Consider the following 57,671-nt stretch of genomic DNA (forward strand, 5'->3'; position numbering starts at 1 on the left):
CTGCATATTGATCCGTTAAGCCCTTTGGATTTAATCCTAAGTAAGAATAATGCGCCCAAAATAATGGACCAATTAAATCCTCATCGTGCTCAAAATAATTTAGGACTAAATCTTCATCGTAAAATGTTTGGTTTGAAACAATATGGCCATTTCTTGCCCAACCATTATCGTAAACCGACTTACTAATTGGATATGTTGGTGATGCAGCAGCAAGCACGTACATAATTAAACATTCATTATAGCCACCAACCGGAAAATTCATTTCCCACTTATATTCTGGTGACCAATGCCAATAGAGTACATCTTCTCCGTTTTTGGTGTACCAACTCCATTCTACTTCTTTCCAAAGTTTATCTATTTTATCAACTAATTCTTGTTCTTTTTTATTTCCGTTTTTATAATATTCTGAAACGGATAATAGACCTTGCATTAAAAATGCAGTTTCTACTAAATCGCCTCCATTATCTTTTTTACTAAACGGATAAACTTTTCCTGTTTCACCATTGATCCAATGTGGCCAAGCACCATGAAAACGTTCTGCCTTCTCTAAAAAATTGACTATTTTAAGATATCTATTTAAGGCTTGGTCTCGAGTAATCCAATGATGTTCTACACCAACTAAAATAGCCATTAAACCAAATCCACTTCCACCAGTAGTAACCGTGTTTTTTGGTGAAGTTGGGTATACATCATCTATATGAATACGCTCTCTAGCCAATCCTGAATTTGGTTCTGCACCTTCCCAGAAATAGTTAAATGTTTGTTTCTGAATAGAATCTAGCAAACTATTATTAATGATAGGAATTATAACATCTGTTGTTTCAGATAAAACTTGTTCATCTTTATTTATTTGCTCCTTAACCTCTGTTTTACAACCAATTGCAAAACAAAGCGAAATAACGACTATATGTAATGTATATATATTTCTCATTGAAATTTGAGTAAGAATTTAGCGACACTTTAAATATAAAATGCCGCTAAAATTCAATTAAGGATAATTCAAAAAAAACTTAGACTAAATCAATTGACTTATCATATTTCTAAAGCATATCTTGTATTTCAGATTCTGATAATGCTTTATTGAATAGTCTTAATTCATCTATAGCACTTACATCTGATAAGTGATTCCAGTAACTAAATGTATCTCCACCTGCACCAATTGTAAGATCATTACAACCTGTCCAATCTATGCTTGTTGCAAATGTTGAAACTAATTGCTCAACACCATTAAAATATATTTTACTTTCTGTTGCTGAAACCGTAACTGCTATATGTACCCATTCTCCTGCTGTGACATCAATTACGCCTCCATCATTCCAACTTTCACTATCACCAATACCTACATTAACTTTAATGCGTTGTTCTGTTTCACTTCCTTCTCTAAATAATCTAAAGCCTTGATTTCTATCATCTGCATCATCACCAACAACTAAAATACCTGCACGATCAGGTGTAGAATTTACTTTATACCAGAATGTAGCACTAAAAGCATCTGTACCAAACAAACCATCTATTGGGTAAGTTAAATAAGAGTCTGTTGCTCCTAAATAAGCATTAGACCCATCATGACTTTCACCAGCGAAAGTTGGAGCACCAACCACTGTAGGCATACCTAAACTTATTAACTCCGTATTTGCTCCATCGAATGGCATATAAAAAGTTTCACCATCATACATTGGTTCGTAAGGGTTGGTTACATTAATCATATTTTGTACCTCACTTTGAGACAATGCTGTATTAAACAAACGTAATTCGTCCATAAAACTATCATCAGATAAGTGATTCCAATAGCTAAATGTTTCACCACCAGCACCTATAGTAAGATCTACGCAACCTGTCCAATCAATTGCTGCTGTTGGTGTTGCTGTATTTACAGGCACACCATTTAAATATATAACTGTTTCTGTTGGCGCAATTGTAAAGGCTACATGTACCCATTCTCCAGCAGTTACATCTATAACGCCTCCATCATTCCAACTTTCGCCATCACCAGTGCCAACATTAAGCTTAATTCTCTGCTCAGTTGCACTACCTTCTCTAAATAATCTGAATCCTTGAAAACGATCATCTACATCATCACCTATTGTTAAAATACCAGATCTATCTGGTGAGCCATTTACTTTATACCAAAATGCACCACTCATATTACTTCCGAGCATTAAATCATCTATTGGGAAAGTTAAATAAGAATCTTCTGTTGCTTTAAAGCCATTGGTGCCAGCAAAAGCTTCACCTGAAAATTCTGGTGTACCAACTTCAGTGGCATCTGTTATGGATAACAATTCAGTATATGTACCATCAAAAGGCATGTAGAAAACTTCACCTGCAAAAATAGCTTCATAAGGAGGTGCTTTAGAAAAATTAACTGAAGCAACTGTTGTATTACCGACCAAATCAGTCGCTGTTACAGTTACTAAGTGATCACCACTTGTAAGACTATCATAAGTATACTCTTCATTTACTATTCTATAATCTAAAAATGTATCATAAGATGCTATATCAACACCATCAAGATTTAGCACAATTGATGCAACTTCAATATCATCTTCAACTTTAAATTCTATGTTTATAGGAACAATTAACTCTAATCCAGTAACCTCAGTTCCTTCTGTTGGATATATAATTTGAACAATAGGAGAACCAGCATCATCACCTGGATCCACTTCTGTAATTGGATCAATTCCATCATCACATGATGCTACAAAAAGCATCATAAAAATTCCAAATAATTTTATTAATGTATTTTTCATAGTTTCTTAATTATTTTGTTGACTTTGATAATAGTCGTTAAGGATATAACTTTGATCTAATTGTGCTTGTGGGTAAGGTAAATATGCTTTTTGCATAGTAAATGTTCTACCATCATAACTTAATTCATCAGTCTGTTCAAGTCTAAGCATATCGTAATATCTAATTCCCCATTCCATGCCAAACTCTGCAAATTTTTCGTCCATAACTTGTTCACTTGATACTCCACTTAAGTTATCTAAACCTGCTCTATTTCTTACTTCATTTACGGCATTATCAGCAGTACCTGCAATGCCATTTGCTCCACGTGTAAGCGCTTCTGCGTACATTAATAAAACTTCTGAATAACGAATAACAGTAAAATTCTTATTAGTACCATAAGAAGTTCTTCCTGGGGTTAATTCTATAGATGGCAAATAGTGTTTACCACTTGCAAAAAATGCTCTACTGTAATCATTTATTACATCACCATCTCTGGTTGTATTAGAAATCCAACTTGGTAATGTTGCATAATCTGGATCCGTTTGCAATTCTGCAATTCCTCTATCAGTGAATAAAACACTTGTTTCTAAACGAACTGTTTCACCTCTATCTAACATAAATTTAATATACTTAAAACTTGGCTCATAAAAACCCCAACCACTTGTAGCTTCAGGTACAGCAGCACTCCAGTTTTGCGGACCATAAAATGCAAATAAGTGACTTACATTTTCACCAGATGCTTGACCAAAATCTGAATATTGAATCTCTAAAATATTTTCATTAGCCAACTTTCCATCTGTTTTAAATAAGTGATAAAAATCATCATAGAGTTGAAAAGCATTTGAATTTATGATTTCACCCGTAGCGTCTGCTACATTTTGGTAATTACCAACTTCTAAATTAGCCATCGCTTTAACAGTTAGGGCTGTATAACTTGTTATACCTCCTGGTAAATCTGTTCTTTGAGAAGGCGCAACATCTAATAAATCTGGAATTGCTTCATCCATCTGATTAGAAATCCAAACCATTAATTCGTCCTTAGGTAAAACTTCTATCTGAGTTTGATCTGTTGTTTCAATTTTATAAACATCACCAAATAACCTAGAAAGTTCTAGTGTAATAAATCCTCTTAAAACTTTACACTCTGCTACGTATTGGTCAATTAAAGCAGAATTTACACCAGCTGCTCTAAACTCTTCTAAAGATTTTATTTGCGATGTTATTTGTAAAATATCTTGAGACCAATTCTCAAAAAGTGAGTTATACATCCAATAACTATTATCGTAAATAAAATTGTCTGTATCTGCAAAACCTTGTTGATCACCAAGACCACCTGCATTAACATCATCACCTCTAACTGATAATAATGGAATTTGTTCCCATCCAACACTTTGAAATTTTTCATAAGCACCAATAAGAGCTCCAAATGCACCTTCTTCACTAGTATAATCTATCTCATCTGATAACACTACTAGTTCTTGCTCATCATCTAACTTGTCTTCACAGGTAAATAGGAAAACAGGTAAAATGAACAAAATAATTCTGAAATTAAATATATTTTTCATTGCTTAATTTTTTTAAAATTTAACTGTAACTCCAAATGTATAAACCGACGGAGTTGGATATGTTTGTGTATCTCTTCCATCAAAACCAACCTCTGGATTAAAACCATTGTAACCTTTTGTCCAAATTACAGGACGATCTGCAGTAAGCGTAAAACGCATTTCTGGTAAGTTCTTCTCTTTTAAGGTATAGGCTAACTGGATATTTTGAATTCTAAAAAAATCACCATCTTGTAAAAAGAATTCAGATAATTTTTGATTCCATAAGTTTCTATAACCTTCAGAAGATGGAAACTCATTAGTTGTTCCTTCTCCATGCCAGCGATTTACTGCTAATTCAGCATCTATATTACGTCCTTGAGTTCTGATCACTTCCATACGGTTAGTATTTAAGATAACATTACCTCCTTGGCCATAAAAAGCTACATTTAACTCAAACGCTTTGTAGTTAAGACCAACATTACCACCAAAATAATATGTTGGTACTGGTGATCCAATAACCTTTCTATCGCTAGCATCTATTGTACCATCATTATTAAGATCTCTATATTTAAAATATCCAGGATTAATCGCTGTTCCGTCTGCTATAATTGCTTGCACATTAGGGTCCGCTGTAACTTCTGCTGAATTTTGATAAACACCTTCTATTTCGTAACCATAAAAAGAGTTAATAGCTTCACCAACAATTAAACGTTGTCTTGCTTCTGCTGTACCTGTATTAAGATATGGCTGACCAGCTAAACCTGTAATTTCGTTATCTATAGTACTAAAGTTACCCGAAACTGTATATCCAAAATCTTTAGATATTTGTCCATTCCAAGTTGCTGCCAATTCAATACCTTGGTTTCTAACAGAACCGGCATTTTGGCTGCTCACTTCTGTACCTACCAAAGGCTCAATATTTATTACTAAATTTTTTGTGTCTTTAACAAAATAGTCTGCCTCTAAAGACAATCTATTATTAAATAAATTTGCTGATAAACCAACATTTAGTTCTTCCGTATATTCCCAATCTACATCATCTGCAACCGTAGAAAACTGAAAACCGTTATAAAACGTATCGTTAAAAACTGTAGAAACTGTGCTTGCCGTAATAGGTATACTTGCTCCCACAGAATTATTAGCTAATTTTCCCCAACCTGCTCTTAATTTCAAGTAATCTAAAAACCCTATGTCTTGCATAAAAGATTCTTTAGAAATTTCCCAACCTAAACCAAATGCAGGTAAATTAACAAAAGTGTTTTCATATTTATTACTTCCTTCAGAACGAAACGTAGCGTATGCCAGATACTTATCTTTAAACTTATATTGTACTCTACCAAAATAAGACATTCCGTAATAACGACTACCACCATCGCTAGCTGTTCTACTATCTTCTGCTGTATTTTGAAGATACCAAGTTTGCTCATTATTTCTTAAAAAAGCTCCACCTGGATCAAAATTTCCACTTGCCCAAAATGTTCTGTAATAATCGTCTCTAAATGAGGTACCAGCCATAACAGTTAAGTCGTGTTCACCAAATGTATTTGTGTAAGTTAAAACATTATCAAAAATGTAGTTTTCAACGACAGCATTAGTTCTAGTGATTGAAGAATTATCGATACTTCTTTGGTAATCATCAGTTATATAATATGGTAATAACATAATACGCTCATTGGTACCCAAATAATTATAAGATAAAGTTGTTTTAAAACTTAAATGATCCGGTATGATTTTAAAATCAGCATAAAAATTTGCTGTAGTTCTTCTTCTTTCTCCTCTTTTATCTGAATTATCTAATAGTGGAAATGGATTTTGAGAACCTCTATACCCAACTTCTCTAGCATCTGAATAAGGTGATGGATCTGCGTTTACAAAATTAGTATCGAAAACAGGTAAAATAGGAACCGCGAAATATGTTAATTGCCAAGCTGAAGCTTCATCATCATATTTAACAGCATTACTGAATAACATGTTACCACCAACATTTAACCAATCCGTTACTTTAGCATTTACCTTAGCTCTTAGGTTAAAACGCTCGTAACTGTTTTTCATGTCTAAAATACCATCTTGCAAGAAAAAATTTCCACCAAGAGAATATGAAACACTCTCAGATCCACCGTTGACTTGTAAATCGTAATTTTCAATTGAAGCTACTCGTAATACCTCATCATACCAATCTGTATTTACATCTGGTATATTAGGATTAATTCTACTTCTACCGAATCGTTGTATAGCTTGATCTACACTAGAAATTTCTGAAGCAGAACCAGACTCTTGAGCAAAAGTGACAAATTGTTCGGCATTAGCCATTTTTAAAACATTCTGCGCATTTTGCATTCCATAATAAGTAGAAAAAGTAACCTCAGGCTTTTTATTAAACTTACCTCCTTTAGTCGTAATTAGTATTACTCCGTTTGCTGCTCTAACACCATATATGGCTGAAGCAGATGCATCTTTTAATATAGAAACGTTTTCAATTTCATTAGAATTTAAAAAATCTATACTGTCGTAAAACATACCATCTACCACATACAATGGCGAAGAATTACCAGCTAAAGAATTTGCACCACGTATTCTTACTTGAGGTGTTTCTCCTGGAGAACCAATACTACTAATTTGTACACCTGCTACTTTTCCTTGAAATCCTTGAACTAACTGTGCCGTAGGAGTAGATTGTAAATCTTCAGGGTTAATTGTTGCAATTGCACTAGTTAAATCTGCTTTTTTCTGGGTTCCATAACCAATAACAATAACTTCGTTTAGAGAGGCGACGTCATCTTTTAGAATAATGTTAAGTTCTGTTTGGTTATCGATTAAGATTGTTTGAGTCTCTAAGCCAACATAGCTGAACTCAATTTCTTCACCACGTGAGGCCTTGATAGTAAATTTACCATCAAAATCTGTCGTAGTTCCTCTACTTGTTCCTTTGATTAGAACGTTTGCTCCTGGCAAGGGCATCCCATCACTTTCGGTTGTTACAATTCCGTTAATATCAATTTGCTGTGCAAAAGCGCAAATTGAAAAAAACAGCATTAACAATAGACTGAATTTTGTTTTCATAGAAATTAATAAATATTAGAGTTGATTATTTAGTTTTTGTGTTTGTCTAAATTATAACCTAATGTTAAATACTGTTAACATCTATTTACATTTTAAATACGTCATGCATTAAATTTAGTAACCCAATTAAAGAAAATGCCTAACATGACGTACTCTAAAGCTAGTAAAAAATCGTTTTCGCTGCGTGGATTTTAACAGAATGACGTAGTAATGACGTAGTAAAAAAATAGTTATATGATAATTTAGCACTTAGATTATTTAATATTTAATAAATAATCCACTATAGAAGTATCATTATCTAAATTTATCTTCTTTTTTAATCTATATCTATGCGTTTCTACACCTCTAACAGAAATATTTAATAGTGGAGCAATCTCTTTAGATGACAAATTCATTTTGATGTAGGCGCAAATCTTTAAATCTTTAGGTGTAAGCTTTGGATGTTGCTCTTTTAATTTTATAAAAAACTCATCGTGAACTTGATTGAAGTTATATTCAAAAACTTCCCATTCATCTTTTAGCACAATAGAATTATCAACTTTTTTCAACAATTTTTTATAAGCGTAATAATTTTGAAAGCCTTCTTTGTTAATCATTAATTCCTTTTTAATCTCTTGTAAGGATTCATTTTTCTTAACCAAAGCCATAGCATTATTTGCTAATTGTTTACTCTTAGATTTTATATCACTTTGCAGCGCTTCATTTTTTAGTTGAACAATTCGTTTTTCATTTTCTAATGTTTTCTCTCTAAGTAGTTTTTGTTGTTCCTTTTGATACTTAATTTTTATAAGTCTTTGTTCCCTTAATATTTTTCTCTTCTGAATATAGAAAAATGTAAAAGTAGCTAACGCAAAAACTAAGAGGTATAATAAAATCCCCAAAGTACCTCTATACCATGGCGGATTTATTTCAAACTCTAATGTTTCAATTGGTGATATATTACCAAAATCATTTTGCGCTCTAAACTGAATTTTATAATCTCCCTCTATTAAATTAGTTAACTCTATGGTGTTCTTTTCTAATTGGTTCCAGTGGTCTTCATTCTCAGATAATCTATACTCAAAAAAGTGATTATTAGATTTTGGTGATATGATTTCAATTTCTAAATTTTCACCATACTTTAAAGACAGTGGCTCTTTATCTAAATTAAGAGCAATAGCCTTTTTGTTAATTAAAATTGATTCAATAATTGGTGCAAATAGTTCGAGGTTCTTTTTAAAACCATTATCAATCATCATAAAGCCATTTACTAAATTTAGGCCATATATAGAATCTTCAATTTTTGAGATGTTTTCGTAACCTACGACATAGCGGTTTTTAATTTTACTATTACCAAAAGTGATACTATCAGCGATGTTATTGAAGGCTTTTAAACTTATTACACCATCTTTATTTATTAAGGCTAAACGATTAGTATCTTCTTCAGAGACAATATAACTATCCTTACCAAATTTTTCGTTGAGTAAATTGTATGGCACTATTGAATCTATTATAGGTTCGTATTTCTGCCAACCATCATTAGTTTTGAAGCTAATATTGTTTTTAATATTATAAACACGAAGATTAAAATCTGAACCTATTCCTTTATCACCATAAGATTTAACGCTAGAAATTGTATCGTAGTTATTATCAAATCTTATACGATATAGTCCTTTGTAAGCATGCGCAACCCAAGCTGTACTAGGATTTTCAAACACTAAGAAACGTGAAGGAATTGTAGTTTTACCTAAATGCTTAACCTCCCAATTATTATCCTTTTTTTCAAATTTTACTAAACCGGCATAGGTTCCTTGTATATAGGTATGATTGCGTTCTGGAACTTTTTTTATTGTCCAACCACCCGTAAAACTTGAAATCCAAGTTAATTTATCATTATCTACAATAAATGTACCTTCATTATGACCACAAAAGAGTTGGTCTTCAATAATTTTTAAATCCCAAACCTGACCTTGAGAGCCTTCTATAAAATGAAGTTTATCGTTTTCATTAAGTTTAAAAAGTCCTGTATTACTTCCTATATAAATCTGACCATTATATTTAACCACATCATAGACTGCACCAAGTTTACCAGATTGGTCATTAAAAAAATAGTGGTGACTATCTAAGTCTATCTTAGAAATACCATTATCTAAACCTAACCACAAATTATTAGATGCGTCAATGTATTGTCCTAAAACTGTATTATTAAGTAAGCCGTTTTCCTTACTGACATGAAATTTTAGATTCCCTCTAGAATCTGTTAAAAACACACCATCTTTTATAGTCCCAAAAACCATTTCTCCATTTGGTAATTGTGAAAATTTATTAAGTTGGTGTTGTTTAATCTCTTCATCTATATTAAAACCTGTTGGCTTTAATTGATTATTGCGCAAGTAATAACTTCCTTTTAATGAGGTTAACAGAAGTAAACCGTCATTGTAGCTGGTTAATGACACTATTTTAGTATCTATTAATTTAGGATCAACAAAGAAGGTTTTTAGCCTCTCATCTTCTAAAGAGAAGATACCTTTATTCAGGGTACATATGTAAAGCTTATCTCCTACTACATTACTAGAAATGATTGCCGATTTTGGACTTAATTGAATTACATTTTTAAAATCATAGATATAGATATTTAAAAACGACCGAAAAACAATTTTATCTTGAAACTTTACGATTTGCCAAATCTCTTCGTTTGGAGAAATTTGATCTATAACTTTATCGCTAAGAGAATAGTAATTTAAAATTCCGAATTCATCCTTTTCCCAATAACCAAATTCTTCATAAGAACCGGTAAAAACTATGCCATTATCTGTAAATACAGAACGTACTGTCGTTTTATTTGGTAACTGATAGAATTTCCAATTTAGAGCATCATAAGCCAACAAACCGTTGTTATTGGCAACATAAACTTTTCCGTCTTTGGATCGTGTTATATCCCAATTTTGATTTCCTGCTTTATACTCTGCTAAACTATAATTTTGAATATGCGGTGAAAATTGTGCATTTCCATTAATGGAAAATAAACATGAAATAAGTAAAACGAAAAATGTAAAACGAATGGACATATATTTGAGTTAGCCTATTTATGCTTAATTCGAATTAAAAGTAACAATTTCAAACTAAGCGATACATTCTATGGCTTCAAAAAGATAAACTTAATAATAAATTCGATTATTTCAACAAGAAAACTCGATAGAATCCCTATTTACAAAGTCTATACTAGTCGCAAATTAAAATACGAGAATGAGAATTCCTTTGAAAAGTTTTAAACTAAATTCAACACTGCTAAGATTAGTTTAGACAACGTTTATGGCACGTGTTCTTGCTATTCACTAATTAAGGATTCGTTTTAATGAATCTAAAAACTTAAAACATTATCATTTTAAATTAAACATCACAGATTTTAATTCCTGTTTTTAAGGCTTCAATCTTATTTTTACCTTTTGGCATAAATTCTTGACCAACATAACCCTTAAATCCTGTTTTCACAATAGCTTTCATTATTGCAGGATAATTTAATTCTTGCGTATCATCTAACTGACCTCGTCCAGGATTACCTGCAGTGTGGTAATGTCCAAAATACTCGTGATTAACTCTAATGGTTTTAATGATATTACCTTCCATCACTTGCATATGGTAGATATCATATAATAGTTTAAAATTATCTGAATCTAATTGTTTACATAATTCTACACCAAACTCTGTATTATCACACATATAATCTTGATGTGGCGCAGTTTTACTATTCAACAACTCCATGTGTAATACTACACCATGTTCTTTTGCTAGTGGCAATATTTTATTTAATCCTATGATGCAATTATGCATTCCTTCTTCATCACTCATTTGTTCTCTGCTTCCACTAAAACAAATAAGATTAGTATAACCAGCATCAGCTATTAACGGTATCATTTCTGAATAATTCTTAATTAACTCATCATGATATTTTGGATTATTCCATCCTTCTGAAAAACTAATTTCAGCACTATGACACATAGAACAATGAATATTATATTTTTTCAATAATGGATAATCCTCTGGATTTACCAACTCTATTGCTGTAACACCTATTTCGTTTAAAGACTTTAAAAAATCTTCCATTGACATTCCGCCATATGGCCAGCGTACCACACTGTGTTTAATATTATTATTTAGATTCAATAATCAATTTTTATGCATTAATGTAATGAGCAATTAAACCTATATCTATTTGAAATTTACAGCCGTTTTATTAAATGTAATACTCAATTAAACCTTAGGGATTGCCATAATTTTTTCTTTAAATCTATAAAAAACTGTAGTATCGTCCTTGACATTTTTATCAACAACCATACCTGCTTGTACCACATTGTTGTTACCAACTTTAATTCCAGGAATTACTAGTGATCTTAGTCCAAAATAATTATTATTTCCAACATTAACATTTCCTGCTACACCAGCAAAAGAAAAGAAATTGTTATCTCCAACAATACAATCATGACTAATAAAGCTGTAAGATGTTAATAAATTATAACTACCAATTATTGCATGCTTTTCAAGTATACAATATGGAGCAACTATATTTCCTTCACCAATTTCTAATTTTTGAGGCATTACTACAGTATGATGAATAAAACTACCTATTTTAGCTTGCTTATCTTTCAAAGCTTTTATCATTTCCTCTCGAAATTTAATATTCATAACCGCAATTAAGACCTCTTCATCTGCTTTCGGTTCGTATGAATCTATATCACACAAAACTGGTGCTTCAAAATTATATTTGTCATAGTTATCCTTTAGGTGATCAGCATAATCGATATAACCTAATATATTAATTTTCTCATCCTCATGCATTTTCAAGTTATAATCTTCAATAAAAAATGTTACTTCAGCTGCACATCCTCCAGTTCCTAAAATTATTACGTTCCTCATTTTATTATATTTTAAAGAGTTCAATGGTATGAACTTATATTATTATTTTATAGCAAGAGCAAAATTAAATTAAGAATATTCTATTACATTTTACTTTCTACAAGTTCTTTTATTCCTAGAATAGTTTCAGAATTTTCAATTTCTTCAGCAGATAATTGCACATTATACTCAGAATCAAAAAAAGCAATCATTGACAAAATTGTCAAAGAATCCCATGCCTCAAATGAATCTAATGCGTCAGTAAGCTCAACTGTTTCTTCTTCTAAAAGCTCTGCGATTGAAGGTATAAAATCTTCCATATTTAATTATTATAATTTATTATTTCACAAAAATCTAAATTTCCTACTTCTAGTAGTAATGAGGACCAGCTTAAACCTGCTCCAAAACCTGCTAAACATAGAAAATAAGAATTATCTAAAAGCTTTTCTCCCAAATTAAAACTAATGTTTACTGGAATTGTTGCACTATTAGAATTACCAAAATTCTCAACAATATTGTTAGGCATTTTTTCGTAAGGTACTTCCATTTTATCAGCCAATTTTTTTAGCATAAACTTATTAGGCTGATGAAACATAAAATAATCTACGTCATCCTTACTAACATTAGCTCTTTCTAAAATTTTATCCACCATAGGAGGTACTTCTCTTTGAACAAAATTAAAAACATCATCTCCTTTCATTACTAGATGCTCTAGTGACCTTGTATTACCTTTGCTATCTTGCACTAACTCTGCCGTTTCAGCAGTAGACGGTGTTCTAAATCCGCCTGCTGGAATTATAAGTGCTTCTGCCCCTGTACCGTCCGTATTAATTGCACCATATATAGTATTATCAGTAGTACTTTTCTCGACGATAGTTATAGATACAGCATCACCAGTAATAGGTCTGCTTCCTCTGTCTTGAATAGAAACTTTTTGACTATAAGTATCACCATTTACAACAACAACTTTATTAATATCCTCTTGGTCTAGTAACATAAAAGCCTGAGAAAGACCGATTGAATAACCAGAGCAAGCCTGACTAATATCTAAACAAACCATGTCCGTTTTTAATCCTAGTTTCCCTTGTATAACATGACTCGTTGAAGGAATAAAATAATCTGGTGATTGAGATACTAATATCAAAGCATCAATATCATTTTTATCTAATTGATTATTATCAAAAAGATGTTGTAAGCCATGGATACACAGATCAGAAACAGTAGTACCTTCTTTCACAACTCTTCTCTTATTGTATCCCATTATGAGTTTAAGCTTCATCGATTGACTTTTAGAAAATGCGTAATTCTCTATTTCGTCTTCAAACTTTATTTCATTTTCAGGTAACACAGAAAGTATTCCTGTTATTTTTTTATTCTTAAATTTCAAATTCATCTCGTGTCTTTTTTTGAAAATAAATACTTACAAAACATCAACTTTAATCACCTGCAATATAAACGTTTAACTAATAATATTTCAAAAAAACCTTGTTCAATTTAACGTTACCAATGTAGTACTTATTTTTGATTAAATCAATGGACCACCAAAGGTACTCCATCTCACCATTCTTTCCATTAAAAATATGCCATCCCAAGGAGATTCAAAATTTAACATTCTTCCCATCTCTGGACATCTCATTACGCCTTTATCAACTGCTTTTTCTGCAAAATTCAATGCTTTTTCTCCTATCGATGCCAAACCTATAGTTTGTATATTATCATCAATATGCTCTAAAGTTTCATCTATATGATCAACTGGATGAACCATAATTACTCTTGAATACACAGGAGCTCTTAAATTCTTATCTTCGGAATAAACAACTGTCCACGTCGTATCATCACTTGCCCAAACTTCTCCTTTAAAATCATATAAACCTCTTACAGAGTGTATAGCAGATATTTGCTCTACAGATGTCTCTCCTTTAGGTATTTGCACTGAAGTTTTCTCCATTCCTTGAGCTAATAAATTACAAAATTCTCTTGGAGATATTACGCCTCCACGTTCTATATAAAGATTATGTGGAGAAGCACAACCTGTTTGATCAAACACACTAGAATCTACAGCTACTTTTCTTGCTATTTTTTTTGCTTTTCTCTCTGTACTAAGTACTTCTTGAGAAATAACTGAAAAAGAAATCTTAGGTCCAAAAATAATATCTTCAGTATCATACATTGATGGGTAATTAGCGACAGTCTCTACAGCTTCTCTTCCTCCCCAAGCTATACGTACATTGGCAGATTTAGACATTAACTCACCTATTTCCCTATCTCTATGTGAAAAATAGACGACAGCAATAGTTTCTAATAAGTCATCTCCTTTAATAGTATAACCACCTTTTGTTGTAAAGCTTATGCCTTCAAAGGTTTTTAACAATCCGGCAAATACGCCACCATCTTTTGATGATATTTTAAGTAAGTTTACATTCTTTGTCATAATTGCTTGCAATAAAGCAAACATTCCTAAAACTTGAACATTACCAGCTAACCAATGACAAACTAAACCTTTTTGATTTGCTTTTAAAAATTGCTTGCGAGAACCATTTAATGGAATAAAACCATCTATATGTTGTCTGTTATTTCTAAGGCCAATTGTAGCAATTCTATTTAGATGAATCGGTTTAGCCCAATTAGCTAAAAACGACAATCCTTTTTCTTTCATTGCACTTAAATCACCTTCTGCAGTCATCCAAACTTTTGAAGCTTCGCCAATTAAGCCAATTAAGGCATCAATTGGTTGGCTTCTTAGCCATTCTTTTTTAGAATTTAAGTTTCTTATAATTTCTTTAAGCTGTAATTCTGTAGATTGAGACGTATCAATTTTATCTCCTTTCCAATAATGAAGTTCTAAATCTGATTTTACGGATGCTTCTTGTTCTTCAGAATCACCAGAAAATTTCAACTTACTTCCTAAAATATCACCACACCCTCGTACCTCGGCCTTTTTTAATCTACCTAAAATTTTAAATCGTGTTCCGTTTCTTCCAATTGGGCATGGTTCTGGGTTTACAACTCCCATATCATCAGTTAATACTACATTACCAGGATAAGAGTGAGGAATTGGAGATAAAAATTCCAAAACACCTTCTTCACCATCAGTCATAACTTCTCTAGTCACTGGGTTTCTTACAATTACCTCTGAATAAACTGGTGTATGCTTCCATCCACATTCGCAATCAGGATAATTTAATCCCATCTGTTCAGTAAATCCGTAAATATCTATAACATGTTCTTCTTTTACTGAAAACAGTTGAGACATTGCTTTATTAAACTGCGCTTTGCCAATCTTCTCACTTTCTAATTTTTTCCAACCTCCAATATGAATTATTTTAGACCCTTTGGGTAAATCAAACGTAATGCCTTTATCTAATAATGGCTTTACAACTTGAGCGTACAACATATAAGTAAAACCAAATACAACCATTGGTGTTTCCTTATCTAAAGATGCAATAAACGCTTTAGTTTTATCTACATTAAAAGAAACACTTTCATCAGAATCAGTATCCAATGCATAATTCACATCACTTGCAAAATTTAAATAGCCACCAATTGCAGCATATCTAGCTCCTAAAAATTTAATATTTTCTGGCTTAGGACTAACATCTACAACAATAAAAGGTTTTCTTTCTGCTCCAATAAAGTCTTTTATAACTTTAATCATTACTTTACCTTGTCGCTTAGCTGTAATTTTGTCTAAAACAACTGTACTAGGGACACCTGAAGTTGCAGATGATTGTAATGACAATTTAACTTCACTATCTGGAACAGACTTCAAATCCTTACCTAAATCCTTAAATACACTTACAGCAATCGGAGGTATTTGATCTAAACCTCCCTCAAAACTATGTGGATTAAAGTCTTTATTATCGCAAAAGCGCTGGTATTGTTCATTATTATCGTAATGGAACTTAATTTCATCCAACAATGCTTCCGTAAAAGGTACTTTCTTCTGTCCCTTATCTAATTCATAAGGATTAGTATTAATAAGATTATCTGTAATCGTTATATTTTTCATAGAGAAGCTTCGTTAAAAATATCCATTAAAAATTCTTTGTCCATAGGAATTGGGTTTCCTTGTCCACCTTTATCATTTAATGCTTGTTGGAAGAAAACATCATCAGCAAGAATCTGTTCTTTATTACTCCTCACTACATTTAATTCCTTCGTAAGATCAAAACCTGTTATAAATTCCTCTACAAAACCTAGTAAATCTTCCCCTTTTGCAAACCCAGAGTGTTTTGCTAACTGCTCAAATCTAGAATTTACAATTGGATTTTTAATATTCTTTTTAATTACTGAAGGTAAAAATATGGCTATTGCACTTGAATGAGATAATCCATAAGCAGACATTTGATGCGCTAATGCATGTGTTGCACCTACGATACAATGGTTTTGAACTAAACCAGCAAACAGCGATGCTAATTGCAATTTATTAATATTTTGCTCGTCTACACCTTTACTAATAACCTCATGGTACTGAGATATAATTTGAATAGCTTTTTCTGCATAACTATCTACCAACAAATTATCTATTGTAGACATATACCCTTCAATAGCATGCGATAAAGCATCTACCATTGAAGATAACAATATCTTTTTAGGTGCATCTATAATTAAACTGGCCTCTAAAACAATTATTTCTGGAATAAACTGATGACTAACAACAAACTCTTTAGTTTTTTCTGCGTCATTATACATTACAGAAGCAGATGAAATTTCAGCACCACTACCAATAGTAGTTGGCACTGCTACAAGTGTTGTTTTCCAGTTTAACATTGAAAAACTTGTTTCGTTGACATCAAAAAATGGAAACTCATAATAAGTTCTAACCATTTTTGCCCCATCAATCACACTTCCTCCTCCAATAGCTATTATTAAGTCTGGTCTAAATTCTTCAACCTTTTTAATTGTTGGGTTTAAGGTTTCTAAAGTCGGTTCTCCTTCCCATGTTTTTTTAACAAAGTTAACTTCAAATGAAGACATAGCACTTGAAACTTTTTGTTTATAATCTTCACTCAAACTAGAACCATGAATAACCACAACCTTAGAACTAGCGTAGGTCTTAAGTCCCATAATAGCATTTTCTCCAAAGAGAATAGTAGGTTGTTTTAGTAAAAATTTGGAATAAATTCCTTGAGGCTCCCACATAATTTATAATAGTTTTTGTCGTTGTATTTTTCCTGATTTGGTTTTAGGGATTTGATCAACCCATTGGTAAAAAGCCGGTATCTTATACGATTCTAATTTTGACTTTAAGAACTCATCGAGAGCATCAAAATTCTCTATTGTGCTACTCTTAACGATAAATGCTTTTACAACTTCACCCAAAATACCATTAGGATCTATAATACCAACACAAGCAGATTCTAATGAACTATCGAATTCTTGTATTTTAGACTCAACTTCAATAGGTGATAATTTCTTACCTCCAACATTTATAATCTCTTTATAACGACCTTTTAAATGAATATATCCATTATCATCAATACTACCGATATCTCCTGTTCTAAAATAATCACCATAGAAAAATTCGGTATTTGAATTCGTAAAATAACCCAAAGTCACATGGTTTCCTTTTATACAAATCTCACCTTCTTCTCCTGATGGTAGCGTATTTCCAGAATCATCTTTTATACTAATCTCAACATTTGGACTCGCCTTACCAATAGTATTTAAATATGAAACGTCTTCATGAAACTCCATAAAAGTAGACCTTGAAGCTTCAGTAAGTCCATAATGCATACAAATTCTTGTATTAGGAAATAGGTTTATTAATTCTTGCTTTTCTTCAGCAGACATATATGCACTTCCAAATTCAATATAATTAAGGTTTCCAGCAAAATCTTTTAATCTGTCTCCACTCATTTTCTGAATATAATGCCAACTTGCCGGCACCATTCCAAATCCTGAAATCTTTTGCTCTTCAAAAGTTCTAAACATGCGTTTCATATTGACAATACTGCCTAACAAAACTATAGTTCCTCCTACTGACAACACACATTTAATTCTGCCTAACCCAAAAGAATGACTAATTGGTAGAGCTAATAGTTCTATATCGTCACTATCATTTTGAATAAATGTATTGATATTATTTGCACTTGCAGCAAGATTACCATGCGTTAAAACCACTCCTTTTGGGTCACCAGTTGTACCTGTAGTGAACAAAATATCCGCTTCTCCAACATTGATAGGAAATTCAATTTGATTTGGGACTTCAATAGGTTCTATATCCTTTAATAAATCAAAATCAAAGCTCGTAATATGATCTTCACTCTGTAGTCCAATAATTAACTTAGGCTCAGTTTTATCTACTATATACGATAGTCTCTCTTTTTGAATTTGCTCATCTAAAGGAATAACTTTAGCTCCGATTAAATGAATTGCAAAATATGCATATATAAAATTTAGATTTTTATTTGCAGCAACAATAACTGCATCTCCTTTTTGAAGCGTATATTCTTTTTCTAAAAATAACTTAGTTGCCCATATATTTTGATAAAGTTCCTTGTAAGAAATAGTTCTTTTCTTATCAATTAACGCCGTTTTATTCGGCGTTTGTAAAGAATAGTTAAATATTTTTTCTTCAAGAGATACAAAATCCATATGCAATATTATTCAGAAACATGTTCCTCAACAGCTTCAATCATATCACCCACATCTTCTAAATCCATGATTACTTCTGGATCAAACTTAAAATCAAACTCTTTCTCTAAAGCTGAAATTATAATTATTTGCCCCATAGAATCCCATTTAGGAAAATCTCCTATGGCAGTATCCTCTTCAATTTTTGAAACTTCTATCTCTATAGAATCTGCTATAATTTCTTTAACTTTATTAGCTATATTCATTTTTCTTTTTTAATTTTTTTATTCTTAATTAATAGATTGGCAAGTTAAAGAAATTTCAATTTTCTATTCATGCTTTTTCATTTTTTTAGTCCAATAATATAATAACATCGATAACAAACAATAAGCGAATAAAAAAACAGCTACTTATCTAATAATTATGCATTTACATGACACAATAAGAAATAACTAAAATACCTTTTACTTAAGTATTTAAATTAAAAATAGAATTACAACAATACTGAATAAAATATAATCCTAAGAAGGCGTTAGAACACAATTTATATATTAGAGATTATCTCAAGTTCAATTATAAATCACCTAAAACAAAAGAAGCCATTACAGGCTCATGGTCAGATAATTGTGCTTCAAAGTTATTATGAGAAGTGATTTTTAAATCAGATAGAATAATATCAATTCTAAAAGGTAGAAATCTAAAATTAAAAGTATTTCCAAAACCAATACCCTCTTCTAAAAAACTATCTTTCATATCCCCTTTTATTATGTCATAAACATTTGAAAATTGTGTGCTATTAAAATCTCCACAAATAATTTTTTTGTGTTTTGTTAACAAACTATGCTCTTTTATCAATTCAGCCTGCTCCATCTGTTTTTGAAAAGCCAAATTCATTCTATTAAAAATATTCATTGGAACCTCCCTTTTTAACGAACCAGGACGAACCTTAAAAGACTCTAAATGAACATTATAAACTCTAATTGTGTCTTTTTTTATTTTTATATCTGCGTAAATAGCATTGTTGATTGTGTTTTCGAAATTAAATGAACCACTATCAATTATTGGATACTTAGACAAAATAGCTTGTAATGTAGATTTGCTAGAATCAGGAGTCAAATATTTATAGGGATAATCCACAAACCTATCATATACTATTCTGCTAAACTCTTGAAAACATACTATATCTGGATTTTGTTCTGCTATAAAATCGGCGATATCTTCACTTACATTTGGGTTATCATATTTATAAAAACCATCAAAGCTATGAGCATTAAAAGAAATTAAGTCAATTTCACCTCCTACCTCAATATCAGAATTACCAAATTTATAAAAAGTATCATTTACAAAGTAGCCAAAAACAAGAACAATTAAAGAAATCAATAACTTACGTTTTCTTCTCAGAAACCAGTATATTAAGAATAGCAGATTAAAAAGCACTAAATAAGGTACAAAAAAACCTAAAAATGAAAATATAAAAAACTTACTAACACCAATATATTGTCTTAAACATACAATTAATAAAAGCGTTGCAATTATTATGTTTAATACAAAAAATAGCTTCCTCTTTTTTACGAATCTTTTCACTTACTACTTTCCTTTAGTTTAAATTTTGCACAAAGATAGATATCTACATTTACAAACAAAAAGTATAAACCCCTTAGCTTTAAATATATAGAATTTAAAATCACTTTTAGTCCATTTATGAAATCAAAAAAGCCTTTCAATTTCTTGAAAGGCTTCTCTTATTTAGTAGCGGGAACTGGACTCGAACCAGTGACCTTCGGGTTATGAGCCCGACGAGCTACCTACTGCTCTATCCCGCGATTTTAAATCAAAACAGTTAACTTAGCTTTTAACTATCGCTTCATAATGGCGACCTAATTGTTTCGGAGTGCAAATATAATACTTTTTTATAAATACGAAAGACTATATAAAAAAATAACGCACTTTTTTTTGAACGTTATTTTACTTCTATTTATAGTCGTGTAATTTAATCTTCATCTTCGACATCTAAAGTTGCTAACGACCCTTTTAAATTTACTTCATCTAAGTCAAAATCAACGATATTAGGCAATGCTTCTTTTAATACAGCATAGTTTCCTTTAAACTGATTATTACTTAATAATAAAGTTTTTAATCCTTTTAACTCTGCTAACACTCCTGGTAAATTTCCGTAAAATGCATTATTAGACAAAACTAATTCTTCAAGTTCTGTTAACTGAGCTATTGAAGACGGAATTGTTCCGAACAAATTATTATCAAAAACACTTAATACTTTTAAAGATTTTAAATTTGAAATACTTGCTGGCAGAGTTCCCATTAATAAATTACTGCTTAGCATTAAACTTTCTAACTTCTTAAGATTACCTATTGAAGAAGGTATTGCCCCAAATAAATCATTATTATATAACTCTAAAGTTTTGAGATTCACCAAATTTCCGATATCAGTAGGAATTCCTCCACTAAAACTATTTGAAAATAATTTTAATTCTTCTAGACTCACCATATCTACTAAAGTATTTGGTAACTCACCTTCTAACCTATTAAAAGCTAAATCTAAAACTACTAAATTATTTAAATCCGAAATTGATTCTGGAAGTGTACCAACTAAGCCATTAAAAGTCATCTTTATAGCAACAACACTATCGTTTTCTATGGTTAATCCATACCACGAAGAAACTGGCTGTTCTAAATCCCAAGAATTAATCCAAGAATCACCATTAGTAGCGTTATATAAATCTACGAGTGCAGCTTTTTGGTTTTGAGAAACCTGTGCAAACGAAAATACTGAAACCAAACAGAATAGTAGCGTTATTTTTAGTGTCTTCATGGTAGTAGATTTTTGTGGAGGGACACAATAACAATACAAATATAGCAAATAAGACCTTTAACTGCAACATTTTTCGACGAACTACACACTGAAAAGTATAAAACCTTGATGTTTAATTAATTAACTATTACTATTGTTCAATGTTTTCAGCATAAAAACTAACAACATCTTGATTCTCAGCTACTATTGATACTTGAATTGGGTTACAACATATTTCACAATCTTCAATATATTTTTGATGTTTTTGAGACGCATCAACTAACATTGAAATCTGCTCCCAACAATATGGACATTGAAAGAAATACTCGTGCATTTAGTTATAAATTAAAATTGAACATTCAATAATTCTCCACTTATTTGAAGTACTTCTAACTCAGATAATTTCGCTGAAAACTTAGTCTGATTCCGACTTAACTCTGCATTTAACAAATTAACCTGTGCTTGTCTAAATTCTATAGAATTAACTTGCCCTATTTTAAATTTTTCTTGGGTGCGTTCAAAATTATTTTGAGCAGTAATAATATTTTTTTCTTGAATATTATATATCTCTAATTTGTTCTTATAATTATCCCAAGCATTATTAAAATCACGCTCTATATTGAGTAAAATACTTTCTTTTTGAAGCTGTTGTGTTTCAAGACTAATTTTAGCATTTCTTACTGTAGTTATCGTTGAGCCACCATCAAACAAATTCCAGCTTAAACTTAAACCCGCAGACAATCCTGTATTGGTAGAAACAGCTAATAATGCCACTGCATTGTTATTGTTTTTGTTCCAACCATACGAACCAGATAAACCAATTGTAGGCAAATAAGCTGATTTACCAGAATTAATATCTAGCTTACTAATTGAGATATTTTTTTCGACTTGTAATAACGCTATGTTACGAGATTTTGCTTTTTCAAATAAAATATCTTTTTGAAATTGAAGCGTAAAATCAACATCTGTCTCAACACCAAAATCAATAGTGAAAGATTCTCCTAACACTAATTTTAAATCACGTTTTGCTATTTTTAAATCTTGTTTTGTGTTTATTATATTGATACTATCCGTGTTAATATCAACTTCAGCGTTCAAAACAGCCAACTTAGTACTCTGACCATATTCAAATTGATATTGAGCTCTTATCAATCGATCTTTGGTATTATCTAAAGTCTGTTCTAGGGCATTTAAATTATCTGAAAGTTGAGCTACGTTATAATAAACTGAGAATAATTGTAGAATTGTTGATTCGATAGTTGCTCTAGCCTCTAATTCTGATAACTTATACTGCTCTTTTAATCGTTTGTAATTATAACGTCTTCCTAAACCATCAAAAAGTGTATAATTTAAACTTACACTAGCATTATAGTTAGAACTCTCTGCTCCATTTAAAACGGCATCTGGTCTTCCGTCCGAAAATTCGGCTTCCGTATTATCTAAATTATAATTTGCACCCGCATTTGCTGTTATTGTTGGTAAAAATTCAGAATTAAGGATACTAGTTTTGTTCTCTGCAATGGTCACTGCATTATTAGCAATTTTAATACCATAGTTGTTTTCTAAAGCTAAAGCTACTGCTTGTTCTTTAGTTAAAACTTCTTGTGCCTGCAGGCTAAAACCACAAAAAAGCACCACAGTTAATAGTTTTATTTTAGTGATCATCGGCTTCATTTTGCTCTTTAATTGCACGTTCAACTTCCTCTTTTGTAACATCATTTCCTGTTATTAACCATTTACTGTTTTTCTTTATTGTGTTACTAAATGATAAGAATAACGGCAAAACTAGCAATGTTAAGACGGTAGCATAAGCAATACCAAATGAGATTGAAATTGCCATTGGTTTTAAAAATTGAGCTTGTCTACTTTTCTCTAATAATAAAGGCGCTAAACCTGCTATTGTTGTTAATGATGTTAAGAAAATAGCTCTAAAACGAGACTTTCCGGCTTCAGACAATGCCAAATCAAAAGTCATCCCATCCTTTAAATTACTATTAAATTTCCCTATTAAAACCAATCCATCATTCACCATAATTCCTATTAAGGCAATGATTCCTAAAAGAGATAAAATATTCACTTGAAAATCTAGTAACCAATGTCCCCAAGCTACAGCTGTTAAACTGAATGGAATTAATAAAATTAGTAAGAAGGGTTGTGAGTAACTTCTAAATGTAAATGCAATAGTAATATAAATCAAAATCAAAATAATTGGACCTGCGACACCTAAAGAACCAACTAATTTATCTTTTTCTCGATTTTGCCCTTCATAAGAAGCATTTATTGTTGGGTGCTTAGATTGCAACTGTGGTATAAAAACAGTTTTAATATCATCCATTATATCTGTTGCACTTGTACTTGGGTCTTTTAAATCCGCATAAACCTGTATTTCTCGTTTACCTTCAAGGTGATTTATAGCAACATCACCTCGAGCAATACTATAACTTGCAATATCCTTTAATGTTACGCGCTCACCTGTTGGTGTAATAATACGCATAGCATCCAAATCATTAATAGAACTTCTATTATTTTTATCGTAACGCACCCAAACTTTAATTTCATCTTGTCCACGTTGAAAACGTTGTGCTTGAGCTCCAAAAAATCCTGAACGAACTTGCGTCATAACAGTTCTTAAATCTAGACCTAGTAAATAAGCACTTTCTTTAAGTTCTATACTTATTTCTTTAATACCTGCTGGATCATTATCTCCAATATCTTTTAATAAAGGATTAGATTCTAAATATTTTTTAAGCTCTAATTTTGAAGCTTTTAACTCTTCAATATTATTACTTAATAAAGATACTGAAACAGGACTTCCTCCAAAGTTACCACCAGAACCATAGATTAATCGCTCGGTACCAATTACAGGTCCTACTAATTCTTCTAAGCGGTTTGTAATTAAATCTGATTTTATTTCATCTGGGCGCTCTTCACCTGGTAACAAATTAATTCTTAATCTTGCGCTAGAACTACTACTAATTTCTACTATCGTATTCTCAAACAATTGCTTACCAGTACCTTTCAGATACTTTTCAGTAAGTTCTTTATTTACAATAAAAGATTTTTCTTCAATCAATGAAATAATAGAATCCGTAATTTTTACATTGGTACCTGCTGGCATTACTAATTCTATGTTTGCAGCATCGCTAGCTACTCTCGGAAACATAGTAACCCCAATCACTCCACCTCCAAGTGAACCAAATGTTAATACTAACAAGGCAACAAATACACCTAAAGAGAAGATTTTATATTTCAATACACGATTTAAAATAGGTGTATAAACACGATCTCTTAAAAAAGCCATTAAGCGATCTCCTCCTGTATTAATGACTCTCATAAATGAGAAAAACTTCTTTATTTTAGATGGATTCTCATCTACAACTTGAGATCTTAACGCCTTAGAATGTGCTAAATGGGCTGGTAAAATAATTAGAGCTTCTACCAAAGATACCACTAATGTAAGTATTACAATAACCGCTACTTCACTAAAGAATTCACCTATTCTACTATCTAAAAAGAAGAACAATGAAAAGGCTAAAAGCGTTGTAATAATTGCTGAAACCACAGGAGGAATTACTTCCATAGTTCCATCTATTGCAGCTTGAATAGGCTTTTTACCTTTTTCGTAATGTTGGTAAATATTTTCTGCAATTACAATTCCGTCATCGACTAATATCCCAATAACAATAATCATCCCAAACAAGGATAAGACATTTATAGTTACATCAAACTGAGCTGCAAAAATGAACATCCCTAAAAATGAAATTGGCAAACCAAAAGCAACCCACAACGCTAAACGCGTATTTAAAAATACAGATAGAAATAGCAACACCAAAATCATCCCTACAATGGCATTTTCTGTCAATAATTGCGTACGCTGCTTAAGTGTAATTGACCTATCATTCACTACATCTAATCTCACATTTTCATACTTCTGATTGTATTCTTCAATGTAATCATTTACCTTATCTGCAGATGAAACTAAATCTTCATTATTGGTACTTGTAATAGATATGTTTACAGCTAAATCTTGATTAAAATAAGTTGCATTAGGCGTTTCAGAAAAGCGATCTCTAACAATTGCAACATCTTTAAGTCTTATTACCTTTCCGTCTGGTGTTGCTCTTACAATTATATTTAATAGCTCTTTACCGTAATATTGCTTGTTATTGGCTCTAATTAAATATTCTTCTGCAACAGTCTTTACATTTCCTCCTGTAACTAATATATTAGCACTACTTACTGCTGTCGCAACATCACTAAAAGTTAAATTATAGGCTAATAAATCTAATTCATTGACTGCAATTTCAATTTCTTCCTCAGGAAAACCTGAAATTTCAATTTGAGATATTCCATCAATAGCACGCAAGTCAGTCTCTACTTGTCGTGCTATCTGTTTCAAGGTCACTAGTGGAATACCTTTTCCGCTTAATGCAAAAGAAATCGTTTCTCTAACAGCTTCTTGTTTAGAAACCACTAAAGGCTCCATTCCTGTTGGAAAAGACGGCACTCGATCTACAGCATTCTTAACTTCGAGAAGCATAAAATCTAAACTCTCACCTTTCTCAATTTCTACTGTAATTGACCCACTATTTTCTCGAGATGTGGATGTTACTCTATCTACACCTTTAAGTCCTTTTAAATTATCTTCAATCTGAAGCACAATTCCTTCTTCTATCTCTTGAGGTGATGCTCCAGGGTATGCTATGGAAACATTAATGATTTTTGATTCTGTGAGCGGAAAGAATGACGACTTTAAGGATAAAGCTCCAATAATACCAAACACAAAAAATGCAAGAATAAAAACATTTACTGCTACGTGATACCTGATAAAATATTCAATTATTTTTCTCATTATTGAATAGAATCTGTTGTTGAATTGTTACGATTTACACTTTTAACATGCATACCAGCATAGGCACCAGGAACTGGTTTTCTTAATATAATTGTTCCATTTGGCACTTCTTTCAAAATCACTTTTTCATTTGAAAAATGAGCCGGTTTAACAGAAATTACATCTAACAAACTATCATTAATTACATATATCTCTTGACTATCTAACAATAAGTTTCTGTCAATTTCAATTGCATTTTCAATTTTTTCAGCATTTAAATTAGCTTCAAGGTACATGCCTTCTTTTAAATCTCGATGTTTTACTTCTATGTAAACCGTAATTGTTTGTGTTGTTGGGTCAATACTTCCATTAATACGAGAAACCACGCCTTCATAAACCTTAGTTTTATCTAAACTTATGAGACTTACACTTTCCCCTTCTCTTAAAATATCAGCAAAAGATTTACTAATTGCTACTTCCATCTCATAAACAGATGGGTTAATGAACTCTCCTAGTTTTTGACCGTTTCTAACTAAAGTTCCTTCTGTTACTAGTGCTTCTGTTAAGATACCCGAAAATGGTGCTGTAATTCTATATTTAGTTAATCGCTGTTCTAAGTTTTTTACGTTGTAATATGCACTAACGATGCCACGACCAGTAATAAAATAGTTCTCTTTCTCTCCTGAAATCTCTGGAAGTTTAGGTGTGCTTTTATTAATATCAAACCCATTTAAATACGCTTGCCATTTAGGGTATACTTCAGAAAAATCTAATCGTAAATCTGGCATAATAGCGGCAATACTATTGTACAAGCTACTTTTTGCAGATTGCACACTTGCATAATATTCTGAAGCATCTAAACGTATTAGTGTTTCACCTTTATTAAATTTTTGGCCTGGTTTAAATAATTTAGAACCCGTTTTGAAGATTCCTTGTACCTCAGAGTACAATTCTACACGTTGCTTAGAAGTTAAATTTCCATTTGCAGAAATAACAACTGGTATTATTCCGTTTTTAACTGTATCAACGAGAACAGTTTTTACCACTTTAGGTACAACGGGTTTCGGTTTGTGCTTATTATCAATTAAATAATTAGCAAAAATAAAAGCGCCTACAATAAATGCGACGCCTAAAATAGATAATATGATTTTTCTTAACATAATGATATGGTCGGTAAATTGCAAATTTACCCATATACTAAAGCTAAGACGTTAAAAAAAACTTAATTATTAGCTTGAAATCTCATCTAAATCAAATTGTACAGACTCCCAATCTGTCATTAATTTTTCTAAAGATTTTTTCTTTGCTTGATAAGCATCAAAAAACTTAGGGTCAGATGCTGTTTTATCATAGTCTGTTGCCAGCTTAACATCATCTGCTTTTATATCTTTTTCTAATTGATTAATTTTAGATTCAATATTGCTAAGTTTATTATTTAAAGACTTTAATTTCTTTTGATCTTCGTAACTCTGTTTATTGTTTTCTTTAGGTTTGTTAGCAATAACAGTTCTTTTTTCAGCTTCTCTTAAATTTTCAAGATTACGTTGATCCAAATAAAAATCAATATCCCCTAAATACTCCTTAATGTTTTGATCCTTAAATTCGTACACCGTATCTGTTAATCCTTGAAGAAAATCTCTATCGTGAGAAACTAAAATTAAAGTCCCCTCAAATTTCTTTAATGCTTCTTTTAGAACATTCTTAGACTTTATATCTAAGTGATTAGTTGGCTCATCCATTATCAAAACATTTAGCGGTTGCAATAACAACTTTGCTAAAGCCAAACGGTTTCGTTCACCACCAGAAAGTACTCTAACATACTTCTCAGCTTCCTCACCTCTAAATAAAAATGACCCTAAAATATCTCTAACCTTACTTCTATTAGTTTCATTAGCCGCATCAATCATTGTATCTAAAACGGTTTTGTTACCATCTAAATACTCTGCTTGGTTTTGAGCGAAATAACCAATTTGAACATTATGTCCTAAATTTAGTTTTCCCTCATGCTCTAGTTCTCCAACTATAATTTTGGCTAAAGTTGATTTCCCTTGACCATTCTGCCCAACAAAAGCCGTTTTAATCTCTCTTGGCACAGATAAATTTACATTATGCAACACTTGTAAATCTCCGTAGCTTTTTGAAACGTCCTCAATTTCTACCACAACTTTCCCTGGCGTTACAGATACCGGAAAATTTAAAGACATTACACTATTATCATCTTCATCTACTTCAATTCTATCAATCTTATCTAATTTTTTAATTAGCGATTGAGCCATTGTAGCTTTAGAAGCTTTAGCTCTAAATTTTTCAATTAATTTTTCAGTTTGTTGAATTTGCTTCTCCTGATTTTTTTGAGCAGCTAATTGCTGAATCTTCATTTCCTTTCGCAAAGCTAAAAATTGCGTATATGGCTTACTGTAATCATAGATTCTACCTAATGATATTTCAATAGTTCTATTGGTTACATTATCTAAAAACATCTTATCGTGAGACACAATAACAACTGCTCCATTATAACCTTTTAAGAAATTCTCTAACCAAATAATAGATTCAATATCTAAGTGGTTTGTTGGCTCATCTAAAAGTAATAAATCGTTATTTTGAAGTAAAAGCTTTGCTAATTCAATTCGCATTCGCCAACCACCAGAAAACGTATCGGTAAGCTTATCAAAATCTTCACGCTTAAAACCTAAACCCTGAAGAATCTTCTCCGTTTCACCTTGATAATTATAACCTCCTAATATTTCGTATTGATGCTGAATATCATTCAAATCTACCATTAACTGATGATAGGCTTCACTTTCGTAATCTGTACGCTCTGCTAATTGGATATTTATTTCTTCAAGTTGTGCTTCACATTTTTTAATTTCCTTAAATGCCTGATACGACTCTTCTAAAACCGTTTTTCCTAAATCGAAATCAATATCTTGTTTTAAAAACCCAATTTTCATATCCTTATCAGCAGCAATTTGACCTGTATCAGCTTCTTGCTCTTTAGATAAGATCCGAAGCATAGTAGATTTACCTGCTCCGTTTTTACCAATTAAACCTATACGATCACCAGGACCAAGTTTAAAAGTAATTTCTTCAAAAAGATATTCTCCTTGAAATGATATAGAAAGATTATGGATATTTAACATAAGTGATTTGAATAATACAATTGATTTTTTGAGTCACAATTGTTACAATGCGTTAACTATAAAATTTTATCTTTGCATTGTCTTAAAAAACGCAAAAGTAAAGGTTTTTAGTTATGATTAGAAAAGGAATGAAACTTTATAGTATTCTTTTTGGCGTATGCCCAAAATGTCACCAAGAATCTATGTACGTTAATAAAAACCCTTATGTACTTTCTGAGACTGTAAAAATGCACGAAAAGTGTTCTCATTGTAATACAAAATACCAGATAGAACCTTCATTTTTCTACGGATCTATGTATGTAAGTTATGCGGTTGGTATTGCTTTTGCTGTAGCTGCTTTTATTATTAGCTATAATATTTTAGAATCTACTTTAACGACTGCATTTATAGCCATTGTAGCAACCTTAATTTGTTTTTTCCCAGTAATTATGAGGCTCTCTCGTAATATTTGGATTAATATTTTTATGAGTTATGATAAGACGCTAGTAAAAAAGTAAGCACTTATCATAATTAACAATTATAGAATTAACAACTAGGCTTTATTAAAACCTTTGTACATCAATTTCATTATCTAAGAATTCATTGTTTTCAATTAACCTAAAGAGTTTTTTAGCCGCATAAGGGGCAATCATTACACCTCTTGAGCCCAAACCATTAAGGATATGTATATTCTTAAATTCTGAATGTGTGCCAACAACTGGTCGCCTGTCTACAACTGTAGGTCTAACAGCTGCAACATGATCTACAACTTCTACATCACAATTAATAAAGGTCTTTAATTTTGAAAGTAATTCGTTTTTACCTTCTTCTGTAGTAACTTTAGTCTTGTCCTTCCAATTGTAAGTTGAACCTACAATATATAAGTCATCACCAAGTGGAATAACAAACACGGAAGATTTTATAGCAAAGTCAATCTTTAAGTTTGGTGCTTTTACGGTTAGTACTTCACCTTTTGTTCCATTTATTGGGACTTCTTTAAAGAATGGATTTTGTTTCACCCCAAAACCTTCTGCAAACACAATGTGCTTAGCACGTAAGTTTTCGTATGTAATTCCCTTCTCGTTATTCTCTAATTGGTCATAAATAAAGTCAACTTCAAACAAGCTATTATTCCCTTTCAAAAACTTTTTATAGTTAGATATTAGTGTTTCTGTATCAATTCTGCCAGCTCCTAAAACTTCACCAAAACCAAAAGAAGCTTCTATACAATCATTAGAATTTTTAATCAATTTATCAGAAAGAAAGGATTCTATATTTGGTTTATCCATGGCATTAAACCACAAATTTTGCTCTTCTATTGAAGCAAAACGCCTCTGAATTTTAAGTTTATAATCAACTTTGATGTTAAGTTCTTTTTCAATTTTAGCATAATGTGGTAATGCTATATCCAATTGCTCTTTAGCTTTCCATACTGCAGAGAAACGTTTTAAAATAACAGGATTATATAAACCTGCCGCTACTAATGATGACTTCTGTGAGTTATTATCAAACACCACAAAACTCTTGTTATTAGCTCGTAATTCCTCGCAAAAAGCAATACTTGCTAATCCACAACCTACTATGATATAATCAACTTCTTTCATAATAACAAAAGTAAAAAAGTATAATTGATAAACCGTTTCTTTAGTTATACATTATGAAGTTAAAATCACCTTCACTACTCGCTATTTTTTAGTTTTAGGAATAAAAAAAACGCTCACTTAAAAGTGAGCGTTTTTATAAATTATGTTGTAGCCAATTAGTAGCTCCACATATCTTGTTCAAAATTTCTAATTTTGTCTTTGATACGCTCAGATTCTAAAAGTTGCATTAATGCATTTTCAGCAACATATTCTTTTACTTCTCTATCACCATAAACATTTTCTTCTTTATAGATAACAGAACTAAAACGTCTACTATTCAATAAATGATCGAATGAAAGTGGTACTGCACTATTCTTATTATTGAATGCTTTAGCTTCATGAAGAATATCTCTTACTTCTGGAAAAAATACCCAAAATAATCCGATAGGTTCTTTATTAGCTTCATCATCAGAATCAATAAAGTTAACATCTGGTGCAGCAGGTGCGATTGCTAAAATACGATACTTTAATTCACCTTGACGTTTGTCAAAATACCATAATCCTTTTACTAAATAAGAATTAATATCAGCTGCTCCTATCTCACGACGAATTACATATTCTTCTGGCACTTGAGATGTATCTGAAACTCCTTCAGCATTCATCCACTCAATACCTTCATCAGTAATAAACTCAGTTTTTAAAGAAGGCGCTAAGTCTTCCATGGTACGCTCCTCTGTAAAATATGCATCAGCATACACCTTTGGAATCGTTCCATCTTGAATATTAGACATCAAAACTTTAAATAATGATTTTCTATCATCCCCTAAGTTATCTTCAATAGGAAAATATAAAGGGAAATTAGCACGTTCGTCTAAGACAATCTTTTCCCAAGTCATTTTAGAAAATAAGATATCTCTATCACCAACATATCCATATTCTAAAGGCTTATCGTTATCTAGAAGTAACTGCGCTTCAGTTTTCATACCAATCTCTTCTGGTATTTTCGCATTTAGGATATTAGCCTGAGCGAACATTGTGTTTGCAGCTAAAACTCCTATTCCTATACATAAAAAGCTTTTTAAATTCATCTTATTTTTTATTATAATTTGGGATTTTCTTTAAATGATAACGTTTGCTATCATAATTAATTATCGATTAGTTTGTTACTTCAACAGCTATTGGAGAAACACCTTTTAATCTATAACTACTATTTCCTTGTATTTTAGCAGTGATACCAAAAATTGTAACCACATCACCTTTTTTAGCTCTCTTAATTGCTGATTTTGCTTGACTATTCATCTTTGTACCAGAAACTAAAACTGTAGGTTGACCAGGAACTTTAATTTTAAATGATGTTACGTTAATTGGTAAATCGAATACAAAATCATCCAACTTAGCACCAACAGTACCAATTTCTAAATTACGTTTTGGTAATTTAACAATACCGTCCTTACCAGAAATTGTACCTGTAGGCTTAGGAATATCTTTAATTCTAAACGTCTTTTTATCATTTGCTGAAGAACCATCGTCTAAAGTAGCAGAAACATTAATAGTAACTTCTCTACCAGAACCAGGATTCATAACATACTTTCCTTTACCTGCTGGCTTAAGACCAGCACCAGTAGCTCTCACTTTATTATCAGGTACACCTGCAAAAGAAATTGTCATTGGGTTAGCAACACCACGATAAACTACGTTCATCTTATCTGCAGAAATTGTAGCAGAATTAGGTCTTGGCACAACAACATAGTTACCAATAATAGGAATATCTAAAGGCTTACCGTCTTCAATAAATGTAAATTTACCTTCAACTTGGTGCTCACCAACATTACCTACATTAAAGTCTAACTTTGCAGCTCCAGTAGAATCAATAGCGTTTGTTAGATCAATTTCTTGACCTTGAACGTTTAGCTTAGTAGGTGTAACATTAGCATATTTACCTAATACTACTCTACCTTGAAACTTCTCTCCTGCAAAGAATGCAGATTTATCAGCTAAGATAATTGCTTTATAGTTTTTTAATGATACTGCTTCAGTAACTAAGTTTCCTAAGAAACCATTGTACATATTAGTTTCTGTTGCTTTAACATCATTTTGCATTGCAGTTAACTTTGTGTAAGATGCAATAGCCGGGAAACCTTGGAAATGGTAATCTAACCAGTTCTTTTTTGCTCCTTCACTATCTGTAATTGGATCTAAGCTAAAACGCTTTTCAAAACTCTCAATTACTTTAGACCATTTTACGTCGTCACCAACAATTTTCTTGATATCAGCTTTATACTTTTCGATTGCTGCTACAATTGCATCTCCTCTTTTAGTATATCGATCACCTGTAAACCAAAGTTCATCAAGCTTATCGCCTTTATCCATTTCTTCATAAGGTAACTCACCATTTTCTTCTCTAACGTATCCTCCTTTTTTTACAATATCTTCCTCTTTAACAGTTTCAATAAACTTATAAAATTCATCAGATATTTTACTGATTTGTTGTGCTTTACTTGCTACTACAGCAAATTCTTGCGGCTTCTCTTCAGCTTTTTTCTCTAATTGAGAAAGTATTCCTTCGTTTGAAGTTGCAGCTAATTCGTTAGCGCTATCAAACTTAGTGTTCATTAAACCAAATGCAGATAATACTTCTTTTGACATGGTCATTGCAATCATTGCAATGAATACCAAATACATTAGGTTAATCATTTTTTGCCTTGCGGACTGTTTTCCTCCTGCCATTTCTAACTAGTTTTAATTTTGAATTAATTAATTAAATCGATTATAAAACCAATTAGTTTTTATTCATTGCAGTTAACATACCACCATATACACCATTTAAAGATGAAAGATTAGATGCTAAAGATTGCATTTGCTCTTTTAATTTAGTAGCATTTTCTACTGCTTCTTCGTTAATTGCCGCTTGTCTGTTTGCACTATCAACCTGTACTTTATAAAGACTATTTAAAGACTCCATTTGTGCGGCTGCCAATGACATTTCTTCACTGTATTTCTTTTGAGCTGCCATAGAATCTACTGTCGGAGAGATTCCTTTTGCTGCACCTTCAAAGTTTTTAATACTATCACCTAAGCTTGCCATAAGCGCACCATCAATTTTAGCATCTTTTAATAAGTTGTCTAATTTTTTAGATAATAAACCTTCAGCATCTTTAGGCTCTTCTAATTGTTTCTTCTTACCTCCTAAAGACTGACCTCCTGCTAATTCAGGATATACTAATGACCAATCTAAGTCATCTCCTTGCTTTTCAAAAGCTGAGATTGTAAATACTATTGCTTCAACAATCATTCCTAATGTAAGGATAAGAGATCCATAAGGCCAGTGTTGGATTTTAAATAATGCTCCAATAATTACAATTGCAGCTCCAAGTCCGTAGACCATATTCATTGTTGATAATTTCTTTTGTGCCATGATTTTAAATTTTAGTTTTTTAATTGAGTTTGGTTGTTTGACTCAATTAGGGATTAATATAAAGTTTAAGTTAAGTTTAATTAATTTGTAGCTGTATTGTTAGTTACTTCAGTTCCCATATAATCTTGAACTGTTCTAAATCCAATATAACTTCTTGCAGAATCTGCATATTCGTAATCTCTAGAACTTACTTGTAAGAAGTAAGCAACATCTTTCCAAGAACCTCCTCTTACAACTTTACGTGCATTGTTAGGATCATTTACATTTGGATTGATTGATGATGCATATTCATAAGATGCAGGATCATAAGAACCATTTACCCATTCTGATACGTTACCAGCCATGTTATATAAGTTGAAATCATTAGGATCATAAGCATCAGCCTCTACAGTATATAAAGCTTGATCAGCAGCATAATCTCCACGTAATGGCTTAAAGTTAGCCATAAAACAACCTCTATCGTTTTTAGTGTAAGGTCCACCCCAAGGATATGAAGCACCTTGTAATCCACCACGAGCAGCATATTCCCACTCAGCTTCAGATGGTAATCTATAAGAGTTCACAGCGTGTACGCCTCTTTTCTTTCTATCTGCGTTATGGTATAATGTTCTCCATTGACAAAATGCTTGTGCTTGTTTCCAAGACACACCTACTACTGGATATGCTCCATAAGCATCATGCCAGAAATAATCATTATGCATTGGTTCATTATAAGAGTATGCGAAATCTCTAATCCAAGCTGTTGTATCTGGATACACTTCTACTTCTTGTTGTACAATAACTTCAGATCTTTTTAAACCTCTGTTTTTTGCCGCTTTTTGGATATCCATGTATGTATATTGAAACTTAAATTGTTTCACATCCCAAGTACGTTGTCCATTATAAGACTCTTCTATAGGTAAATACATACCGTCCATTACCTCAGCATACAATTCATCTGGATAATCATCTGTGTTTAGAACTAATTCTGCATCATGATTAATCTTTCTTTGCTCATTACCATAGGTATTTTGCATGTAGCTTTCGTAAGCGTTAAGATCTTCTGGGTTTGCATCTTTATAAGCAAACTCTCCAATATCTCCACTACCAGGTGTTTTTCCTTCTAAGTCAGCCATCTCAGCTAATTTTAATCTTAAAATAGAATCTCTTACCCATTCTACAAATTGACGGTACTCGCTATTTGTAATTTCTGTTTCATCCATATAAAATGCACGAACAGTGGCTGTTCTTGTTGGTGCATCTTGCACACCAGCTAAATCATCATCTGATTTTCCCATAATAAAAGCTCCACCAGGAACAAGTGTCATTCCGTAGGGCTTTTCTGGGTGCCAGGCTTTGCCTTTAACTCCTACCAATTGGCCACGGTCTCCAGAATTACAACTGGCTACCAAAACTAGTACTGTGGTTAGTAAAATAAACTTCTTAATATTCATAGTAACTCGAGGTTAAATTAGTCATTATTATTTTTGAGGTCGTAAACATATTTATATATTTTCGAATAAACAACTTTTTTTGCATTTTTTTTGCATTTCATCCCTAAAATAAGCATTTCGTCGACTAAAAAAACGTAAAAATCCGACAAAGTGCACAATTTAGAAGCTATTCTTCCTATAGGCCTTAAACCAGCGCTCTGGTATTTCACCCTGTGTTGCAAGCACATAATCGGAGTGCATGCATGGTAATAACGTATGCTTTTTTAATTTATTATTAACATTTGGCAAAAAAGGAATTTCAATCCACCAACGACCTGTTTTTAAACTTTTATAAAAGATTAACTCATCGTCTTCTACCAATACATTATATTTCTGGTAATACTTTTCGTTATTAAACTCATCATCGTTAACACGACAATTAACACCTTCAATAAAATACCAAATCATCTGGGCTACTAACATTGAAGTTGCACTATCATTCTTTGAACCTTGATATTCATAGATTCCAAATGATGACACCTTATTACTTATACCAGCATATCTGCTTATAGCACAAATCTCTTTTCCTGAAAAACCGTTAGGAGAATACTTTTGGTTATCACTTACTTCCGAAGCTCTAACAGCCTTTAAATCTACAGATACAATATGTGCATCTCGCAGCAAAGGCTCTACCTTATTAATGTTTCCTGAAATCTCACCCAAACGATAGGCCTCAAAGTACAACTTTTCTATGAGATCTATTTCCTCTTGAGAGTTAAAATAAGTTTGATATCCAATTGTTGCGTAGTTAAACAGATTGTAAGGTTCTTCTACAATCACTTTACCAACATAGCTATTATTCTTAATTGGCAAACTTGCATCGCCTAAATCGAAATTAGTATCCACACTAGCAATATTCACCATAGGCAACAAATCATCGTAAGCACGGTAATTTGCATAAGTCAAGTCCTGACTTCCTCCTAATACGATAGGAATGATTTTCTTTTCATACAAAACAGCAATGGCTGTTCTAATTGCAAAATAAGTATCTTCAACAGATTCTCCAGGCTCAATATCACCCAAATCGGCAAGCGTAGTATGCCAGTTACCTGGAAACAACGTGTAGAGTGTTTTACGTATAGTATCAAAATTAATTTGAGACCCTATATAGTTAACATCGTTTCGGTTTTCCTTAACGCCAATAATGGCCATTTTCACACCTTCTAAATCTGGAATCCCATTTTGGCGCGAATGAATCTTAATTTTTTTTCCTAGTGATTGTTGCGCTGTTAGTTCATTGTGAGCCAAAACCGCATCTGATACAGGCGTGAGAAAATTAAAATTCATAGTATATTACTTCTTTTTAGTCGTTGCTTTCTTTTTGGCTGTCGTTTTCTTTGTGGCTTTCTTTTTAGTAGCCTTCTTTTTAGGTGCATTTTTCTCGAGAATACCTAAAGCCTTTTCTAATGTCATTTTAGTAACATCTACTGTTTTAGCTAACTCTACTTTTTGCTTACCTTTTATAATATTGTGTCTTCCCCATCTTGCTTTCTCAACTCTTACACCTTCATCTTCCCAATTATGGATGACCTTATCTATTTCTTTTTGAATCTTCTCTTCAATCAATGTTACAATGTCTTCTTCAGATAGATTATCCCAGTCATACTTTTTATTAACATTGATAAACATGTTATTCCATTTTATAAATGGCCCAAATCTTCCTTTACCTTTAGTAACTTCTAAATCTTTATACATATATATAGGAGCATCTGCTAATTCTTTCTCCTTAATATACATAAGAGCTTCATCCATCTCAACACTTAAAGGATCTACACCTTTTGGTAATGAAACAAATTTCTTACCGAACTTCACATAAGGTCCAAATCGTCCATTATTAACTTCAACCTCTTCATCTTTATAATGACCTAAAGCTTTTGGAAGCTTAAACAAGTCCATAGCTTCTTCAAAAGTTATAGAACCTAATTGTTGGTCTGGAGATAAACTTGCAAATTGAGATTCTTCCTCATCGTCTGGTGTACCTAATTGTACTAGAGGTCCAAATTTACCTAAACGAACTAAGACCGTTCGTCCTGTTTTTGGATCTATACCTAAAATACGTTCTCCAGATTCACGTTCTGCATTTTCTTGTACATCTTCAACTTGTGGGTGAAAACCTTTGTAGAAATCCTTCATCATTTCTCGCCAATCTTCTTTTCCTTCAGCGATGTCATCAAACCTATCCTCTACTTTCGCAGTAAAATTGTAATCTAAGATACTTTCAAAATGCTTAACTAAAAACTCAGTCACTATCATACCTATATCTGTAGGTACTAGTTTACCTTTATTTGAACCTGTTTGTTCGGAAAGCGTATTATCTTTTATTTTTTGACCTTCGAAAACTAATTGCTTATATTTTCTTTCGTCACCTTCATTTGTTCCTTTTTCAACATAATTTCTATTCTGAATTGTAGAAATTGTTGGAGCATAAGTAGACGGACGACCAATACCTAACTCTTCTAATTGTTTTACCAACGACGCTTCTGTAAATCTTGAAGGTGGTCTAGTAAAACGTTCGGTAGCTGTGATATATTTATTTTGAAGTGCTTCACCAACTTTTAAATCTGGTAAAATACCTTCTTGCTCTGCATCTTCATCATCTGTTCCTTCTAAGTAAACTTTTAAAAAACCTTCAAAAGTGATGATTTCTCCATTTGCTGTAAATTGTTCGCTAATCTTATTTTTAGCATTAATCTGAATCTTTAGATTAGTACGTTCTAATTTAGCATCACTCATTTGAGACGCAATAGCACGTTTCCAGATTAAATCGTATAATCTTGCTTGATCACGTTCTGCGTTTACAGTATGGTTTGAAAAATCTGTAGGTCTTATCGCTTCGTGAGCTTCTTGTGCACCTTTTGATTTTCCTTTATAATTTTTTGGATTACTAAATTCTGAGCCATAAGCCGAAATGATTTCACTTTCTGCTCCTTTTTTAGCTTCATCAGATAAGTTTACACTATCTGTTCTCATATAAGTAATAAGACCTGCCTCATACAAACGTTGTGCATTAGTCATGGTTCTACTCACAGAAAATCCTAATTTACGGGATGCTTCTTGTTGAAGCGTTGATGTCGTAAATGGTGCTGCTGGAGATTTCTTAGCTGGTTTCTTTTGTAAATCTGAAACTTCGTAAGTTGCTCCTATATTATCGTTAAGAAATTTTAAGGCTTCTTTTTCTGAGTTAAAGTTCTTTGGTAATTTTGCTTTAAATGAATTTCCGTTTTCATTAGTAAATTCCGCATCTACTCTATAAGATGCTTTAGCTTCAAAAGCCTGCACATCGCGCTCACGTTCTACTATTAAACGCACAGAAACAGATTGTACACGTCCTGCAGATAATCCTCCTTTTACTTTTCTCCATAAAACAGGAGATAACTCATAACCTACAATACGGTCTAAAACACGTCTTGCTTGTTGTGCATCTACTAAATTATAATCGATACTTCTAGGATTCTCAATTGCTTTCTTTATCGCAGTTTTTGTAATCTCATGAAAAACAATACGCTTCGTTTTTTCTTTATCTAACTTTAAAGTCTCAGCTAAATGCCAAGCAATTGCCTCTCCTTCTCGATCCTCATCACTCGCTAGCCAAACAACGTCTGCTTTCTTTGCTAATTCTTTCAGCTTTTTAACAACATCTTTCTTGTCTTTTGATACTTGATACTTTGGCATAAAATCACCTTCAACATCAACACCTAACTCCTTAGATGGTAAATCTGCAATGTGTCCAAAACTGGACGCCACTTTATAGTCTTTTCCTAAAAACTTTTCAATGGTTTTAGCCTTTGCAGGTGACTCAACAATAACTAGATTCTTCGACATTCTTAAAATTTTGCGTTTACAAATGTATGTGAAAATTAAGATACAATCCTAATTTGGTCGTAAATAGCATGCATTTTAACGTAGTTTTTCCACTACTAAAAACAGAAAAAGCCTTACGTTTTGTAAGGCTTTCACAGTTTATAAAAATTTATAATTAATAAGAATAGAGCAATGGTTCTGCTAATCCTTCAATGTTTAATAGTACTTCATTTAGACCTTCTACTCTTAAAGGTGTCAAATCAAAATATTCTTGTTTACTTAAAAAGGCTAAACAAACTTCGTTATTAAAAAGTGATAATTTTAAATAACGTTGAGGCGGCAATGATTCTGCAACAGCTTCAGAATCGATTAACGTCATCACCCAATTAGCACTGTCGCATCCACTCGATAATATAGTTATAATAACACAATCACCATCGATAATAGCTTCATCAATTGTTTGAGACTCCGCATCTTCATAAGCAGTAGTATCAATTTCTATCTCTAAGCCACATGACATTTCGGTAAAAGTATTTTCATCTTCGCATTGCGTATTTAAAAACAACAAGCAAATCAATGAAAACATAAAGAGTTTACTTAATTTCATAAGACTATTTATTAATTAGATGCAAAACACATTAAATGGTTGCGTTAAAATCTAGAATTCTCTGAAATCCGAGGCGTTCCGTCTTCATCTTCAAAACCAATAACGTCTTTATAAATAAAATAAGGAGGTAAATAGCTAAACGAAGATGTAACATATACACCTACAAAACACATCATAAAACCAACAATACCTGCTAAAAGTCCAGAAACAAAAAGCAACCCAAAAGAAATTAACCACTTCTTATTCCCTAAATCAAATGCCATTTTTACAATATCTGAGTTAGACATATCTGGATTAAATGCATAAATAGTAATAACAAATGATAACGGAACAAATGCGTATATAATAGGTAAACCACAAAGCAAAAAAGCTCCTAAAATTATACCACTATATGCCAAGCCTAATTTTATAGTTTTACCTAAATAAGGTTTCTTAAAGAAATAAAAGTAATCTTCACTCCCCATTTGCTCTAAATCTTTAAGCTTACAAATTCTGTAAAATGCAGCTTTAAGACCAAGACCTATTGTACTCATAGCTATAATCATAATTATATATACAACTCCCATCATGACTCCAAACATTGGTCCAATTTGTGGTTGTCCTGAACTATAAGGATCATAAGTACTTGTATAAACATCCATAAAACCAGATAAAAATAATGGTATATAAATAATCATAACAAATGGCATAGCCAAAACCATATTTAGCAGTAAAACAACTAAGCCTTGTACCCAAACTTTTTTGAATAATTCTATAGATTGATTAAATATAGTACCAAAATCTAATGCTTTTGCATCTTCAATACGACGTTTCATTTCAATGGTTTTCATCTTTTAATTAATTTGGTTAGTACTTCAAAAGAAATCTATTTTTTGCAATAATTCAAGAAAAAAACTATTCTAAATAGAATTCAATTAATCAATTCTTTAGTATCAATTCCATTTACCATCAAAAACATTAACGATTTTATAACTGCCACTTTGTCAGAATCGATAAAATAATATTATCTTTGCATGCTTATTGCAATTTGCAGTATTCACTACAACTGATGGAAAAAATTATAGACGAAAAAAAACAAGGAGAAACCTTAATTTTAAATAATAAGGAAGGAAACAAACGTAAATTATTCATTGAAAGTTATGGCTGCGCTATGAATTTTAGTGATAGTGAAATTGTAGCTTCAATTCTTTCCGAACAAGGTTTTAACACCACTCAAAAACTAGAAGAAGCAGACCTTGTTTTAGTAAATACATGCTCAATTAGAGATAAAGCGGAACAAACAGTTAGAAAACGTTTACAACAATATAATGCTGTAAAACGTATCAACCCAAAAATGAAAGTTGGTGTTTTAGGTTGCATGGCAGAACGCTTAAAAACTAAATTTTTAGAAGAAGAAAAAATTGTAGATTTAGTTGTTGGTCCGGATGCATATAAAGATTTACCTAATCTACTTGCTGAAGTTGATGAAGGTAGAGATGCTATAAACGTTATATTATCTAAAGAAGAAACTTATGGTGATATTTCGCCAGTAAGATTAAATACAAATGGTGTTACAGCTTTTGTGTCTATTACTCGAGGCTGTGATAATATGTGTACCTTCTGTGTTGTTCCTTTTACAAGAGGACGAGAACGCAGTAGAGATCCACAAAGTATTATTGAAGAAGTAAATGATTTATGGTCTAATGGCTTCAAAGAAATTACGCTATTGGGTCAAAATGTAGATAGCTACCTGTGGTATGGAGGCGGTTTAAAGAAAGATTTTGAAAACGCTTCTGATTTACAAAAAGCAACCGCTGTAAATTTCGCTAATCTTTTAGAGCTATGTGCTAAAGCACAACCTAAAATGCGTATTCGTTTTTCTACATCTAATCCGCAAGATTTCACTTTAGATGTTATTGAAACCATGGCGAAATATGATAATATTTGTAACCATATTCATTTACCTGTACAAAGTGGAAGCGACCGTATTTTAAAAGAAATGAATCGTTTGCATACACGCGAAGAATACTTTGAGCTTATTGATAACATAAAACGTATTATACCAGAATGTTCAATTAGTGTGGATTTAATTGCTGGTTTCCCTACGGAAACAGAAGAAGATCACCAAGACACATTGAGCTTAATGAACTATGTTCAATACAATTTTGGATATATGTTTACCTATTCTGAAAGACCTGGAACATTAGCTGGTCGTAAAATGGAAGATGACGTACCAGAGGCTGTAAAAAAGCGTCGTTTAAGCGAAATCATTCTTTTAGAGCGTAAGTATAGCGAAATTAAAACACGTCAACATCTTAATAAAACAGTAGAAGTTTTAATTGAAAAGGCTTCTAAAAAATCAGACGAGCAATGGTCTGGCAGAACCTCTGACAATACAGTTGCTGTTTTCCCAAAGGAAAATTACAAAATTGGTGATTTAGTAAATGTACTTATCACAGATTGCACAAGCGCAACACTTATTGGTGAAGCAGTTAGTTATTCTAAACATAATTAATATGAAATATCTTCCACATTTATTATTGGCTTTATTTATTTTTTCTTGTAACCCTAATGATAATCAAGAAACAGAACAAACAAACACCCTAATTATAAAGGAAATAATAGATATTGGAGAAAACTATGAACGTCATTTTTATTTCGATTCAAACGGTAAATTAGATTCTATCACAGATACCAACGCCATACCTGAATATAATAATATTCTTTCAAAATTTGAATATTCAAATGACAATACACTAATTAGTGCTTATCATACGGCTGGCACAGAAGAAGTATTTTCTAATCTTAGCTATGTTAATTCTAATATTTCAAATTACGACTATATAACTTTAGGATCTAGTACAGATACACCAGTAAACATTAGTGAAGCATTTGTTAATTACACTATTGATGGTAGTTTTGCAACTGAAAGCGAAGACATTAACGTTGAATTAACCTTTATCTCAAATAATTTAGAGTACTTATCACAAAGAAAAAGAACATTAGACAATACTTCTAATTCCACTTGGTATTTAGTGGATTATGAATACGATAACAACTTTAATATAATTTCAAGTCATACTACAGTAAATTATGGCTCTCAAGCTGATTATTATAGTACACGTGTTTACGATGAAAAAACAAATCCAATAGCAGAATCCATGACTAATTATCGATTAGCTCTCTATTTTTTGGATGACAATAATCTTGTTGATATGTCAACAAATAATGTGATAAGTAAAACTAATAGCCAAAATGTTACCAGTATTTATAATTACACATACAATAATGATAATTATCCTATGTCTGCAACCATAACAAACACAACAACTAACGAAGTAACAAATACTTTAAGTTATATCTATTACTAATGGAATCTATTCAAGCCATAAAACAACGCTTCGGCATTATAGGAAATGACCCTAAACTAAACCGTGCTATAGAAAAAGCGATACAAGTTGCACCTACTGATATTTCTGTATTAGTAACAGGAGAAAGTGGTGTTGGTAAAGAGAGTATTCCTAAAATAATACATCAACTATCACACAGAAAACACGGTAAATATATCGCAGTTAACTGTGGTGCAATACCAGAAGGCACCATTGATAGTGAGTTATTCGGACACGAAAAAGGCGCTTTTACAGGTGCAACATCTACACGATCTGGTTATTTTGAGGTTGCTGATGGTGGAACAATTTTTTTAGATGAAGTTGGTGAGTTACCACTTACAACACAAGTGAGATTATTGCGTGTTTTAGAAAATGGCGAATTTATAAAAGTAGGTTCTAGTAAGGTTCAACAAACAAATGTTAGGATAGTAGCAGCTACAAACGTCAATATGTTTGAAGCTATTAAAAAAGAGAAATTCAGAGAAGATTTATATTATAGATTAAGTACAGTAGAAATTAACCTACCTCCTCTTAGAGAACGTAAAGAAGATATTCATTTATTGTTTAGAAAATTTGCCAGTGATTTTGCATTAAAGTACAAAATGCCTACTGTTAAATTAACAGATGATGCCGTTAATCTACTTACAAAATACCGTTGGAATGGTAATATTAGGCAGCTTCGTAATGTTGCTGAACAAGTTTCGGTTTTAGAACAAAATAGAACTATAAATGGTTTAACAATTCAAAATTACCTACCAAGTACAGGTAGTAATTTACCAGCCGTAGTAAATAGAACAAAATCCGAAAGTGATTTTAGCAGTGAACGCGAGATTTTATACAAAGTTTTATTTGATATGAAGAGTGATCTTAATGATTTAAAGAAACTAACTATGGAACTGATGAAAACCGGAAGCGCTTCTGATGTTAAAAAAGATAATGAGCATTTAATTCAAAAAATTTACGGTGAAGAAAAAGATGAGGAATTTGAACCTTCAATAGAAGATTTAGGCGTTTTATCAATTCCTGCTCATGCAGAAGAAACCGAAGACATCATCACAGATACTGACGACAAATATCATTTTGCAGAAGAAATTGAAGAAGAGGAAACACTATCTTTACATGATAAGGAATTAGAATTGATTAAAAAATCTTTAGAACGTCATAGCGGAAAGCGTAAATTAGCTGCGGCAGAATTGGGCATTAGTGAACGAACGTTATACCGAAAAATTAAACAGTTTGATCTTTAAGATAAGTTTATGAAATCAACTATAAGAAAATATACATTTTATAGTTTGTAGTATTAGTTGATTCCATGAGACCTTTAAAAATAAATAGAAATTAACGAATGAAAGCTGTAGAAATATTTATGATTCGTAAGTCGTTTACTAGAAATAGCTCCGAAGCGATTAGACAAGAAGCTGAAGACATGATAAATGAAAAGCATTACAAAGGTTACAGACTTATCAATGTAGATTTTGATGTTGCTGATAATGCTGGCTATATTTATGCCTTTATAACCATGAAAAAACCTAATTCGTATTAAATGAATAACTTTAAGTACATTGTTGTTTTAGTAATTTGCCTTGCAAGCTATGGCTGTAAAGTCAATTATTCATTTACAGGTATTACAGAAACACCTGAAACGTTTCAGGTAAATTTCTTTCAGAATACTGCAGATATAATTGAGCCTGGTTTAGATCAGCTTTTTACAATTACGCTTCAAGATTTAATAACAAACCAAACAAGCGCTAATTTAGTTAACACAGGTGGCGAAGTTATATATGAAGGTGAAATAACGGAGTATAGAATTGCACCAATGACAGCCACGGCAGAAAATACTGCGGCACAAAACAGATTAACCATAAGTGTAAATGTGCGTTATATTAATACTAAAGACGAAGAAAAAGATTTTGAAAAACGTTTTTCATTCTTTTACGATTATGGTGCAAGCGAACAACTGTCAGGTAGTATTAAAGACACTGCCTTTGATGAAATACTAGAGCGATTAACACAAGATATCCTTAACGCATCATTAGCAGATTGGTAAACTATGCAGCTTCACGATTTAACACTTTTATTACAAAAACCCGAAGCTATCACAGCATCTCAAATCGATATGCTTTCTTCTGCAATTAAGGAATACCCATACTTTCAACCTTTAAGGGCCTTATATCTCAAAGGATTAAAACAAACAGATAGTTACAAATACAATAATGCTTTAAAAATAACCGCTGCACATACCACAGACCGTAGCGTATTATTTGAATACATTACCTCTAAAGCATTTAATCAGAATGAAATATCTGAGCAAATTAAGCAAAATACAGAATCCATTAAAGCGATAGAAATCAATGAACTAGATGACATTTCTATCAATAAAAGCGTTACAATAGACGATGCGTTAAAGGAACATATTAAAGCTACTGAAGGGGTTTTAGACCCAGATTTGTTTGAAGCAAAACCAATACCTCAACTAAAGGAAAATACAAAAACGCCGCAAATTGAAGATTCTATAATTGCTGTAGATGTAAAAAACATTACTATTGAAGAGCAACTAAATATAGGAAAACCGTTAGAATTTGATAAATCTGAAAATCATTCGTTCACAGAATGGTTAAAAATTACAAGTTTTAAACCTATTAATCGCGATGAAGTTGATGATATAAGTGTAAAAGAAATTGAAGAAGACACTAAAACTGAAAACAAAGCTTTAGAAGCCGAAAACACAACGCCTTTAGAGAGTAAACTAGCAATCATTGATAAGTTTATAAGCGAGAACCCAAAGATAAAACCAGTTAAAGACAACGCTCCTAAACCAAAATTAGTTAATAATGATGACGCTAATTCAGACAGTTTAATGACTGAAACTTTAGCACGAATATATTTAGAGCAGAAAAACTATGATAAAGCAATTCAATCTTACAAAATTTTAAGTTTGAAATATCCAGAAAAAAGTAGTTTCTTTGCACACCAAATAAAATTGGTAAAAGAATTAAAAGATAATAATACAATATAAAATGAGTGCATTTTCAATATTTTTAGGATTAATCGTAATCGTTGCCTTTTTACTAATCGTAGTAATTATGGTGCAAAACCCTAAAGGAGGAGGATTATCTTCTTCATTTGGAGGTGGTGGTACACAACAAATGGGTGGTGTTAAAAAAACTGGAGACTTTTTAGACAAGAGTACATGGTTTTTAGCGACAGCTTTAATTATTTTAATTTTAGCATCTAACCTAACTATTAGTTCTGGTGGCACAACTGAATCTAAAGCCTTAGATACAGATGAAACAACTGATATGCCAGCGTTACCAGCACCATCAACAGATGGAGCAACAACTGACGGTTCTGATACTGAATAACACAAACGTTATTTTATAAAAAATATTAAGCCAACTTTTTAAGTTGGCTTTTTTTATGTCCTAATATAAAGCTATAAAGTCTGAAACTTTGTCAGTCATTCTTATATGGCATAATTTTCGAACTACGCTAAAGCGTAAATTAATAATTAAATAATTTAAAAAACATATAACAAATGGGCTTAAACATTAAACCATTAGCAGACCGTGTTCTTGTAGAACCAAAGCAAGCTGAAACTAAAACAGCTTCAGGAATTATTATTCCAGATAATGCAAAAGAAAAACCACAAGAAGGTACTGTTGTAGCTATCGGTAATGGAACTAAAGACGAACCTTTAACTGTAAAAGTTGGAGATACTGTACTTTACGGAAAATATGGCGGAACTGAACTTAAACTTGAAGGTAAAGATTATTTAATGATGCGTGAAAGCGACATCTTAGCAATTATCTAACATTGCTTTTAGCTATTAGCCTTTTGCTATTAGCACTAAAAAAAAATTAACACTCAGCCAAAAGCTAAAAGCTAACGGCTAAAAATTAAAGAAAATGGCAAAACATATAAAATTCGATATTGAAGCTCGCGACGGACTTAAACGTGGTGTTGATGCTTTAGCAAATGCAGTAAAGGTAACATTAGGTCCAAAAGGTCGTAATGTAATTATTGGTAAATCATTTGGTGCACCTCAAGTAACTAAAGATGGTGTTTCTGTAGCAAAAGAAATTGAGCTAGAGGATGAACTTGAAAACATGGGAGCACAAATGGTAAAGGAAGTTGCTTCTAAAACTAATGATTTAGCTGGTGATGGTACAACAACTGCTACTGTTTTAGCTCAAGCAATTGTAAAAGAAGGTCTTAAAAATGTTGCTGCAGGCGCAAATCCAATGGATTTAAAACGTGGTATTGACAAAGCTGTTGAAGCTATTGTTAAAGATTTAGACAAGCAATCTCAAAAAGTAGGAAGCTCTTCTGATAAGATTAAGCAAGTAGCTGCTATTTCTGCTAACAACGACGATACTATTGGTGAGTTAATCGCTAAGGCATTCGGAAAAGTTGGTAAAGAAGGTGTTATTACTGTTGAAGAAGCTAAAGGAATGGAAACTTACGTTGACGTTGTTGAAGGTATGCAGTTTGACAGAGGTTACTTATCTCCTTACTTCGTTACTGATTCTGATAAAATGATTGCTGATTTAGAAAATCCTTATATTTTATTATTCGATAAGAAAATTTCTAACTTACAAGAAATTCTTCCAATATTAGAACCAGTAGCACAATCTGGTCGTCCATTATTAATCATTGCAGAAGACGTTGAAGGACAAGCTTTAGCTACATTAGTAGTGAACAAATTACGAGGAGGACTTAAAATTGCTGCTGTAAAAGCACCAGGTTTTGGAGACAGACGTAAAGCTATGTTAGAAGATATAGCCATCCTTACAGGTGGTGTTGTTATCTCTGAAGAAAGAGGTTTCTCTTTAGAGAATGCAGATCTTTCTATGCTTGGTACTGCTGAAACAGTTACAATCGACAAAGACAATACAACAATCGTTAATGGAGAAGGTAAAGCTGATGATATAAAAGCAAGAGTAAATCAAATAAAAGCTCAAATAGAAACAACGACTTCTGATTACGATAAAGAAAAACTTCAAGAGCGTTTAGCTAAGTTAGCTGGAGGTGTTGCTGTACTATACGTTGGTGCTGCTTCTGAAGTAGAAATGAAAGAAAAGAAAGATAGAGTTGATGATGCTTTACATGCAACACGAGCTGCTGTTGAAGAAGGTATCGTTGCTGGTGGAGGAGTTGCTTTAGTAAGAGCTAAAAAGACTTTAGAAAAAATTACAACTGATAATTTAGACGAAACAACTGGTGTACAAATTGTAAACAAAGCTATTGAAGCGCCTTTACGTACTATTGTAGAAAATGCTGGTGGTGAAGGTTCTGTTGTTATAAATAAAGTATTAGAAGGTAAGAAAGATTTTGGTTACGATGCTAAAACAGAAACTTACGTAGATATGCTTAAAGCAGGTATCATTGACCCTAAGAAAGTAACTCGTATTGCTTTAGAAAATGCCGCTTCTGTAGCTGGTATGATATTAACTACAGAATGTGCTTTAGTTGATATTAAAGAAGATGCACCTGCTATGCCAATGGGTGGAGGCGGAATGCCAGGCATGATGTAATGGCGAATCGCCATAGATAAATTATTGACTTTGGTCGATTACAAACTTAAAAGCCTTTGATGAGAATCAAAGGCTTTTGTTTTTTTTCAGATAAAATTTCTTAGATTTAGAAATCTAATCAAACAACTCAATGGCTAAAGCAACAAAAACAACTTGGAAGTATACGTTAAGAGAAATTATTATTGTTATTATTGGTATAACTATTGCTTTTAGCATGAACAAATGTGCAGAAAACGTAAAAGACAGTAAACTTAAAACGCAATACCTCACCAATCTGAAAAGAGACGTTGAAGCTGATAAAATTCAACTCAAAAAGAATATAGAGGCCATTGATAAAAAACTTGTGATTTGTTCAGAGATTATTCCTGTTTTGAATTCTGAAAAAAATCAAGACATGCGACTGATGAATAATATTTTTGCTATCGTAAAATATGAAAATTTCAGTCCAAAAAACATTACGTATAACACCTTAATAAACTCTGGAGATTTAAAATTAATTGAAGATTTTGAACTAAAAACAGCTATTCAACAACACTATGCTAATTATGATGAAGTCTCCGATGATTACGTTAGACACACAAGTTTAATCAAGGATTATTTAGGGAACTATTTAGTAAACCATGCTGATTACGACCAGATACCTCAAGGTAAAGGACCCTTTTTAGATGAAATTAAATTAAAAAATATTGTAAGAGCACTATTAACAACCTTTGATGACAAAAAAAAGGCTACAGCATTTGGAATTGAAAGTTGTGATGTCTTAATTGCTAAGATTGATGCTGCATTAGATTAATGATCACTAAACTTTAATTAGAATCAATGCTTTTCATCTGGATAACAAAATCACATAAAAAAAGCCTGAATACACATTCAGGCTTTTTAATTATATTAATCTTCTTCTTTTTTTTCATGATCCTTCTTAACCTCGTCATCTCGATATAGACAACAGGCATGAACAGAATGATACTGCTCGTCAGTAGCTTTCACTTCTTTAGTATCATGACCAACGGCTGCTATGCTCTTTGAAATTATTTTCACATCTGTTTTACGTTCGTCAAAAATAAGTTTCAACTCATGCGTATCTACATTCCAAACTGCAGATTTAACACCTTTAGTTCTAATAGCTGCTTTTTCTATACGCTCTTTGCACATACCACAAACACCATCAACTTCGATATTCGCTTTTGCATTTTTGTTTTGTGAGAACGCCATCATTCCCATAAATAATACTGTAAGTGTTATTAATTTTTTCATAATTTTAAATCATTATTATTCTGTCTGGTCGAGCGCAGTCGAGACCTATTTAAAACCTCTCAACTGCACTCGAGGAGACAATTGTTTCTTTTTTACTTTATCTTAAACCGTAAGCCTGCATAATACATACTTCCATAAATTGGACCGTACACAAAATTACTATCAAAATTTGAGCCAAATGGATTATCTGCGCTTACAACCGGATTATCTTGCCTCACATTTGTAACATTTTCGCCTCCTAAATATACTTCAAATTTTGGAGAAAACACTTTAGTAACTTGTAAATTCAAGGTTCCTACCGTTGGCGTTTCATCTGCTAATTGATATTCCGATGGGCTTATTGCAGTACTCGGAAAACGTTGTTCACTCAACCAATTATAAGTTGCATCAAATTTCCATTGCGAGCCATTATCCTTTATAGGTGTTTCATAAGAAGTATTAGCAAACAATCTATGTTTAGGAATTAATGGTTTATCTAGTTTACCAGATTTGTAATCTGTTTTTATGTCGTAATACTTGTAAGCCATTCTTAAATCAAAATGCTCAAAAATATTATAGTTAAATTCAAATTGAAAACTATTAGCATAGCTATCACCTTCTAAATTATAAAAATTAACTTCATATGGATTTTCCCAATCTACTACGACTTGATTCTGAAAGTCCGTTCTATAGAAATCAAAAGTAACATCTGCTTTTCTATCAAATAAATTAAAACCTTGTAAATAGCTAACACCATAATTCCAAGCGATTTCTGGGTTTAAACCATAAATTTTTCCACCTGAATTTAATATATTGATTTGTCTTGAACTTGAAAACATATTCTGGTTTTCGGCAAAAATATTAGCACTTCTTTTTCCTCTTCCTATTGAAAATCTTAATGCAGATTTTTCCCAAGGCGTATAACGCAAATGAAAACGAGGTGTCACAAAAAAGCCCAATCTATTATGCTGATCTACTCGCACACCTGCTGTCATGGTTAGCTTATCTAAGTCATCATAAGCATATTCAAAAAAGCCACCAACCGAGTTTTCTGTACGCTCGTAATTTTCTGTATTCACCAATTCATCATAATGATCATAAGTAAAACTTAATCCCGTTTTTACTTTATGACGAGAATCTGAAATAATAGTATTATAAACTAAGTTAGAATAAAAGCTATTATGTTCTATATCATATAGATTCAACCCAAAATAAGAATCTTGTTTATGATGACTAAAAGCGGTTTGCAATCCAATACTTTGATATGGAACTTCAGGATTTACATAACCAAACTTTGTTGAAACTTCAAAACGTTCAGTGTTAATTTCACTTCCCCAAAAATTGGTAGTTCCTTTATCTATATCTGGATTAAAATCCACTTGTCCGCCTTGTTTTTCGTCGTTTAAGTATCTAAAATTTATGAAACTCACTAAACCTTTTTCGAGATTAGCGTATTGCCAACGATTCATTACATTAATTTGATTGTAAAGTGGCATATCTAAAAAGCCATCGTCATTGATATCGTGCTTTTCTTGGTGTGTATTACCATGCAAGTATAAACCCGTACTCCACTTGTCAGATACTTTTGTATTAAAATGTGTATTTAACTCTAAGCGCTCATTAGATGCTCCATAGAGGTTCACAAACAATTTATTGTCTGTTGCTGGCTTTACTAACTCAGCATTAATTTGGCCTGCAATACTCTCAAAACCATTAACGACGCTTCCTGTACCTTTTGTAATTTGAATACTTTCTACCCAAGTACCAGGAATAAAACTAAGTCCATAAGCTTGTGAAGCTCCTCTAATCGTTGGGATATTTTCTGTTGCAATTAAAATATATGGTGAGTTTAAACCCAGCATTTTAATTTGCTTGGTGCCTGAAACGGCATCTGCAAAATTAACATCAATCGATGGATTGGTTTCAAAACTTTCTGCTAAATTACAACAGGCAGCTTTTAATAATTCTGCACTGGTTACAGTAAATGTATTTGCCGCTTGTAAATAAGATTTTCTTGTCGCTTGATTACGTGATTTTATCTCTACAGCATCTAACTCATCACTAGCCTGCATTACATGCTTAATGTATTTATTTTCTTTGATGTTTATGGTATCTGTTTTAAATCCCACATAACTAATAACCAATTTGTTATATGAGAATTTATAAGGCAACTCGAATGTACCATCTTCAGCCGAAATAGCTCCAATTGATGAGCCTAGCCAATAGACATTTGCTCCAGATAATGGTATTTCTTTTCCTGTACTAGTTTCTGAAACTATGCCTTTTAATTGATCTTGTGCTGATAATATAAGCGACAAGAACATAAAATTTAATATTATATATTTCTTCATTTGTTTAAATTATAGGTATAACTAATTGCACAAAATGTGTGCATCCTTTTTCTACTAAGGGTTATAAACTATAATCAAATTAGGTAAGTCTCATCTAAAACATGTATGTCTTTGATGAGTTTGGGAGGTAGATAATCTTTATGCGGAATAACCAAGTTTGGTAAATCCTCAAAAAGATGAATATATGTATAACTATATGCAATTAAGACGTGTTGTTGTATAGTATCTAAGTCTTCGAACGAATTAACTGTAATTTCAGACAACCCATCGATGACATCAATTTCGTCTTTACAACAATTCTTTTTTATTGTGCTCGTTGCTGTAACCTCAGAAGAATCATCCGAACACTTTTCTGCTTCAGTAAAAATAGCAACATCTACTAAAGTTTCTCCACAAAAATGCTTCTCTATCGTTAATGATAATGAAGAAATCATTACTAAAAAAGATAATGATAAAGCAAAGACTTTATGTGTTACCGAAAATTTCACGATGCAAAGTTACGAAATTCTTAAAAACTGATTTGTTAATTACAAAACTATTAACGATTAAGCTTATAGTAATAAAATGCCGGCAAAAGTAAAATTAACCCAATCGGCTGAATTAAGAATCGTCTAATATTAAAGAATAAGTAATAGTCTTCTTGCCTGGGATTAATAACAAAATATAAAAACGGTATCAACAATAATATAAAGGCTGTAGTAAAAATTATTACCGAGAACTTTACGATACTATCATCCTTAAAAATTAAATAAAGAACACCCAACGAAATAATTGTATTTAACACAAATCTTAGGGTTGTAAATAATACCAGTTTGGCTATTTCTCTTCTTGGACTATCCATATATAAATAGTCGCTCTCAAAAAATGTTAAATATGGATCGTAGAATAATACGTTTTCAAAAGCTCTAATTAAAACTAAGCATAGTAGCAAAATCCCAATGATTATATAAGTTAAAACCTTATTCATCTAACATTTTGTTTTGAGAAAATCGATTCACCCAAACCATCCAAAGTAAAAATACCGTTCCGTAAATTAACATAGGGAAAATAACGTTATGTAAAATTTCTTTTCGCCATGGATAATGATATAAACCTATTGACAGAATGACAATTCTAAAAAGGTTGAATGCATAAATAATAATACTACCAGCTAACCCATATAAAATTGTGGTTTTCAATTTACCTGCAAAAGCGACGATAAACGACAAGAACATAATAATAATACTAATTGCATTGCAACCCTCAATAACACGAGCAACGTATTTTCCATTAATAATAATTTTCATGGAAGGCTCGTTAGGGTGAGGCAAAACATTAGCGTCATAAACTACTCCATTTAGTAAGGCATTTGTTTGTTGTGCGACTAAGTTTGTTAAATAATCTGGATAGAACTTAGAACCATCTGACATATTTAAATACACATTATAACCAATAGTTAAAACTCCGTAAACTGTCAAAAACGTGACTATAAAGCGAATAACGGATTTATATTTTACTAAAAGTGATTTCAATTAATATGTTATTAGTTTGATGTTAAATTTATAAAAACAGTAATTTAAAATAGCGCATTTTAGATACTTTTACCAAAATTTTTTTATACCAATGAATTTACAAAACCTAAAACCTGAAATAAAAAAGATTGCAACACGAGAGAACCTTAGTGTTGACGAACGACTATTAAAAATTTGTGAAGTCCTAGAAGCAAATGTAAGTTATTACAATTGGGTTGGATTTTACTTTAAAAATGGCAACAAAAACGAATTAAAACTGGGGCCTTATGTTGGTGAACCTACAGATCATGTTATTATTCCGTTTGGCAAAGGTATCTGCGGCCAAGTTGCCGTAAGTAATGAGAATTTTGTTGTGCCTGATGTTGCTGCCCAAGATAATTATATTGCTTGCAGTATAACGGTTAAAGCCGAAATTGTAATTCCTATTTTTGTGAATGGCGAAAATATTGGACAAATAGATATTGACTCTAGCACACCTGACCCATTTACAGAAGCTGATGAGCGATTTTTAGAATTTATTTGTAAGGAAGTTGCTTCTATCTACAATTAATAATTCACAAGAATAGGTATAGAAATAAAGACAAATTACATTCCTGTTCTAATAGCTTCTACAGGGTCTAACCTAGAAGCTGTTAAAGCAGGAATAACACCAGATATCAAACCTATAATAGAAGAAATAAAGAAACCTAAAAGCATATTTTGAGGCGAGAGTACAAATTCAAAATCTTCTGTAAGACTACTTCCTATTATGGTTCCTATCCAGACTAAAAACAAACCAACAAGACCACCAACTACGGCGAGAATTACAGCTTCAAATAAAAATTGAAATAAAATAAATTTATTCTTAGCACCAAGTGATTTCTGTATACCAATAAGATTAGTACGTTCCTTAACACTCACAAACATAATATTTGCAATTCCGAAGCCTCCTACTAATAAAGAAAAGCCACTAATAACCCAACCTATTAGGTTTAACATTCCTAACATTTCATCAATAGCACCTTGTAAACCCGCAATTATATTGACAAAAAATGTATCTATTTCATCTGCCTTTAAGCCACGTTTGTTTCTTAAAATTTGTGTCACTTCGGCTTTTAATCCGTCGATATCAGCATCTTTTTTAGGCTTTATTATGACAATATGCATGTTGTTTGGATTGTTGTCTCCAAATCTATTTCTAACATAATTGGCTGGCAGAAAAATAGAAACATCGTTACTATCTCCTAACAAACCAGATCCTTCTTTTTTCACAACACCAATAACCGTAAATTTTTGTCCGTAAAGACGTACCTTTTTACCAATAGGCTCAAAATCACCAAATAAAGATTTTGCAATTTCCGAACCAATAACCACTACTGCTTTACCTGAATTCGATTCAGATTCGTTATAAAACCGACCTTTTTCAAATTCTAAAACTTGGATATCTGTAAATTCACTAGAAACCACGACGGTATTAACACCACTTACTAATTCAGATTCGTATCTTATATTCTCGCGTTTCACACCTAATTGAAAAGCAACATGCTTAGCTTCAGACAAAGACGATTTTAAGCTTTTATACTCGTTATAAGAAATTGGATCAAATGTTTCACGTTGCCAACGTGGCACATCAGTTGGACCAAAAGACCTATTTACCACATACATGGTATTACTATCTAAAGAACTCAATTGAGAGGTTATTGTTTTATCAAGAGAATCTACTGCTGCTAAAACTGCAATAATTGAAAAGATACCAACCGTTACACCTAAAAGTGACAAGAATGTTCTAAGTTTATTATTTCGAAGTGCATTAATTGCAAACGAAAAACTCTCTTTTAATAAGCGTAAGTAGACCAGCATTTAAGTGTTGTTTTTATTACGTTTTAATCTTGAATTTTCACTTTTTAAACCCTGTAAAAAGCAAACAAAATTTCAACAATTTAAAGATAGGACGTTTTCAACAATTTATTGTTACAAAAAACTTAAAGAAACTACATTTCTCACTAAGCTTTTCTTTGTGAATATACGTATTTTTGCCGCATCTAAAACACAACACAACATTATGAGTAACAAAACCATTTCATCTGCACTAATTTCGGTATTTAGTAAAGATGGATTAGCACCAATCGTTAAAAAATTAAACGACTTAAACGTCACAATTTATTCTACAGGAGGAACCGAAAAGTTCATTAAAGATTTAGGAATTGACGTTGTACCAGTAGAAGACGTAACGTCTTACCCTTCAATACTTGGTGGTCGCGTTAAAACCCTTCACCCTAAAGTATTTGGCGGCATTTTAAATCGCCAAAATCACGATGGTGATGTTGCCGAATTAAAAGAATTTGACATTCCTCAAATAGATGTAGTCATTGTAGATTTATACCCTTTTGAAAAGACTGTTGCATCTGGAGCAAGTAACCAAGATATTATTGAAAAAATTGATATTGGAGGCATTTCTTTAATTAGAGCTGCGGCTAAGAATTATGCAGATGTTACTTGTGTATCATCAGTTGATGATTATACGGAATTTTTAGAATTACTAGAAAGTAAAAACGGAGAAACATCTGAAGACGATAGAAGACAATTTGCTGCAAAAGCATTTAATGTATCTTCTCATTATGATTCTGCGATTTTTAATTACTTCAACAAAAACAATGAAATTCCGTCATTAAAAATTTCTGAAAATAACGGTAAAGTATTGCGTTATGGCGAAAACCCACACCAAAAAGGATTCTTCTTTGGTGACTTTGATAAGATTTTCACAAAACTTCATGGTAAAGAATTAAGCTATAACAACCTGTTAGACGTTGATGCAGCTGTAAACTTAATGTTAGAATTTAAAAACGACGCACCAACTTTTGCGGTTTTAAAACACAACAACGCTTGTGGCTTAGCTCAACGCGACACTTTACACCAAGCTTATGTAGATGCATTGGCTGGTGATCCTGTTTCGGCTTTTGGAGGTGTATTAATCGGTAATACAGAAATTGATTTGACTACAGCAGAAGAGATTCATAAATTATTCTGTGAAGTCGTTATTGCTCCATCATTTTCTCCTGAAGCTTTAGAAATTTTAAAAGGAAAGAAAAATAGAATTCTTTTAATTTTAAAAGATATTGAAATGCCACAAACCAATGTTAGAAGTTGTTTAAATGGTGTTTTAGTTCAAGATAGAAATAACGTCACTGATACACTTGAAGGTTTAAAAGCAGTTACAAAGACAATAGCAACTACTGAAGAATTAGATGATTTAATATTTGCTTCAAAAATTTGTAA

48 protein-coding genes and 1 tRNA gene (2 of these 49 cut by a window edge) are annotated in these 57,671 nt (G+C 32.0%); 13 read left to right on the forward strand and 36 right to left on the reverse strand.

All coding sequences use genetic code 11. The annotated features are described in order from the left end of the window. The 21 genes from Q0807_RS03240 to Q0807_RS03340 form a co-directional block, all read right to left on the reverse strand. Positions 1–931, reverse strand: the 5' portion of a protein-coding gene (locus Q0807_RS03240) for a glucoamylase family protein (RefSeq protein ID WP_299106323.1). Its footprint begins 455 nt before the window's first position; only the first 931 of its 1,386 coding nucleotides appear in the window; the start codon lies at positions 929–931; its stop codon lies beyond the left edge, outside the window. 109 nt (positions 932–1,040) lie between these two features. Further along, a complete protein-coding gene (locus Q0807_RS03245) occupies positions 1,041–2,750 on the reverse strand; it encodes a LamG-like jellyroll fold domain-containing protein (protein WP_299106325.1) in 1,710 nt (569 codons plus the stop codon). Positions 2,751–2,756: 6 nt separating this feature from the next. Next, the gene (locus Q0807_RS03250) at positions 2,757–4,295 is read right to left on the reverse strand and encodes a RagB/SusD family nutrient uptake outer membrane protein (protein WP_299106327.1); all 1,539 of its coding nucleotides are present in this window, start codon (positions 4,293–4,295) and stop codon (positions 2,757–2,759) included. Between the two features lie 12 nt (positions 4,296–4,307). After that, on the reverse strand, positions 4,308–7,334 hold the full coding sequence (locus tag Q0807_RS03255; RefSeq protein ID WP_299106329.1) for a TonB-dependent receptor: 3,027 nt from the start codon (positions 7,332–7,334) through the stop codon (positions 4,308–4,310). 254 nt (positions 7,335–7,588) lie between these two features. After that, positions 7,589–10,381 (reverse strand): LuxR C-terminal-related transcriptional regulator, encoded by a 2,793-nt coding sequence (locus Q0807_RS03260; RefSeq protein WP_299106331.1) that lies wholly within the window; start codon positions 10,379–10,381, stop codon positions 7,589–7,591. A 322-nt stretch (positions 10,382–10,703) separates the two neighbouring features. Next, complete coding sequence (locus Q0807_RS03265; RefSeq protein ID WP_299106334.1) at positions 10,704–11,477, reverse strand: TIM barrel protein; 774 nt, start codon at positions 11,475–11,477, stop codon at positions 10,704–10,706. A gap of 87 nt (positions 11,478–11,564) precedes the next feature. Beyond that, positions 11,565–12,227, reverse strand: a complete 663-nt coding sequence (locus Q0807_RS03270) for a hypothetical protein (RefSeq protein WP_299106336.1) — start codon at positions 12,225–12,227, stop codon at positions 11,565–11,567. Positions 12,228–12,310: 83 nt separating this feature from the next. After that, on the reverse strand, positions 12,311–12,526 hold the full coding sequence (locus Q0807_RS03275; protein WP_299106338.1) for an acyl carrier protein: 216 nt from the start codon (positions 12,524–12,526) through the stop codon (positions 12,311–12,313). 2 nt (positions 12,527–12,528) lie between these two features. Beyond that, positions 12,529–13,599: a 3-oxoacyl-ACP synthase III family protein gene (locus Q0807_RS03280; RefSeq protein WP_299106340.1), complete on the reverse strand. Its 1,071-nt coding sequence runs from the start codon at positions 13,597–13,599 to the stop codon at positions 12,529–12,531. A gap of 132 nt (positions 13,600–13,731) precedes the next feature. Next, positions 13,732–16,215: an acyl-CoA reductase gene (locus tag Q0807_RS03285; RefSeq protein ID WP_299106342.1), complete on the reverse strand. Its 2,484-nt coding sequence runs from the start codon at positions 16,213–16,215 to the stop codon at positions 13,732–13,734. Continuing rightward, the gene (locus tag Q0807_RS03290; RefSeq protein WP_299106344.1) at positions 16,212–17,348 is read right to left on the reverse strand and encodes an iron-containing alcohol dehydrogenase; all 1,137 of its coding nucleotides are present in this window, start codon (positions 17,346–17,348) and stop codon (positions 16,212–16,214) included. The genes Q0807_RS03285 and Q0807_RS03290 overlap by 4 nt, the downstream gene beginning before the upstream one ends. Positions 17,349–17,351: 3 nt before the next feature. Continuing rightward, positions 17,352–18,803: a class I adenylate-forming enzyme family protein gene (locus Q0807_RS03295; RefSeq protein ID WP_299106347.1), complete on the reverse strand. Its 1,452-nt coding sequence runs from the start codon at positions 18,801–18,803 to the stop codon at positions 17,352–17,354. A gap of 8 nt (positions 18,804–18,811) precedes the next feature. Continuing rightward, entirely contained in the window at positions 18,812–19,048 is a 237-nt protein-coding gene (locus tag Q0807_RS03300) for an acyl carrier protein (RefSeq protein WP_299106349.1), read from the reverse strand. 307 nt (positions 19,049–19,355) lie between these two features. Next, on the reverse strand, positions 19,356–20,162 hold the full coding sequence (locus tag Q0807_RS03305; RefSeq protein WP_299106351.1) for an endonuclease/exonuclease/phosphatase family protein: 807 nt from the start codon (positions 20,160–20,162) through the stop codon (positions 19,356–19,358). A 370-nt stretch (positions 20,163–20,532) separates the two neighbouring features. Then, positions 20,533–20,605, reverse strand: a tRNA-Met gene (locus tag Q0807_RS03310). 167 nt (positions 20,606–20,772) lie between these two features. Further along, positions 20,773–21,612 carry a Two component regulator three Y domain protein gene (locus Q0807_RS03315; protein WP_299106353.1) on the reverse strand — a complete coding sequence of 280 codons (840 nt, stop codon included), beginning with the start codon at positions 21,610–21,612 and terminating at the stop codon, positions 20,773–20,775. Between the two features lie 130 nt (positions 21,613–21,742). After that, positions 21,743–21,925, reverse strand: coding sequence for a CPXCG motif-containing cysteine-rich protein (locus Q0807_RS03320; RefSeq protein ID WP_299106355.1), 183 nt, complete (start codon positions 21,923–21,925; stop codon positions 21,743–21,745). Positions 21,926–21,936: 11 nt separating this feature from the next. Then, a complete protein-coding gene (locus Q0807_RS03325) occupies positions 21,937–23,256 on the reverse strand; it encodes a TolC family protein (protein WP_299106357.1) in 1,320 nt (439 codons plus the stop codon). Continuing rightward, on the reverse strand, positions 23,246–26,443 hold the full coding sequence (locus Q0807_RS03330; protein ID WP_299106359.1) for an efflux RND transporter permease subunit: 3,198 nt from the start codon (positions 26,441–26,443) through the stop codon (positions 23,246–23,248). Before Q0807_RS03330 ends, Q0807_RS03325 begins: the two co-directional genes overlap by 11 nt. Beyond that, positions 26,443–27,582 (reverse strand): HlyD family efflux transporter periplasmic adaptor subunit, encoded by a 1,140-nt coding sequence (locus Q0807_RS03335; protein ID WP_299106361.1) that lies wholly within the window; start codon positions 27,580–27,582, stop codon positions 26,443–26,445. The genes Q0807_RS03330 and Q0807_RS03335 overlap by 1 nt, the downstream gene beginning before the upstream one ends. 69 nt (positions 27,583–27,651) lie before the next feature. After that, positions 27,652–29,562: an ABC-F family ATP-binding cassette domain-containing protein gene (locus tag Q0807_RS03340; RefSeq protein ID WP_299106363.1), complete on the reverse strand. Its 1,911-nt coding sequence runs from the start codon at positions 29,560–29,562 to the stop codon at positions 27,652–27,654. 113 nt (positions 29,563–29,675) lie between these two features. Between Q0807_RS03340 and Q0807_RS03345 the strand changes: the two genes are divergently transcribed. Continuing rightward, positions 29,676–30,059: a DUF983 domain-containing protein gene (locus tag Q0807_RS03345; RefSeq protein WP_299106365.1), complete on the forward strand. Its 384-nt coding sequence runs from the start codon at positions 29,676–29,678 to the stop codon at positions 30,057–30,059. Positions 30,060–30,104: 45 nt separating this feature from the next. Here the strand turns inward: Q0807_RS03345 and Q0807_RS03350 are convergent, their stop codons facing one another. From Q0807_RS03350 to Q0807_RS03390, 9 genes are all read right to left on the reverse strand, one after another. Then, positions 30,105–31,145 (reverse strand): FAD-binding oxidoreductase, encoded by a 1,041-nt coding sequence (locus Q0807_RS03350; protein ID WP_299106367.1) that lies wholly within the window; start codon positions 31,143–31,145, stop codon positions 30,105–30,107. Positions 31,146–31,300: 155 nt separating this feature from the next. Next, positions 31,301–32,212 (reverse strand): gliding motility protein GldN, encoded by a 912-nt coding sequence (gldN, locus tag Q0807_RS03355; protein WP_299106369.1) that lies wholly within the window; start codon positions 32,210–32,212, stop codon positions 31,301–31,303. Positions 32,213–32,279: 67 nt separating this feature from the next. Next, positions 32,280–33,851 (reverse strand): gliding motility protein GldM, encoded by a 1,572-nt coding sequence (gene gldM, locus Q0807_RS03360; RefSeq protein WP_299106371.1) that lies wholly within the window; start codon positions 33,849–33,851, stop codon positions 32,280–32,282. A 52-nt stretch (positions 33,852–33,903) separates the two neighbouring features. Further along, positions 33,904–34,539, reverse strand: a complete 636-nt coding sequence (gene gldL / locus Q0807_RS03365; protein WP_299106373.1) for a gliding motility protein GldL — start codon at positions 34,537–34,539, stop codon at positions 33,904–33,906. Positions 34,540–34,619: 80 nt separating this feature from the next. Next, positions 34,620–35,972, reverse strand: a complete 1,353-nt coding sequence (gene gldK, locus Q0807_RS03370) for a gliding motility lipoprotein GldK (protein ID WP_299106375.1) — start codon at positions 35,970–35,972, stop codon at positions 34,620–34,622. A gap of 159 nt (positions 35,973–36,131) precedes the next feature. After that, positions 36,132–37,298: a formimidoylglutamase gene (locus tag Q0807_RS03375; protein WP_299106377.1), complete on the reverse strand. Its 1,167-nt coding sequence runs from the start codon at positions 37,296–37,298 to the stop codon at positions 36,132–36,134. A 6-nt stretch (positions 37,299–37,304) separates the two neighbouring features. Next, a complete protein-coding gene (gene topA, locus Q0807_RS03380; RefSeq protein ID WP_299106380.1) occupies positions 37,305–39,833 on the reverse strand; it encodes a type I DNA topoisomerase in 2,529 nt (842 codons plus the stop codon). A gap of 154 nt (positions 39,834–39,987) precedes the next feature. Beyond that, positions 39,988–40,419 carry a hypothetical protein gene (locus Q0807_RS03385; protein ID WP_299106382.1) on the reverse strand — a complete coding sequence of 144 codons (432 nt, stop codon included), beginning with the start codon at positions 40,417–40,419 and terminating at the stop codon, positions 39,988–39,990. A 44-nt stretch (positions 40,420–40,463) separates the two neighbouring features. Beyond that, positions 40,464–41,249, reverse strand: coding sequence for a hypothetical protein (locus tag Q0807_RS03390; protein ID WP_299106384.1), 786 nt, complete (start codon positions 41,247–41,249; stop codon positions 40,464–40,466). Between the two features lie 218 nt (positions 41,250–41,467). Here Q0807_RS03390 and miaB point away from each other — a divergent pair, with 218 nt between their 5' ends. The 10 genes from miaB to Q0807_RS03440 all read left to right on the forward strand — a co-directional run bounded on the left by miaB (position 41,468) and on the right by Q0807_RS03440 (position 50,114). After that, complete coding sequence (gene miaB / locus Q0807_RS03395; RefSeq protein ID WP_299106386.1) at positions 41,468–42,913, forward strand: tRNA (N6-isopentenyl adenosine(37)-C2)-methylthiotransferase MiaB; 1,446 nt, start codon at positions 41,468–41,470, stop codon at positions 42,911–42,913. Position 42,914: 1 nt separating this feature from the next. After that, complete coding sequence (locus Q0807_RS03400) at positions 42,915–43,769, forward strand: hypothetical protein (protein WP_299106388.1); 855 nt, start codon at positions 42,915–42,917, stop codon at positions 43,767–43,769. After that, positions 43,769–45,034: a sigma-54-dependent Fis family transcriptional regulator gene (locus Q0807_RS03405; protein WP_299106390.1), complete on the forward strand. Its 1,266-nt coding sequence runs from the start codon at positions 43,769–43,771 to the stop codon at positions 45,032–45,034. The genes Q0807_RS03400 and Q0807_RS03405 overlap by 1 nt, the downstream gene beginning before the upstream one ends. 98 nt (positions 45,035–45,132) lie before the next feature. Next, positions 45,133–45,330 carry a hypothetical protein gene (locus Q0807_RS03410; protein WP_179008718.1) on the forward strand — a complete coding sequence of 66 codons (198 nt, stop codon included), beginning with the start codon at positions 45,133–45,135 and terminating at the stop codon, positions 45,328–45,330. After that, positions 45,331–45,834 carry an LptE family protein gene (locus Q0807_RS03415; RefSeq protein ID WP_299106396.1) on the forward strand — a complete coding sequence of 168 codons (504 nt, stop codon included), beginning with the start codon at positions 45,331–45,333 and terminating at the stop codon, positions 45,832–45,834. A 3-nt stretch (positions 45,835–45,837) separates the two neighbouring features. Continuing rightward, the gene (locus Q0807_RS03420) at positions 45,838–46,803 is read left to right on the forward strand and encodes a hypothetical protein (RefSeq protein ID WP_299106398.1); all 966 of its coding nucleotides are present in this window, start codon (positions 45,838–45,840) and stop codon (positions 46,801–46,803) included. Position 46,804: 1 nt separating this feature from the next. Further along, a complete protein-coding gene (secG, locus tag Q0807_RS03425) occupies positions 46,805–47,149 on the forward strand; it encodes a preprotein translocase subunit SecG (RefSeq protein WP_299106400.1) in 345 nt (114 codons plus the stop codon). A 173-nt stretch (positions 47,150–47,322) separates the two neighbouring features. Next, positions 47,323–47,598: a co-chaperone GroES gene (gene groES / locus Q0807_RS03430; RefSeq protein WP_299099278.1), complete on the forward strand. Its 276-nt coding sequence runs from the start codon at positions 47,323–47,325 to the stop codon at positions 47,596–47,598. 94 nt (positions 47,599–47,692) lie between these two features. Further along, positions 47,693–49,321 (forward strand): chaperonin GroEL, encoded by a 1,629-nt coding sequence (gene groL, locus Q0807_RS03435; RefSeq protein WP_299106402.1) that lies wholly within the window; start codon positions 47,693–47,695, stop codon positions 49,319–49,321. 130 nt (positions 49,322–49,451) lie between these two features. Then, a complete protein-coding gene (locus Q0807_RS03440) occupies positions 49,452–50,114 on the forward strand; it encodes a DUF6090 family protein (RefSeq protein ID WP_299106404.1) in 663 nt (220 codons plus the stop codon). A 95-nt stretch (positions 50,115–50,209) separates the two neighbouring features. Here the strand turns inward: Q0807_RS03440 and Q0807_RS03445 are convergent, their stop codons facing one another. The 5 genes from Q0807_RS03445 to xrtF form a co-directional block, all read right to left on the reverse strand. Then, entirely contained in the window at positions 50,210–50,575 is a 366-nt protein-coding gene (locus Q0807_RS03445; protein WP_299106406.1) for a heavy-metal-associated domain-containing protein, read from the reverse strand. A gap of 92 nt (positions 50,576–50,667) precedes the next feature. Beyond that, positions 50,668–52,905: a TonB-dependent receptor gene (locus Q0807_RS03450; RefSeq protein WP_299106408.1), complete on the reverse strand. Its 2,238-nt coding sequence runs from the start codon at positions 52,903–52,905 to the stop codon at positions 50,668–50,670. Between the two features lie 74 nt (positions 52,906–52,979). Next, positions 52,980–53,393, reverse strand: a complete 414-nt coding sequence (locus Q0807_RS03455; protein WP_299106410.1) for a hypothetical protein — start codon at positions 53,391–53,393, stop codon at positions 52,980–52,982. Positions 53,394–53,443: 50 nt separating this feature from the next. Continuing rightward, the gene (locus tag Q0807_RS03460) at positions 53,444–53,872 is read right to left on the reverse strand and encodes an exosortase F system-associated protein (RefSeq protein WP_299106412.1); all 429 of its coding nucleotides are present in this window, start codon (positions 53,870–53,872) and stop codon (positions 53,444–53,446) included. Next, positions 53,865–54,416 (reverse strand): exosortase family protein XrtF, encoded by a 552-nt coding sequence (gene xrtF / locus Q0807_RS03465; RefSeq protein WP_299106414.1) that lies wholly within the window; start codon positions 54,414–54,416, stop codon positions 53,865–53,867. Before xrtF ends, Q0807_RS03460 begins: the two co-directional genes overlap by 8 nt. Positions 54,417–54,507: 91 nt before the next feature. On the opposite strand from xrtF, the gene Q0807_RS03470 reads away from it, so the two are divergent. Beyond that, positions 54,508–54,966 (forward strand): GAF domain-containing protein, encoded by a 459-nt coding sequence (locus Q0807_RS03470; protein WP_299106416.1) that lies wholly within the window; start codon positions 54,508–54,510, stop codon positions 54,964–54,966. A 35-nt stretch (positions 54,967–55,001) separates the two neighbouring features. Here the strand turns inward: Q0807_RS03470 and Q0807_RS03475 are convergent, their stop codons facing one another. Next, positions 55,002–56,255: an ABC transporter permease gene (locus Q0807_RS03475; RefSeq protein WP_299106417.1), complete on the reverse strand. Its 1,254-nt coding sequence runs from the start codon at positions 56,253–56,255 to the stop codon at positions 55,002–55,004. 202 nt (positions 56,256–56,457) lie between these two features. Between Q0807_RS03475 and purH the strand changes: the two genes are divergently transcribed. Continuing rightward, positions 56,458–57,671, forward strand: partial view of a bifunctional phosphoribosylaminoimidazolecarboxamide formyltransferase/IMP cyclohydrolase gene (gene purH / locus Q0807_RS03480; RefSeq protein ID WP_299106419.1) — the 5' portion only. It continues 316 nt past the right edge of the window; only the first 1,214 of its 1,530 coding nucleotides appear in the window; the start codon lies at positions 56,458–56,460; its stop codon lies off the right edge, out of view.

This window comes from uncultured Winogradskyella sp. (genome assembly GCF_947495255.1).
Lineage (GTDB): Bacteria > Bacteroidota > Bacteroidia > Flavobacteriales > Flavobacteriaceae > Winogradskyella.

Excerpts from the sequence above, each read along its gene's own strand:
- Q0807_RS03470 (WP_299106416.1), top strand. The coding sequence starts at position 54,508 with ATGAATTTACAAAACCTAAAACCTGAAATAAAAAAGATTGCAACACGA.
- Q0807_RS03325 (WP_299106357.1), bottom strand. The coding sequence starts at position 23,256 with ATGATCACTAAAATAAAACTATTAACTGTGGTGCTTTTTTGTGGTTTT.
- Q0807_RS03450 (WP_299106408.1), bottom strand. The coding sequence starts at position 52,905 with ATGAAGAAATATATAATATTAAATTTTATGTTCTTGTCGCTTATATTA.
- gldM (WP_299106371.1), bottom strand. The coding sequence starts at position 33,851 with ATGGCAGGAGGAAAACAGTCCGCAAGGCAAAAAATGATTAACCTAATG.
- Q0807_RS03245 (WP_299106325.1), bottom strand. The coding sequence starts at position 2,750 with ATGAAAAATACATTAATAAAATTATTTGGAATTTTTATGATGCTTTTT.
- groL (WP_299106402.1), top strand. The coding sequence starts at position 47,693 with ATGGCAAAACATATAAAATTCGATATTGAAGCTCGCGACGGACTTAAA.
- Q0807_RS03250 (WP_299106327.1), bottom strand. The coding sequence starts at position 4,295 with ATGAAAAATATATTTAATTTCAGAATTATTTTGTTCATTTTACCTGTT.
- Q0807_RS03405 (WP_299106390.1), top strand. The coding sequence starts at position 43,769 with ATGGAATCTATTCAAGCCATAAAACAACGCTTCGGCATTATAGGAAAT.
- Q0807_RS03315 (WP_299106353.1), bottom strand. The coding sequence starts at position 21,612 with ATGAAGACACTAAAAATAACGCTACTATTCTGTTTGGTTTCAGTATTT.
- gldN (WP_299106369.1), bottom strand. The coding sequence starts at position 32,212 with ATGAATTTAAAAAGCTTTTTATGTATAGGAATAGGAGTTTTAGCTGCA.
- Q0807_RS03415 (WP_299106396.1), top strand. The coding sequence starts at position 45,331 with ATGAATAACTTTAAGTACATTGTTGTTTTAGTAATTTGCCTTGCAAGC.
- Q0807_RS03420 (WP_299106398.1), top strand. The coding sequence starts at position 45,838 with ATGCAGCTTCACGATTTAACACTTTTATTACAAAAACCCGAAGCTATC.
- Q0807_RS03290 (WP_299106344.1), bottom strand. The coding sequence starts at position 17,348 with ATGTGGGAGCCTCAAGGAATTTATTCCAAATTTTTACTAAAACAACCT.
- Q0807_RS03460 (WP_299106412.1), bottom strand. The coding sequence starts at position 53,872 with ATGAATAAGGTTTTAACTTATATAATCATTGGGATTTTGCTACTATGC.
- Q0807_RS03475 (WP_299106417.1), bottom strand. The coding sequence starts at position 56,255 with ATGCTGGTCTACTTACGCTTATTAAAAGAGAGTTTTTCGTTTGCAATT.
- Q0807_RS03285 (WP_299106342.1), bottom strand. The coding sequence starts at position 16,215 with ATGAAAAATATAACGATTACAGATAATCTTATTAATACTAATCCTTAT.
- groES (WP_299099278.1), top strand. The coding sequence starts at position 47,323 with ATGGGCTTAAACATTAAACCATTAGCAGACCGTGTTCTTGTAGAACCA.
- Q0807_RS03385 (WP_299106382.1), bottom strand. The coding sequence starts at position 40,419 with ATGAAATTAAGTAAACTCTTTATGTTTTCATTGATTTGCTTGTTGTTT.
- Q0807_RS03410 (WP_179008718.1), top strand. The coding sequence starts at position 45,133 with ATGAAAGCTGTAGAAATATTTATGATTCGTAAGTCGTTTACTAGAAAT.
- Q0807_RS03390 (WP_299106384.1), bottom strand. The coding sequence starts at position 41,249 with ATGAAAACCATTGAAATGAAACGTCGTATTGAAGATGCAAAAGCATTA.
- secG (WP_299106400.1), top strand. The coding sequence starts at position 46,805 with ATGAGTGCATTTTCAATATTTTTAGGATTAATCGTAATCGTTGCCTTT.
- Q0807_RS03345 (WP_299106365.1), top strand. The coding sequence starts at position 29,676 with ATGATTAGAAAAGGAATGAAACTTTATAGTATTCTTTTTGGCGTATGC.
- miaB (WP_299106386.1), top strand. The coding sequence starts at position 41,468 with ATGGAAAAAATTATAGACGAAAAAAAACAAGGAGAAACCTTAATTTTA.
- Q0807_RS03350 (WP_299106367.1), bottom strand. The coding sequence starts at position 31,145 with ATGAAAGAAGTTGATTATATCATAGTAGGTTGTGGATTAGCAAGTATT.
- topA (WP_299106380.1), bottom strand. The coding sequence starts at position 39,833 with ATGTCGAAGAATCTAGTTATTGTTGAGTCACCTGCAAAGGCTAAAACC.
- gldL (WP_299106373.1), bottom strand. The coding sequence starts at position 34,539 with ATGGCACAAAAGAAATTATCAACAATGAATATGGTCTACGGACTTGGA.
- Q0807_RS03400 (WP_299106388.1), top strand. The coding sequence starts at position 42,915 with ATGAAATATCTTCCACATTTATTATTGGCTTTATTTATTTTTTCTTGT.
- Q0807_RS03255 (WP_299106329.1), bottom strand. The coding sequence starts at position 7,334 with ATGAAAACAAAATTCAGTCTATTGTTAATGCTGTTTTTTTCAATTTGC.
- Q0807_RS03295 (WP_299106347.1), bottom strand. The coding sequence starts at position 18,803 with ATGGATTTTGTATCTCTTGAAGAAAAAATATTTAACTATTCTTTACAA.
- Q0807_RS03280 (WP_299106340.1), bottom strand. The coding sequence starts at position 13,599 with ATGAATTTGAAATTTAAGAATAAAAAAATAACAGGAATACTTTCTGTG.
- Q0807_RS03275 (WP_299106338.1), bottom strand. The coding sequence starts at position 12,526 with ATGGAAGATTTTATACCTTCAATCGCAGAGCTTTTAGAAGAAGAAACA.
- Q0807_RS03270 (WP_299106336.1), bottom strand. The coding sequence starts at position 12,227 with ATGAGGAACGTAATAATTTTAGGAACTGGAGGATGTGCAGCTGAAGTA.
- Q0807_RS03330 (WP_299106359.1), bottom strand. The coding sequence starts at position 26,443 with ATGAGAAAAATAATTGAATATTTTATCAGGTATCACGTAGCAGTAAAT.
- Q0807_RS03340 (WP_299106363.1), bottom strand. The coding sequence starts at position 29,562 with ATGTTAAATATCCATAATCTTTCTATATCATTTCAAGGAGAATATCTT.
- gldK (WP_299106375.1), bottom strand. The coding sequence starts at position 35,972 with ATGAATATTAAGAAGTTTATTTTACTAACCACAGTACTAGTTTTGGTA.
- Q0807_RS03300 (WP_299106349.1), bottom strand. The coding sequence starts at position 19,048 with ATGAATATAGCTAATAAAGTTAAAGAAATTATAGCAGATTCTATAGAG.
- Q0807_RS03445 (WP_299106406.1), bottom strand. The coding sequence starts at position 50,575 with ATGAAAAAATTAATAACACTTACAGTATTATTTATGGGAATGATGGCG.
- Q0807_RS03320 (WP_299106355.1), bottom strand. The coding sequence starts at position 21,925 with ATGCACGAGTATTTCTTTCAATGTCCATATTGTTGGGAGCAGATTTCA.
- Q0807_RS03260 (WP_299106331.1), bottom strand. The coding sequence starts at position 10,381 with ATGTCCATTCGTTTTACATTTTTCGTTTTACTTATTTCATGTTTATTT.
- Q0807_RS03440 (WP_299106404.1), top strand. The coding sequence starts at position 49,452 with ATGGCTAAAGCAACAAAAACAACTTGGAAGTATACGTTAAGAGAAATT.
- Q0807_RS03375 (WP_299106377.1), bottom strand. The coding sequence starts at position 37,298 with ATGAATTTTAATTTTCTCACGCCTGTATCAGATGCGGTTTTGGCTCAC.
- Q0807_RS03335 (WP_299106361.1), bottom strand. The coding sequence starts at position 27,582 with ATGTTAAGAAAAATCATATTATCTATTTTAGGCGTCGCATTTATTGTA.